The organism is Tenuibacillus multivorans, assembly GCF_900103915.1.
In the GTDB taxonomy this organism is placed as follows: domain Bacteria; phylum Bacillota; class Bacilli; order Bacillales; family Alkalibacillaceae; genus Tenuibacillus; species Tenuibacillus multivorans.
Window position 1 is genome coordinate 57,672 of the sequence record NZ_FNIG01000009.1, and the last position, 57,671, is coordinate 115,342.

General features: G+C 36.7%; 56 protein-coding genes, 2 pseudogenes and 1 other annotated feature (2 of these 59 cut by a window edge). Of the genes and pseudogenes, 34 read left to right on the plus strand and 24 right to left on the minus strand.

The genetic code is table 11. From position 1 onward, the window contains the following. The 4 genes from BLP77_RS12735 to BLP77_RS12750 form a co-directional block, all read right to left on the minus strand. A protein-coding gene (locus BLP77_RS12735) for an acetoin utilization protein AcuC (protein ID WP_093857514.1) crosses the window boundary here: on the minus strand, positions 1–1,006 show its 5' portion. Its footprint begins 161 nt before the window's first position; only the first 1,006 of its 1,167 coding nucleotides appear in the window; its start codon is at positions 1,004–1,006; its stop codon lies beyond the left edge, outside the window. Beyond that, on the minus strand, positions 1,003–1,650 hold the full coding sequence (locus BLP77_RS12740; RefSeq protein WP_093857515.1) for an acetoin utilization AcuB family protein: 648 nt from the start codon (positions 1,648–1,650) through the stop codon (positions 1,003–1,005). The genes BLP77_RS12735 and BLP77_RS12740 overlap by 4 nt, the downstream gene beginning before the upstream one ends. Before the next feature lie 15 nt (positions 1,651–1,665). Next, complete coding sequence (locus tag BLP77_RS12745; protein WP_093857516.1) at positions 1,666–2,304, minus strand: GNAT family N-acetyltransferase; 639 nt, start codon at positions 2,302–2,304, stop codon at positions 1,666–1,668. Positions 2,305–2,472: 168 nt separating this feature from the next. Beyond that, positions 2,473–5,487 carry a transglycosylase domain-containing protein gene (locus BLP77_RS12750; RefSeq protein ID WP_093857517.1) on the minus strand — a complete coding sequence of 1,005 codons (3,015 nt, stop codon included), beginning with the start codon at positions 5,485–5,487 and terminating at the stop codon, positions 2,473–2,475. A 133-nt stretch (positions 5,488–5,620) separates the two neighbouring features. Further along, positions 5,621–5,822, plus strand: a binding site (T-box leader). 46 nt (positions 5,823–5,868) lie between these two features. Here BLP77_RS12750 and tyrS point away from each other — a divergent pair. Beyond that, positions 5,869–7,137 carry a tyrosine--tRNA ligase gene (gene tyrS / locus BLP77_RS12755; RefSeq protein WP_093857518.1) on the plus strand — a complete coding sequence of 423 codons (1,269 nt, stop codon included), beginning with the start codon at positions 5,869–5,871 and terminating at the stop codon, positions 7,135–7,137. A gap of 39 nt (positions 7,138–7,176) precedes the next feature. Here tyrS and BLP77_RS15895 read toward each other — a convergent pair whose 3' ends face one another. Both BLP77_RS15895 and BLP77_RS12760 read right to left on the minus strand, forming a co-directional pair. Next, entirely contained in the window at positions 7,177–7,329 is a 153-nt protein-coding gene (locus BLP77_RS15895; RefSeq protein ID WP_176753076.1) for a hypothetical protein, read from the minus strand. 13 nt (positions 7,330–7,342) lie between these two features. Beyond that, entirely contained in the window at positions 7,343–10,078 is a 2,736-nt protein-coding gene (locus BLP77_RS12760; RefSeq protein WP_093857519.1) for a UPF0182 family membrane protein, read from the minus strand. Positions 10,079–10,212: 134 nt separating this feature from the next. Here BLP77_RS12760 and BLP77_RS12765 point away from each other — a divergent pair, with 134 nt between their 5' ends. After that, the gene (locus BLP77_RS12765) at positions 10,213–10,509 is read left to right on the plus strand and encodes a DUF3219 family protein (protein ID WP_245686886.1); all 297 of its coding nucleotides are present in this window, start codon (positions 10,213–10,215) and stop codon (positions 10,507–10,509) included. A 186-nt stretch (positions 10,510–10,695) separates the two neighbouring features. Here the strand turns inward: BLP77_RS12765 and BLP77_RS12770 are convergent, their stop codons facing one another. Both BLP77_RS12770 and BLP77_RS12775 read right to left on the minus strand, forming a co-directional pair. Next, the gene (locus BLP77_RS12770; protein ID WP_093857521.1) at positions 10,696–11,562 is read right to left on the minus strand and encodes a permease; all 867 of its coding nucleotides are present in this window, start codon (positions 11,560–11,562) and stop codon (positions 10,696–10,698) included. A 79-nt stretch (positions 11,563–11,641) separates the two neighbouring features. After that, a complete protein-coding gene (locus tag BLP77_RS12775; RefSeq protein WP_093857522.1) occupies positions 11,642–12,088 on the minus strand; it encodes a MarR family winged helix-turn-helix transcriptional regulator in 447 nt (148 codons plus the stop codon). A gap of 372 nt (positions 12,089–12,460) precedes the next feature. On the opposite strand from BLP77_RS12775, the gene BLP77_RS12780 reads away from it, so the two are divergent. Beyond that, the gene (locus BLP77_RS12780) at positions 12,461–12,676 is read left to right on the plus strand and encodes a hypothetical protein (RefSeq protein ID WP_093857523.1); all 216 of its coding nucleotides are present in this window, start codon (positions 12,461–12,463) and stop codon (positions 12,674–12,676) included. Between the two features lie 155 nt (positions 12,677–12,831). Here the strand turns inward: BLP77_RS12780 and rpsD are convergent, their stop codons facing one another. The 3 genes from rpsD to BLP77_RS12795 form a co-directional block, all read right to left on the minus strand. Further along, positions 12,832–13,434, minus strand: coding sequence for a 30S ribosomal protein S4 (gene rpsD, locus BLP77_RS12785; protein ID WP_093857524.1), 603 nt, complete (start codon positions 13,432–13,434; stop codon positions 12,832–12,834). Positions 13,435–13,714: 280 nt separating this feature from the next. Further along, a complete protein-coding gene (locus BLP77_RS12790; RefSeq protein WP_093857525.1) occupies positions 13,715–14,245 on the minus strand; it encodes a hypothetical protein in 531 nt (176 codons plus the stop codon). A gap of 101 nt (positions 14,246–14,346) precedes the next feature. Then, positions 14,347–14,826 (minus strand): GAF domain-containing protein, encoded by a 480-nt coding sequence (locus BLP77_RS12795; protein WP_093857526.1) that lies wholly within the window; start codon positions 14,824–14,826, stop codon positions 14,347–14,349. 110 nt (positions 14,827–14,936) lie between these two features. Between BLP77_RS12795 and refZ the strand changes: the two genes are divergently transcribed. The 6 genes from refZ to BLP77_RS12825 all read left to right on the plus strand — a co-directional run bounded on the left by refZ (position 14,937) and on the right by BLP77_RS12825 (position 20,396). Beyond that, entirely contained in the window at positions 14,937–15,533 is a 597-nt protein-coding gene (gene refZ, locus BLP77_RS12800) for a forespore capture DNA-binding protein RefZ (protein WP_093857527.1), read from the plus strand. A gap of 112 nt (positions 15,534–15,645) precedes the next feature. Beyond that, the gene (locus BLP77_RS12805; protein WP_093857528.1) at positions 15,646–17,343 is read left to right on the plus strand and encodes a septation ring formation regulator EzrA; all 1,698 of its coding nucleotides are present in this window, start codon (positions 15,646–15,648) and stop codon (positions 17,341–17,343) included. A gap of 24 nt (positions 17,344–17,367) precedes the next feature. Beyond that, positions 17,368–17,691: a hypothetical protein gene (locus BLP77_RS12810; protein ID WP_093857529.1), complete on the plus strand. Its 324-nt coding sequence runs from the start codon at positions 17,368–17,370 to the stop codon at positions 17,689–17,691. 74 nt (positions 17,692–17,765) lie between these two features. Beyond that, positions 17,766–18,899, plus strand: a complete 1,134-nt coding sequence (locus BLP77_RS12815; protein WP_093857530.1) for a cysteine desulfurase family protein — start codon at positions 17,766–17,768, stop codon at positions 18,897–18,899. Between the two features lie 5 nt (positions 18,900–18,904). Further along, complete coding sequence (gene thiI / locus BLP77_RS12820) at positions 18,905–20,107, plus strand: tRNA uracil 4-sulfurtransferase ThiI (protein ID WP_093857531.1); 1,203 nt, start codon at positions 18,905–18,907, stop codon at positions 20,105–20,107. A 79-nt stretch (positions 20,108–20,186) separates the two neighbouring features. After that, on the plus strand, positions 20,187–20,396 hold the full coding sequence (locus BLP77_RS12825) for an alpha/beta-type small acid-soluble spore protein (RefSeq protein ID WP_093857532.1): 210 nt from the start codon (positions 20,187–20,189) through the stop codon (positions 20,394–20,396). 179 nt (positions 20,397–20,575) lie between these two features. Here BLP77_RS12825 and BLP77_RS12830 read toward each other — a convergent pair whose 3' ends face one another. Together BLP77_RS12830 and BLP77_RS12835 are read right to left on the minus strand one after the other, a co-directional pair. After that, entirely contained in the window at positions 20,576–20,791 is a 216-nt protein-coding gene (locus BLP77_RS12830) for a helix-turn-helix domain-containing protein (protein ID WP_093857533.1), read from the minus strand. 9 nt (positions 20,792–20,800) lie between these two features. Beyond that, positions 20,801–21,273, minus strand: a pseudogene (locus BLP77_RS12835) (DUF2975 domain-containing protein). 277 nt (positions 21,274–21,550) lie between these two features. On the opposite strand from BLP77_RS12835, the gene BLP77_RS12840 reads away from it, so the two are divergent. The 3 genes from BLP77_RS12840 to spxA all read left to right on the plus strand — a co-directional run bounded on the left by BLP77_RS12840 (position 21,551) and on the right by spxA (position 24,610). After that, entirely contained in the window at positions 21,551–22,774 is a 1,224-nt protein-coding gene (locus tag BLP77_RS12840) for a putative glycoside hydrolase (RefSeq protein WP_093857534.1), read from the plus strand. A 530-nt stretch (positions 22,775–23,304) separates the two neighbouring features. Next, positions 23,305–23,895 carry a GNAT family N-acetyltransferase gene (locus tag BLP77_RS12845; protein ID WP_093857535.1) on the plus strand — a complete coding sequence of 197 codons (591 nt, stop codon included), beginning with the start codon at positions 23,305–23,307 and terminating at the stop codon, positions 23,893–23,895. 319 nt (positions 23,896–24,214) lie between these two features. Continuing rightward, positions 24,215–24,610: a transcriptional regulator SpxA gene (gene spxA, locus BLP77_RS12850; protein ID WP_093857577.1), complete on the plus strand. Its 396-nt coding sequence runs from the start codon at positions 24,215–24,217 to the stop codon at positions 24,608–24,610. Positions 24,611–24,650: 40 nt separating this feature from the next. On the opposite strand, the gene BLP77_RS12855 is transcribed toward spxA, so the two are convergent. Further along, positions 24,651–25,331 (minus strand): TerC family protein, encoded by a 681-nt coding sequence (locus BLP77_RS12855; protein ID WP_093857536.1) that lies wholly within the window; start codon positions 25,329–25,331, stop codon positions 24,651–24,653. A 318-nt stretch (positions 25,332–25,649) separates the two neighbouring features. Between BLP77_RS12855 and mecA the strand changes: the two are divergent. The 4 genes and pseudogenes from mecA to pepF all read left to right on the plus strand — a co-directional run bounded on the left by mecA (position 25,650) and on the right by pepF (position 31,044). Then, positions 25,650–26,357, plus strand: a pseudogene (gene mecA, locus BLP77_RS12860) (adaptor protein MecA). A 115-nt stretch (positions 26,358–26,472) separates the two neighbouring features. Further along, a complete protein-coding gene (gene cls, locus BLP77_RS12865; RefSeq protein WP_093857537.1) occupies positions 26,473–27,981 on the plus strand; it encodes a cardiolipin synthase in 1,509 nt (502 codons plus the stop codon). A gap of 16 nt (positions 27,982–27,997) precedes the next feature. Continuing rightward, positions 27,998–29,152, plus strand: coding sequence for a competence protein CoiA (locus BLP77_RS12870; RefSeq protein WP_093857538.1), 1,155 nt, complete (start codon positions 27,998–28,000; stop codon positions 29,150–29,152). Between the two features lie 83 nt (positions 29,153–29,235). Continuing rightward, positions 29,236–31,044, plus strand: a complete 1,809-nt coding sequence (gene pepF / locus BLP77_RS12875; protein WP_093857539.1) for an oligoendopeptidase F — start codon at positions 29,236–29,238, stop codon at positions 31,042–31,044. Between the two features lie 389 nt (positions 31,045–31,433). On the opposite strand, the gene BLP77_RS12880 is transcribed toward pepF, so the two are convergent. The 3 genes from BLP77_RS12880 to BLP77_RS12890 all read right to left on the minus strand — a co-directional run bounded on the left by BLP77_RS12880 (position 31,434) and on the right by BLP77_RS12890 (position 33,451). Then, on the minus strand, positions 31,434–32,324 hold the full coding sequence (locus BLP77_RS12880) for a ClpXP adapter SpxH family protein (RefSeq protein WP_281180320.1): 891 nt from the start codon (positions 32,322–32,324) through the stop codon (positions 31,434–31,436). Positions 32,325–32,351: 27 nt separating this feature from the next. Then, a complete protein-coding gene (locus tag BLP77_RS12885; protein WP_093857540.1) occupies positions 32,352–32,735 on the minus strand; it encodes a globin domain-containing protein in 384 nt (127 codons plus the stop codon). Between the two features lie 149 nt (positions 32,736–32,884). Continuing rightward, positions 32,885–33,451 (minus strand): CYTH domain-containing protein, encoded by a 567-nt coding sequence (locus BLP77_RS12890; RefSeq protein WP_176753077.1) that lies wholly within the window; start codon positions 33,449–33,451, stop codon positions 32,885–32,887. 136 nt (positions 33,452–33,587) lie between these two features. Here BLP77_RS12890 and yjbM point away from each other — a divergent pair, with 136 nt between their 5' ends. From yjbM to BLP77_RS12905, 3 genes are read left to right on the plus strand one after another with little or no spacing between them, the layout of a single operon-like run. Next, the gene (gene yjbM / locus BLP77_RS12895; protein WP_093857542.1) at positions 33,588–34,202 is read left to right on the plus strand and encodes a GTP diphosphokinase; all 615 of its coding nucleotides are present in this window, start codon (positions 33,588–33,590) and stop codon (positions 34,200–34,202) included. A gap of 13 nt (positions 34,203–34,215) precedes the next feature. Then, positions 34,216–35,025 carry an NAD kinase gene (locus tag BLP77_RS12900; protein ID WP_093857543.1) on the plus strand — a complete coding sequence of 270 codons (810 nt, stop codon included), beginning with the start codon at positions 34,216–34,218 and terminating at the stop codon, positions 35,023–35,025. Between the two features lie 4 nt (positions 35,026–35,029). Then, the gene (locus BLP77_RS12905; RefSeq protein WP_093857544.1) at positions 35,030–35,878 is read left to right on the plus strand and encodes an RluA family pseudouridine synthase; all 849 of its coding nucleotides are present in this window, start codon (positions 35,030–35,032) and stop codon (positions 35,876–35,878) included. Here BLP77_RS12905 and BLP77_RS12910 read toward each other — a convergent pair. Further along, a complete protein-coding gene (locus tag BLP77_RS12910; protein WP_093857545.1) occupies positions 35,875–37,047 on the minus strand; it encodes an FtsW/RodA/SpoVE family cell cycle protein in 1,173 nt (390 codons plus the stop codon). The two genes, BLP77_RS12905 and BLP77_RS12910, sit on opposite strands and share 4 nt — an antisense overlap. A gap of 153 nt (positions 37,048–37,200) precedes the next feature. Here BLP77_RS12910 and mgtE point away from each other — a divergent pair, with 153 nt between their 5' ends. The 3 genes from mgtE (at position 37,201) to BLP77_RS12925 (ending at position 40,101) form a co-directional block, all read left to right on the plus strand. Then, positions 37,201–38,562: a magnesium transporter gene (gene mgtE, locus BLP77_RS12915; protein WP_093857579.1), complete on the plus strand. Its 1,362-nt coding sequence runs from the start codon at positions 37,201–37,203 to the stop codon at positions 38,560–38,562. Positions 38,563–38,677: 115 nt separating this feature from the next. Further along, positions 38,678–39,454: an enoyl-ACP reductase FabI gene (fabI, locus tag BLP77_RS12920; RefSeq protein WP_093857546.1), complete on the plus strand. Its 777-nt coding sequence runs from the start codon at positions 38,678–38,680 to the stop codon at positions 39,452–39,454. A 272-nt stretch (positions 39,455–39,726) separates the two neighbouring features. After that, entirely contained in the window at positions 39,727–40,101 is a 375-nt protein-coding gene (locus BLP77_RS12925; protein ID WP_093857547.1) for a CotO family spore coat protein, read from the plus strand. Between the two features lie 103 nt (positions 40,102–40,204). Here BLP77_RS12925 and BLP77_RS12930 read toward each other — a convergent pair whose 3' ends face one another. Further along, entirely contained in the window at positions 40,205–40,657 is a 453-nt protein-coding gene (locus BLP77_RS12930; RefSeq protein WP_093857548.1) for a CotY/CotZ family spore coat protein, read from the minus strand. A 217-nt stretch (positions 40,658–40,874) separates the two neighbouring features. Between BLP77_RS12930 and BLP77_RS12935 the strand changes: the two genes are divergently transcribed. The 4 genes from BLP77_RS12935 (at position 40,875) to BLP77_RS12945 (ending at position 42,671) form a co-directional block, all read left to right on the plus strand. Then, a complete protein-coding gene (locus BLP77_RS12935) occupies positions 40,875–41,108 on the plus strand; it encodes a hypothetical protein (protein WP_093857549.1) in 234 nt (77 codons plus the stop codon). Positions 41,109–41,208: 100 nt separating this feature from the next. After that, complete coding sequence (locus tag BLP77_RS15900; RefSeq protein WP_176753078.1) at positions 41,209–41,382, plus strand: hypothetical protein; 174 nt, start codon at positions 41,209–41,211, stop codon at positions 41,380–41,382. Positions 41,383–41,463: 81 nt separating this feature from the next. Beyond that, positions 41,464–41,733 (plus strand): hypothetical protein, encoded by a 270-nt coding sequence (locus tag BLP77_RS12940; protein ID WP_093857550.1) that lies wholly within the window; start codon positions 41,464–41,466, stop codon positions 41,731–41,733. Positions 41,734–41,762: 29 nt separating this feature from the next. Then, the gene (locus BLP77_RS12945; protein WP_093857551.1) at positions 41,763–42,671 is read left to right on the plus strand and encodes an MBL fold metallo-hydrolase; all 909 of its coding nucleotides are present in this window, start codon (positions 41,763–41,765) and stop codon (positions 42,669–42,671) included. On the opposite strand, the gene BLP77_RS12950 is transcribed toward BLP77_RS12945, so the two are convergent. The 4 genes from BLP77_RS12950 to BLP77_RS12965 form a co-directional block, all read right to left on the minus strand. Further along, positions 42,668–43,342 carry a DUF421 domain-containing protein gene (locus BLP77_RS12950; RefSeq protein ID WP_245686887.1) on the minus strand — a complete coding sequence of 225 codons (675 nt, stop codon included), beginning with the start codon at positions 43,340–43,342 and terminating at the stop codon, positions 42,668–42,670. The genes BLP77_RS12945 and BLP77_RS12950 overlap by 4 nt on opposite strands. An 89-nt stretch (positions 43,343–43,431) precedes the next feature. Next, positions 43,432–43,884, minus strand: coding sequence for a GNAT family N-acetyltransferase (locus tag BLP77_RS12955; RefSeq protein ID WP_245686888.1), 453 nt, complete (start codon positions 43,882–43,884; stop codon positions 43,432–43,434). Further along, complete coding sequence (locus BLP77_RS12960; protein ID WP_093857553.1) at positions 43,859–44,377, minus strand: YjcG family protein; 519 nt, start codon at positions 44,375–44,377, stop codon at positions 43,859–43,861. The genes BLP77_RS12955 and BLP77_RS12960 overlap by 26 nt, the downstream gene beginning before the upstream one ends. Positions 44,378–44,567: 190 nt before the next feature. Then, complete coding sequence (locus tag BLP77_RS12965; protein WP_093857554.1) at positions 44,568–45,293, minus strand: alpha/beta hydrolase; 726 nt, start codon at positions 45,291–45,293, stop codon at positions 44,568–44,570. Positions 45,294–45,452: 159 nt separating this feature from the next. Between BLP77_RS12965 and BLP77_RS12970 the strand changes: the two genes are divergently transcribed. Continuing rightward, positions 45,453–46,010 carry a phosphatidylglycerophosphatase A family protein gene (locus tag BLP77_RS12970; RefSeq protein WP_093857555.1) on the plus strand — a complete coding sequence of 186 codons (558 nt, stop codon included), beginning with the start codon at positions 45,453–45,455 and terminating at the stop codon, positions 46,008–46,010. Between the two features lie 35 nt (positions 46,011–46,045). Here BLP77_RS12970 and pcp read toward each other — a convergent pair whose 3' ends face one another. Beyond that, positions 46,046–46,645 (minus strand): pyroglutamyl-peptidase I, encoded by a 600-nt coding sequence (gene pcp / locus BLP77_RS12975; protein WP_093857556.1) that lies wholly within the window; start codon positions 46,643–46,645, stop codon positions 46,046–46,048. A gap of 503 nt (positions 46,646–47,148) precedes the next feature. Here pcp and BLP77_RS12980 point away from each other — a divergent pair. From BLP77_RS12980 to BLP77_RS13010, 7 genes are all read left to right on the plus strand, one after another. Beyond that, positions 47,149–51,507 (plus strand): S8 family peptidase, encoded by a 4,359-nt coding sequence (locus tag BLP77_RS12980; protein WP_093857581.1) that lies wholly within the window; start codon positions 47,149–47,151, stop codon positions 51,505–51,507. 155 nt (positions 51,508–51,662) lie between these two features. Continuing rightward, entirely contained in the window at positions 51,663–52,052 is a 390-nt protein-coding gene (locus BLP77_RS12985) for a zinc ribbon domain-containing protein (RefSeq protein WP_093857557.1), read from the plus strand. Then, positions 52,052–53,620: a zinc ribbon domain-containing protein gene (locus BLP77_RS12990; RefSeq protein WP_093857558.1), complete on the plus strand. Its 1,569-nt coding sequence runs from the start codon at positions 52,052–52,054 to the stop codon at positions 53,618–53,620. Before BLP77_RS12985 ends, BLP77_RS12990 begins: the two co-directional genes overlap by 1 nt. Beyond that, complete coding sequence (gene pxpB / locus BLP77_RS12995; RefSeq protein ID WP_093857559.1) at positions 53,595–54,308, plus strand: 5-oxoprolinase subunit PxpB; 714 nt, start codon at positions 53,595–53,597, stop codon at positions 54,306–54,308. Before BLP77_RS12990 ends, pxpB begins: the two co-directional genes overlap by 26 nt. Next, the gene (locus BLP77_RS13000; RefSeq protein WP_093857560.1) at positions 54,298–55,053 is read left to right on the plus strand and encodes a LamB/YcsF family protein; all 756 of its coding nucleotides are present in this window, start codon (positions 54,298–54,300) and stop codon (positions 55,051–55,053) included. The genes pxpB and BLP77_RS13000 overlap by 11 nt, the downstream gene beginning before the upstream one ends. A 12-nt stretch (positions 55,054–55,065) precedes the next feature. After that, a complete protein-coding gene (locus BLP77_RS13005) occupies positions 55,066–55,926 on the plus strand; it encodes a 5-oxoprolinase subunit C family protein (protein WP_093857561.1) in 861 nt (286 codons plus the stop codon). A 122-nt stretch (positions 55,927–56,048) separates the two neighbouring features. Beyond that, positions 56,049–57,671 carry the 5' portion of a carbon starvation CstA family protein gene (locus BLP77_RS13010; protein ID WP_093857562.1) on the plus strand. Its footprint extends 117 nt past the window's final position, so the window shows 1,623 of its 1,740 coding nt (coding positions 1–1,623); it begins with the start codon at positions 56,049–56,051; its stop codon lies beyond the right edge, outside the window.

The window sequence follows — 57,671 nt, forward strand, 5'->3', positions numbered from 1 at the left end:
CAATCCAATCTTGAGGTAACGCTCCACTTAATGGTTCGAAATGACTCGCAATATTCCAAATCTGTGCCCACGCCCTCGGTACGACCCGCCATAAATCATAGCCACCACCGCCTAACGCAATCCATCTTCCATCACAATAGGTATGAGCTATTTGATGAGCTAATTGAGGAATTTCCTCAAAAATATTCATCGTGTTACATAAATGGGTAAGAGGGTCATGTGCGTGTGCATCTGCTCCGTTTTGTGTCACGATAATATCTGGATTAAAGTATTCTGCAATGGTGCTTAAAGCGTTTTGATAAACTTCTAAAAAGGATTCATCTTCTGTAAATGCGTCGATTGGGATGTTAAATGAATAGCCGTAACCGCCTAACCGACCGCGTTCGTTTGTGTTACCTGTTCCAGGGAACAAATATCGACCCGTTTCATGAATGGAAAGTGTACACACATTGGGGTCATCGTAAAAGGCCCATTGAACACCGTCTCCGTGATGGGCATCGGTATCGATGTATAGCACTTTATAATTCGTATGTTGACGGATATATTTAATGGCTATCGCGGCATCGTTATAAATGCAAAAGCCTGAAGCTTTTCGGACAAAGGCATGATGCAATCCACCACCAAAATTCACGGCATGATCATAAGGTCCATTAATCACCGCGTCAACGGCAGTTAATGTCCCGCCAACTAATGTAGCTGCTGCTTCATGCATGTAATCAAATATAGGTGTATCCTCCGTCCCGATACCGTATTCTATTATTTCACTCTCGGACATGTTTCGTTGACTTGCCTGTTTAACGGCTTCAACGTATTTATGATGATGCACGAGTTGAATTTCATCGTCAGTTGCGATTCGTGGCGTCATGACCTGCTGATCAGTAAGTGTACCTGCATGCTTTAACAAATCATATGTTAATTTGACTCGGATTTGGTTAAAGGGATGGTCATCACGGAATTTATATTGCTGGAATTTTTCCGTATAAATAAAAGCTGACTGACAACTCATTGTCTTAACCCCGGTATGTTCGGCCACAGGACGTCATAGCCTTGTTCTTTTAGTTCATCGATTAATGGCATCGGGTTCATCGTTTGGATACGTAATACGATAATCTTTTGAGATCGGTCCTGTTGATCTGGATAAATAAAGACTGATGAAATATTTGTTTTACGCTCGCCAATAATCTTTGTGATATTAGGTAATATTCCAGCACGATTGGGTACTTTTATTTCAATTTGTGAACTTTGCTCGTGAATGCCTGTCAGTTGTATGAGTGTATAGAGCAAATCTTTCTCAGTTACAATGCCGATCAGTTGTTGATCTTTCGTCACAGGTACGCAAGCGATTTCATGTTCATAAAAAACAGACGCGATTTCTTCAATAAAATCAAGAGGATGAACCGTGATGACTGGACTTGTCATGATTGAATTGATGTTGTGGTTTAAAATATCTTGATTTTGTTTCTCTTCTAAAGTGGAAGGTGCGGCATCGCGAATATCTCGATCAGATATGATTCCGACAACGTTGTGATCTTCATTAACGATTGGAATATGACGAATATGATGATGATTTAGTAATTCTAATGCTTCTTTTATCGTGTTATTTGGCAGAAGTGTGATGACTTCTTTTTTCATTATTTCTTCGACAAGCATGGTTATGTCACTCCCTTACAAGAAAAAATCTTTTCTACCCATAAACCTTAATTGGTTAAATTGATCAATAGAGGATTGGGGTACTTCTCGACCTATCCGTACTAATAGACAGTTTGCAGGGTGGGAGATGATTTCGGGGTCATCCGTCGACATGGGTACTAATCCCCCGTATCCCATCATTTTTTCCATTAACTTTCGATATTCCCAAACGTTTAATCCGGTTGATTTCATATCCCAGTGCCAATAGTATTCTGTTGTAATGATGATGTACTTTTCCATTTGTTTATCCATCATCGCCACTTCTAAAATGGTAGAACCTACACGTAACCCGCGGTAATCATGTGAAACCTCAATTGCCCCTAATTCCATTAGGTCTTCCATTTTATAAGTGGACCACCGTTCTAATGGATCGGGATGAAGAAACGTAGCATATCCCACAATTTTATCGCCATCTCGAGCGACGATAATTCGTCCTTCTTCAAAATCGGCGATTGAACAAATGGCATCATATTGTTTTTCTGCTGGACGGAAAGCTTTTAATCCACGATCGAAATAGTATTTTGCTAATTCCGCTGATGAAAGAGGCCCTTCGATGATAATTGATTGGTTATGTTTATGAATGATTTGCTTATGATACGTTTTTGGATGCTTCAACTCGACACCACCCAGATCAATGTACGATAATCTTCATTTCAAGTATAACACGATTTTTCTTAACAAAATATGATAATGACGAGACGTTTTTGTTGAATGCTTCAATTATTTTAAACATTCTTAACGTGAAAAAGAGCACCTACCTTTCTTGGTTAGGTGCTCATAACATTATCCTAAATCTCTATTATTTTGATTATCATCATCGTTGTTATTTTCATTACCGTTTCCGTTGTTGTTACCATTTTCATTGCCATTTCCAGTGCCGTTGTCGTTACCATTGTCATTATTATCGCCGTTTCCATTGTTGTCATTGCTGTCATCATTATTCTCATCATTGTCGTTTTCTTCTTCGTCTTCTTCATCTTCTTCCTGATCGACAGGTAAACCTAAATCACCAAATGTAACAGGGTCTGATAACTCTGACTCTTGACCGTAGAAATCAACGGCACTAATAGCGTATTGTCTATTATCAAGTGGGATTAAAGCGGTTGTTTCTTTTGTTGAATCAACGCGCTGAAATTCACCGTCTTCAGAGCTAGCCATATAAATTCGATAACCAATGACATCCGTTTCGACTGAATTCCATGTAATGGAGTTATTCTCAATGGTTAACCCTGTTGGTGCTGGTGGAGCTCCATCATCTTCAGGTGGTTCTTCTTCTGGTACGATGAGATTGGCCCATGCTTCATTGTCAGGTAGAAGCTTACTCAAGTCGGTAATATTATCCCAGCCTTTTTCCTCAATGAATCCTGGTCTTAGGAAATGACCTTCCTCGACAAACTCAACCGGTGTTTGTTCAGCAGCTTGATAATAATTTTCGCCGATTTGGACGTATTGCCCTTCAATGACGCTATTATCTCTTTCAGTCGGTACATAATCGACGTTGAATAAGTCGGTTTTAACTAAGCCAAGATCCTCACACATTTCACTTGGAAGTTTACCTGATAGCTGACAATAACTACGTGTCACTATTCCACCTGGACTTTCAAATCGTTCTTCAGGTGCCATCAATTCAGGATTAATTTCAGTTGCGACATTAGCTAATTGAGCCCAATACCCTTGGTTCCGGCTACTATAACCAAGTGCACAATCTCGACATACCCTTAAGTTCATATAGTTTCTTCGTTCGTTTTCGGAAACAAAACCGTCACCATCAACATCATAAGTGTCATAGCCAATCCATGTTCCGAGAGTGACATTAGGGTTCGTCCCAACAAACCAAGAGTCCATCCAATAGTTTGTTGTACCCGTTTTACCCGCCCAGTCAACATACGGATGATTTAATTGGCTTCTTAAATATGTCCCCGTACCTTGCGTTAGAACGTCTCTAAGAATATCGACGGTTAAATATGCCGTTTGTGGTGAAAAGACCTCTGTCTCTTCAACCTCATGTTCAAAAATCACATTTCCTTCGCCATCCTCAATCCTCTCAATCATATACCCGTCGATAAATTTACCATCGTTTGCGAATGTCGCAAAAGCATTTGTATTTTCTTCGACAGTCACATATTTCGAACCGAGTATATTGGCAGGTGGTGCGTCATCTGGCGTTACATTACTGAAACCCATTTTTTCGAGGTATTCAGTTGAATCGACACCTTGTTCAGCCATTTCAATTGCTAATCTTCCTGCAGGTAAGTTGTGTGAATTGAACAGTGCCTGTCTGGCGCTTTCAATACCACTTTCTAAGCTCGCAATATAGTTAGAAGGCGTCCAAACATTACCAGCTGTATCCACATATTCAAATTTCACATCAGGTATAGGTGAACCTGGCTGAATAACGCCTTCCTCCATGGCTGGCGCATAACCGAATAATGGTTTCATCGTACTACCATTTGGTCTGATGTGGAATGACATATGATTGATTTGACTCCGCTCATGATCACGTCCACCAACAAAGGCAATAATTCTACCCGTTTGATTTTCCATTAAATAAGCACCAGTTTCGACAGGTTCTTCTTTTTGATATTGTTCTCCGGTGTTAGGATCAATTCGCGTCACATATTTAGTTGGATTAAAGTAAGAATACTCTTCTGTGACTTCTTGGAATTTATCATAGATCTCTTTATTGATAGTCGTATGAATGTTATATCCTCTTTGACGTAAGTCACGTTCCGCTAAAATTCTATATTGTTCTCGTAAGTTACTGTTGTTATTTATTTCATCTAGCGTGTAGCCGTCGTCTATAGCCAACTGCTCAGTCATAATGTCAATCGCGCGACTTTCAATTTCAAATGTAAGGAAAGGATAGTCAATAATGGTTGATTCCTTTTTATCCGTTAAGTTGCCGATAACATCGTAATTAAGCGCTTCATCAAACTCTTGTTGATTAATCATACCTTCATCTAGCATCCGTGATAGAACAACATACTGTCGATCTAAACCGGGCTGTAAGTTTTCTTCAGATTTTACCTCACCATTATTTTTAAACGGAGTATAAGCTATCGGACTCTGAGGCATTCCAGCGATGTAGGCTGCTTGAGCTAAATTAAGTTCACTAGCGTCAACATCGAATAGGCCCTGAGCCGCAGATTGAATACCCGCGATGTTCCGTCCAGAAGAATCTCGACCAAATGGAACGATATTTAAATAAGCTTCAAAAATTTCGTCCTTTTCAAAGAAGTTTTCAAGGCGTAATGCAATTAAAATTTCTTTAGCTTTACGTTCAAAGGAAACTTCATTCGTTAAAATTTGTGATTTGATCAGTTGCTGGGTTAATGTACTTCCACCTGATTGCATCTCTGCATTAGAGAATTCTTGATAAAGAGCTCGCATGATCGCTTTCGGTACAATCCCATTATGTGTTTTAAAATATTCATCTTCCGTTGCGATAATCGCATTTTTAACATTTTCTGAAACATTATCTAATGTAACTTCTTCACGGTGTAAATCACTTCTGAGTTCACCCATATGTACATTATTAGCAAAATAGATATTTGAAGTCTCTTCATAATTGTAAATTTGTTTACGCATCTCTTCTTTGCCATCATCCGGAAGGCCTTGAACTAAGGATGCGAAATAGCCAAAACCTAGACCTCCTAAGAAAAACATCGCAACCAAACCGATGATGATAAAGAATAAGGCAATATGCCACATTACATCAAGCGTGATTCGGGTGGATGATAAAAATTTTCCTTTTTGGAAGTAGGAAAGCCATTTATCTCTGAATTCATTTTTATCCATTTGTCGAACCCCCTAAAATGTCAAATCTATTATAGCATAATCTATTAACACATCCTATCCATTAATCGACATGAATTTAGTTGCATTTTCGGTTTATATGTGGTAAAAATATTTCATATCGGAATTGAATATTGTTAAGGCTAAGAAGAGTTGAAGTAGCATATACCCGCTGCTTAAGAGAGCTGATGGTTGCTGCAAATCAGTGCAAGGTATGTGACGAATTACGGCTTGGAGCATCTCTCATAACTGAGAGCGGTAAAACCGTTATGATGAATGAAGTGGTAGTTAGATGATAACTACAACTAGGGTGGTAACGCGATTCCCTCGTCCCTATAGTGGATGAGGGATTTTTTTATTAAAAATAAATAGAGGAGGATATATATGAATATTATTGAGGATTTAAAAGCTCGCGGGTTATTTAATCAGGTCACGGATGAAGAAGGATTAGAAAAACATTTAAATGACAAAACAGTTTCATTATACTGTGGGTTTGATCCAACAGGGGATAGTTTGCATATCGGACACTTACTTCCAGTGATTATTCTGAAACGATTCCAAAAAGCAGGTCACCGTCCAATTGCCCTTGTCGGCGGTGGAACAGGTATGATAGGTGATCCAAGTGGTCGTAATGAAGAAAGACAATTAAATGATGCATCAGTTGTGGAACATTACAGTAATCGACTAAAAGAACAGCTTTCCCATTTAATTGATTTTACCGATGATCATAAAGGGGCTATAGCGGTCAATAACTTAGATTGGTTAAATGATATGACCGTTATTGAATTATTACGCGATGTCGGAAAGCATTTTAGTGTCAATTATATGCTAGCTAAAGACTCAGTTGAATCTCGTATTGAAAATGGTATTTCTTTTACAGAGTTTTCATACATGCTGCTTCAATCATTAGATTTCTTAAAGCTTAACCAAAATCAAGATTGCACGCTACAAATTGGAGGAAGCGATCAGTGGGGGAATATTACAGCTGGTCTTGAACTCATTCGCCGAACAAGTGAGGAAGGGGAAGAGGTGAAAGCATATGGCTTAACTTTCCCATTAATTACAAAAGCAGATGGCTCAAAATTCGGTAAGACGGCTGGTGGAGCCATCTGGTTGGACCCAGATAAAACATCGCCCTACGAGTTCTATCAGTTCTGGGTTAACGCAGATGATCGTGATGTGATTAAGTTTCTAAAATACTTTACATTTTTATCATTAGATGAAATTGCAGAATTAGAAAAAGAAGTAGAGGAACAGCCCGAACAACGAACTGCTCAACGCCGCTTAGCAGAGGAAATGACGGAGTTAGTCCATGGCGATGAGGCCTTAGACCAAGCCATCCGTATTTCAAATGCTTTATTTAAAGGGGATATTAAGGCACTTAATAAAGATGAAATTGAAGCTGGGTTTAAGGATGTTCCATCACATGCTTTAGAGGAATCTGAGAAAGGGTTAATTGATTTACTTGTAGAGGCTAATATTTCATCATCTAAACGCCAGGCTCGTGAGGATATTAAAAATGGTGCCATTTATATTAATGGTGAACGTGAGCAAGATATGAAGTACGTTGTAGATGATCAAGATAAAATTGACGGCGCATTTACTGTGATCCGTCGGGGTAAGAAGAAATACTTCCTAATCAGACATCAATAGAGATAAAATTCCCGCCAACCAAGAGTTGACGGGAATTTTTTAGGACAGATTCTTCTTTAATAACTCAATAATCTCCTCGTTTTGTTGAATTTGCTTTTCAGTATTTAATCGAATGAGGCGAATCCATCTAATGATAAACGCTACTAAAATCACAGGAAGTAAATACGCAATCACTGCTATAACGTCTTCCAAAAATTGCCCCCCTTTATTCCGTCTCGTTCAATTTATTTTCGATTTCAGTCATGATTTCACCAGCACGCGCCCAATCGCCTTGTGATAATGCATTTTGGTACTGTTCAAATAGATCAGAAACATCTCTTAATGTTTGGTCAGCATTCAGAATTGGATCTTGCTGTTCTGGGTCATCTACGCCTTCTTCAGGTATATTTCCCGGCTCTCCTTCTTCAACCATTGTTAAGATGCGGTCCAGTGCTTGATCAAAGGTAGCTTCCATCACAATATAATCTTGATAGGCTACGACAACTTGTTTAACCTCTGGTAGTGACGTTTGATTTGATGATTCAATATAAATTGGCTCCACATATAAAACTGTATCTTCTATAGGTATCGTTAATAAATTACCACGGATAACATTGGAACCACCTTGAGACCATAGGTTTAACTCTTGAGAAATATAACTATCCTGGTTGATTCGATTTTCAATCTGTTGTGGCCCATAAACATTCTTTTGTTTAGGAAAACGATATACAAAGAATTCACCATAATTGTCACCATCGTTTCTTACACCTAACCAAGCAATCATGTTCTGTCTATTCTTAGGAGAATATGGCATGGTTAATAGGAATTCTTCCATATCTTCTTCCGGTAATTTCATGCTGACGTAATAAGGATCCATTACGGTATCATTTGCAAAATATTTCTCAGTCGGAAATTGCCATACATCTTCACGATTATAGAACACTTCAAGGTTTGACATATGATAAGTTCCATATTTCTCCGCTTGGATTTGGAAGAGCATTTCCGGATAACGGAAATGGGCTCTTACATCATTCGGAACTTCATCGGTGAATAAGTCAGGGAAGATGTTCCGATAGGTTTGATATAACGGGTCATTTGGATTGGATGCATAGAAATTAACTTCCCCTGTATAAGCATCAATGGTCACTTTTACAGAGTTTCGGATATAGTTCTGACTACCTTGATAGGGTTCCGCATATGGGAAATTCTCAGCTGTTAAATAGCCATCCATCATCCAGCTTAAGCCACCATCTTCACGAACAAATAAATAAGGGTCTAAGTCATATTCAAAAAATGGCGCAATACGATTAACCCGATCGACAATGTTACGAGTCTGTAGAAGCTGACTTTCAGCCGTTAATTGGTCTGAAATAAACATGCGGAAATTACCTTCTTTAATAGCGAATAGTAATTTATTTAATCCTTGTAATGGGATTCCGCTGTCGGCTTCAAAACGAGTTGATTCATTAACTTCTCCTGCAGGGTAATCGAATTCATCGACTTCTGTATTGACGATGACACTACCGTAAGGCTCCTCACCAAAGTAAATCTGTGGCCGCTCAATATCAAAAGAACCCTCTGGAGGTAAGTTTTTCATAATAAACTCCGGTTGACCTTGACTATCTATTTCATTAACATGACTCATCGCAACTCCGTAACCGTGTGTATAACGTAAGTTTTCATTAACCCAGGTCTTAGCTTGATCAGGTAAATCTGTTGTATTCAATTCACGAGCACCAATAAAGACCTGACTGTATTCACCATCAATCATATAGCGGTCAATATCGATATCGTTATACTCATAGTAGGTTCGGAATGTTTGTTTTTGATTATAGACCTCAAGTAAAGGTCTAGCGTCATTAATACGGACGTTATCAATGGTTAATTGATTACGTTCAAGTAAATCTTGATCTAAAGTGTCGTTACCTGGATGTTCAATTTCATTGATATTATCCAAATTATAAGCTGTTCTTGTATAGTTTAAATTATGCTCTAAATAAGGTTCTTCCTTTGAGAATTCATTAGGTGATACGACGAACTGCTGAACTGCTACTGAGGCTAACTGTCCAAGAATAACGACAGCAATATAAGTTGCTATTGGATAAATCATGCCCTTTAATCGTCCTCGAATGAGCGAGATAATCATCCAAATAGAAGCTAAAATCGCTGTTCCACCTAAAATATAAGCTTTTGGAATATTGATAACATCGTCCGTATAGCTTAACCCATGTACGACACTATTTTGAAAGGCATTAACTTCATTGGTTAATAATGTTCCATAAGGCTCAAGAAAGTGTTGCGCAGCCAGTAGCAGGCCGATAAAGCCTAATGTAAATCCTAAATGTAATTGAGCTGATCGGCTGCGTCTGTACATCTCAAAGACGGAATAGGCACCGATCTCAGATAGCAACACAATCACACTTAAGCTAAGTAAAACACCAATGACAAACTCTATGAATGGTAATATGTAGACATAAAACGATACATCTAAATTAAAGTGCGGGTCAGTCGTTCCAAATGTCTCGAAATTTAATAGCTTTAAGGCCGGCTCCCAACCTAAACCTTGGACAAGCATTGTCCCAATCACACCAAAAATGATCGAGATAATTAATATAATATTACGGCTTGTCTTTTTATTCAGTAGTGCTTCTGGTAATACATTTTGATTCAAGTATCCCAGATAAGATTTATGAATCCACTTTAACGTGAATAAACCAACCACTAAAAACAGGACAAAGCCAATGACTCCAAGCGCTACACGACTCGTTAAAATGGTTGTATAGACGCTTTCAAAACCGAGTGTATCCATCCAAATATAGTTCGTTAGGATGTGAAACCCAATGAATCCCGCTATAACAATGGGTAATAAAATTAAAAATACAAATTTTAATCGTTTCAATAATTTATTAAGGTTATCTTTTTGCTTTTGATTGATTTGACTGAAAAAATCTTGATCGCTCATGGTTACCTCCCTAATTTCCTTTTATATACATGATTACGTTTGTCTTAGTGAATTAGTTTCACCTATCCTATAATTAGTTTAAAGTAAATCATATGTTGATTCCAGAAGAATTACTTAAAAAGGTGGAGTGTTTCGTGACTGATGTTTTCATAAATAATTACTTAATAAAGGCTGTTAATTTTAGTTTGGAGAAAGAACAGACGAAAGGAAAAGATTTAAACGTCATCGTCATTGATTTTAAAGTTCATCATGACGATTATCATGACGTTACGACACTATTATATATAAATGATTTTGAAGTTAAAGTGCCGAGTGAGGATCTCTTTTTCAGGGCCGAAATTCAGAACTATTTCACCTCATTCACTAACTTGTATAAAGAGGGAGCAGTAGGAGACTATCACTTAGAGTTAATCGAGAAGAAAGAGGAGTGACTCTGCGTCACCCCTCTCACAGTGTTAACAACATGGCTGTTCTGTGTGGTTATCACAGCACTGGCTCTCTTGCTCTTCTTCTGCAGGTTGAATGCTAGTAGAACAGCAGTCTTTTTTTGATTTTCCTGTAAGAGTTTTCAACAACCTCATCACTTTAATCACCTCCTTTAATGGGGGATGAACAATTTATAATAAGTAAAATAATGTACCAGACAAGGTTGCCATAGACAAGACTGATAATATGAAGGCAATTACTAAACGTTTATGGAAAATTGAATGTAATAAGGTGACCTCAGGTAGACTTGCGCCAGTTGAACTAATCATAATAGCCATGACAGGTCCTAACGCCATTCCTTTGACAAGCATAATGTTAGCAATTGGGATCATCGTTGATAATCGAATGTATAGCGGGATCCCGATAATGGCTGCAATGGGAATAAGCCACCATTCTTGACCTCCAAATGTATTCGACATCCATTCTGTTGGAACGGCTCCATGGATAATCGCTCCAATTAGTGCCCCAATAATTAAGAATGGATACACGGTTTTAATCAAATGCACGGTTTCTTGCCAAGCTAGCCTGAGATTCATTTTTTTCTGTTTTTCATATTCGTCTTTAACGACGACGTTCTTAACGGATGATTCAAACCCTAATGACTCTAGTGTGAATCCAATAATAATTGATAATATCGAAGTGATAAGGGTATAGATGATGGTGATTTTCCATCCAAATATAACACCCATCAATGTAAGAATAGTCGGGTCTAAGACTGGTGAAGCAAATAAGAATATCATGACGAAACCAAAATTCATCTTCTTTTGCAGCATCGTAGCAACAATGGGAATGGTTGAACAAGAACAAAACGGTGTGATAAATGCAAATACGACTGCTACAAACGCACCTATAAGTTTATTCGATTTGAAAAGATATTTTTCTAATTTATGATAAGGAATAATGCCTTGCAATAAGCTGATTACAAACGTAATTCCGACAAATAAAACCGTTAGCTCTAATGCAAGAGTGATAAAACTGGTGAGAATATCTTGCCACATAATTAACTCCTCCTTTATAAAAAAAGTTGTAAATTGCAAGTATTTATGAATAAACCTCCCTTTGTTTAGAGTTAGGAGGTTAGCAACAAAGGTTTTCGGTCTTTTTCATCGCGGTGTTTAATAATTCAACTGATTTAGTAACTGTTTTTCGGTCTTCATCATTTAATTGCGATAAAATTTGTTCTAAGTTATTGTTCATTTCGTCATCAATATCATGTTCTAACCCTTTACCTTTTTCAGTCAGTGATAAGAGGTGTACGCGTTGATCTTCAGGGTGAGGTGTTTTCAAAACATATCCTTTATCAATCAAGGCTTTTACTTGTCTACTGAACGTTGTAATGTCAACGCCTAATGCATTGGCTACATCTCTCATGGAAGGGTTGTGTTGTCTTGATACTTCAAATAGGATATGACTTTGAGAAACATTGATATCCTGGCCACAGCAAGTATCACAGCAATATTCATTAAGAAACCCATAACGTCTTGCTACTAATTGAAATAGTGTTCTTAGATTATCTGTACTCATGTTCATCACCTCTTAGTTTAGTTATAACTTATTTAGTTGAACTTTGCAACCATTTTATTTGCAAAATGCAATTTTTATTTATTGGGTTTCCTTAAAGTAACAGCATATCGAGGTTTTAATGATTGATAAGATGGAGTTTATTTTGTAATAGAAGGTGACTTAAGCTATTTGAGGAAGATGGATTACCCATGTACTACTTTGTGATATTGCAAAGGTTAACCCTGCAGCATGTTATTTCATAAAAATGGAAAATGAATTTTTGATGAAATATGATACCCTAAATTTCAGAGAAGTTTAGAAGGATTTCCTGTGCAGTAACCCTTGTTAAGAATGTCATAAAGAAATATATAGCAAAGAATGGGGGAGGATACAATGACCTATTTATATTTTTTATATATTACAGTCGGTGTTATTTTAGGAACCTTGATATTTGGTCCACTTGGGTTTATTTTAGGTGGATTTATAGGATTTCTTGGTGGAGCTAGTCAATCAAACCGTAAGAAGGTTGATGAATTAAATCGGAATAAAATTGAAGAATTAGAAATAGAAATTAATAAACTAAAAAATGAGAATAGATCGAGATTTTAAGCTACGTCAGGATTTTTGTGAATTTTGCCCACTTATCCAAAGAAAACGCAAATTATATGTTATTATACAGACTTGAAAGATAACAAAAAACCCTGAAACCCTTGTTTTTAAGGGTTTCAGGGTTTTTAAATAATGAGTTATACAAAACGAACTTATTAACGAGAGTAGTACTCAACGATAAGTGGTTCGTTGATTTCTGAAGGTAGTTCAGAACGTTCAGGGAAACGATTGAACGTCGCTTCTTTTTTGTCTTCATCCAATGTAAGGTATTCAGGTACGAAGTTGTTCACTTCAATTGCTTCTGCAATAATGTCAAGATCTTGTGATTTCTCACGTACCCCGATTACTTGACCAGGTTTGACACGGTATGATGGGATGTCAACGCGACTTCCATCTACAGTGATATGACCGTGACCAACTAATTGACGTGCTTGACGACGTGTACGAGCAAGACCTGCACGGTAAACAAGGTTGTCTAAGCGAGATTCAAGTAGAATCATGAAGTTCTCACCGTGAACACCTTTCAATTTTGCTGCATCTTCAAAGATGCGGCGGAATTGACGTTCAGTTAAACCATACATGAAACGAAGCTTTTGCTTCTCTTGTAACTGAAGTCCATATTCAGATTGTTTTTTACGCTGGTTCGGACCATGTTGACCCGGAGCGTAAGGGCGTTTCTCTAATTCCTTACCTGTACCGCTTAGAGAAATGCCGTAGCGACGTGATTTTTTCCATAGAGAGCCTGTGAAACGTGCCACTAGCGTCTCCTCCTTTATATATGAATTTGCATAAAATAAAAAGGATGTGTCCCGTACTATGCTCATTTTGCATTCATGTACCTTCGCTCCAGCAGCAGAGAGTTACGCGATACACCTCTAACTTGAGGTACAAAATGATGACACAGCTAGTTCACCTAAGCTGCCTTTTATTTTACACAAAGGATATTATAAGGAAAAATAGTGGGGGAGTCAAGTGTTTAGGAGAGATTAGAGAGATTATAAGATATGATTCTTAATGGAGCGAATTGATATCTCGTGTTCACCGACCATTTGATAGATAGTAATTTGATTTCTTCTTATCTCTTTCCACTGCTTCGTTTGTTTCAAGTACAGCTTGTTTAATTAATTGTTGTTCTTCTTTCATAGCAAGCTGATCTTCTTTCATCGTATGTTGTTCTTCTTTCATAGCGAGTTGATCTTCTCTCATGGATTTTTGCTCAATTTTCATAGCTTGTTGTTCATTTTTAATAAATTGTTGGTTATCTTTCACAGCCAGAAGATTTTCTCTTATAGATTTTTGATCCTCTTTCATAGTTCTTTGATCATCACTCATGATTTGTTGTTCTTTCTTCATCATTTGCTGCTCATTTTTTAATGAATCAAGATCCTTTTGAATATGAGACCACACATTGTTAAGGTCATCTTTGGTGGCGAATTTCTCTAAGTCCTTCTTTGTTGCAAAGTTTTTAAGAATGTCTTTCATATATTGATGGTTTGATTCCAATGATGTTACGCGGTTGTTAATACTATGGAGTTCAGACAATATCAAATCTAATTTTTCTTCGAGCATCTGATATAATCCTTTCCAATTTATTTAAGATTATTATACCATGATTGAGTCGAATTTTGGTATAAAAAATAGCACCAAAATTGGTGCTAACAACGCCATGCTTATAAGTGTTTGATTAACAATTCAACAAATTCTTCTAAGTATTTTTTGTCTGTTTCATCGAAGCGGTTTTTAATCGGGCTGTCGATATCTAATACACCGAATACTTCATCGTTTATGATGATTGGAACAACAATTTCGGATTGGCTTTGTGCATCGCAAGCAATATGTCCTGGGAATTGGTGAACATCTTCGACAAGAATCGTTTTACGTTCTGCAGTTGCCGTGCCACATACGCCTTTGCCATTAGCTATTCTCACACAAGCTGGTAAGCCTTGGAATGGTCCTAAGACAAGCTCGTCGTCTTTCATTTCATAAAAACCAACCCAATTAACTTGATCTAAAAATTGATTTAGTAGTGCGCTTGCATTAGCTAAGTTAGCTGTTAAATCTTTTTCGTCTTCTAGTAAGTAATCAAGCTGTTTTATAAGTAAATCATAATTTTCTTCTCTAGTTCCACTGTACGTGATAGCTTCAAACAATTTAATACGCTCCTTTTATGGTTTAAATTAAAAATTTGTCGAAAATAGCCGATAAATATTTAAAGGTATTTTATCATAACAATCGAATATTAAGAGAAAGAGGTGATTTTATGTCAGAATTAAGCTCAAAACAAAGAATCATGGAGGCTGCCGCCCAGTTGTTTTTTTACAATGGATTCAATGGAACATCTATACGTTCAATCACCGATAAAGCCAGTGTTAACGTGTCAATGATTCATTATCATTTTAAAAATAAGCAAGGGTTATTAGAACATATGACGGTCGACTATTTTGAGAATTACTTAGATTTATTAGAACTGTTAACCGAACAGGAGGATGACCTTTCGAGTTCAGACGTTTTCTTTCAAGTTATTGAACAAATTATACATTATAAATACGATTATTTTCAATTCAGTTGTTTTATTCAACGTGAATTGTCATTAGATAATATGTTTATTCGTGAATTATTTTCCACCTATGTGGCTAAAGAAAAATTCCTGCTTGAGAAAATTACCGAATCGATTTCAAAAGCATGGAATTTAAAAAGTGTGGAACGCGAGGTTTTTTACATACAATTAAAAAGTTTAATCAATGGTCCATTCGTTTATGCCAATGATTGGCAGGAACATTACCATTGGGATCAAAGCGGTTATATTTTTGTTAAGAAATATATGGAAACATTTAAAAAATGGTTTTCTTTTAAATAAGTGTCTAAAAATGTCGTATATTCGCAAATTTTATAGCAAATGATTACCAAAACATGCTATCATAGAAATGAGCTATTTGAGTCAATAGTTGTGTAAGGTTAGGGGGCTTTTGATGGAGATTATATTAATCATTTTTATAACAATCGTACTATTTATATTAGTTGGAGTCATCATGAGAAAGAAGGTCTATCAACGTGTAGACGCCCTTGAAGAACAAAAAGTCCTATTGATGAATCGTCAAGTGGCTGAAGAACTAGGGAAGGTTCGTGGTCTTAATTTAACAGGCGAAACCGAAGAATTATTTGAATCATGGCGTAATGAATGGGACCGAATCAATGATGAGATTTTTTCAAACGTGGAAGAAGATTTGTTAGATGCTGAGGAATCAGCTGAACGATACCGATTTGGAAAAGCATTTCGTATTATTAATCATATCGGACGTGAATTAGATCAAGTTGAAAAAACGATTGATGACATATTTCAAGAAGTCGATCGGTTAATTCATTCAGAAGAGGATAGCCGACAAGAAATAGAAAAAATCAAACCACAAATCAGTGAAGTGCGCAAAAAGGTTTTACAGAACGGTTACCAGCTAGGTAAAGCAGAAGTTGTCTTTGAGGTCGAATTAGATGATATCGAAAAAGAACTAGACGAATACGAGCAACAAACGGAATCCGGAAACTATACAGAAGCCCATCAATTAGCTCATCATATAAGTCACCATTTAAATGAGCTTGATCAAAAGGTACAAAGCTTCCCAGAATTATATCGCATATGTAAGCAGGTCTTACCCGAAGATCTAGATCACTTACAAAATGGATTAAGGGAAATGCGTGACGAAGGTTATCGAATTCAAATTCTTGGGTTTGATAAGGAAATACATACACATCATGAAACATTATTAGCACTTATTGATCAGTTGAATAAAGGTGAAGATGATGGGGTTGAAGAAAAGATTGAACAAATTCGCTCTCGTATTTTAGAAATTTACGATGAACTAGAAAAAGAAGCTTTAGATAAAAATTTCGTCATGCAGCGGTTAGGTTCGTTAGAAGAAAAAGTAGCAGACGCAAAAGAGCGCTTTGCTCAAACTAAAGAAAATGTCATGGCCGTTAAGGAAAATTATCATTTAAACGATGCCAAATATGAAGAGCAGTATCAATTAGAAAAAACGATTGATCGTTTAGATAAAGAAGCGGCCCATATTAAGGTGATGGTTGAGGAAGAAGAGAAGCTTTATTCCACCATTCGTGCTGAAGTTGAAAAATGGCTGACGGATTATGAAAACTGGGAACAGCCACAAGCCGAATTTGATCAGTATCTTCACAATTTAAGGAAAGATGAAATGGACGCAAGAGACCATATAAGTGAGCTAAAACAAGGGATTATTAACGTACGACAAAATTTACAAAAGAGTAATTTACCTGGAATACCGAACTATATCGTTGAGCTAGTGGAAGAGGGTAGAGCATTAGTGTCTGATGCAGTCCTATCACTTGAAGAACAACCATTAGATATGGATCGAATTTCCCACGCTAATGAAAAAGCTGAAAAGGCAGTCAATCGGGCCGTTGAACAGACAGAATTACTCATCGAACAGGCACAATTAGCAGAGAAGGTCATCCAATACGCAAATCGTTATCGTACAGGTTATCCAATATTGGCTGCAAAAATTTCTGAAGCTGAACAAGCTTTTTTGAATTATGAATATGAAGTCGCTTTAGAAAAAGTATCACAGACACTAGAAGAGATAGAACCAGGCGCATTGAAGCGCATAGAGGAAGTCTTAACTGAAACAACTGTGTCGTAGAAGTTCAAGTTGGGGGAGATAAAAATGGAGCGTCTTATTGTCGGTTTAAGCAGTGCCTTATTTGTGATTACCTGGACGTTTCTTATTGTATTAATGTTGCAGCCTGATGATCAAGTTTATCAGGCTAAGGGCCATAGTATTTCCAAGGAAATACGCGTTAGTCAAAAAGATTCATCAACTTATTATGCTTATGTTGAAAGAAATACGAATTCAGAACAAAAAGAAACTGAACCCATTGACATATCTAATTTTGATGAGGCTGTAACAGATCATCCAACAGAGGGTGTTTCGATTGATACATTATTAGAGATGTATAATCTGAATGAAGAAGCTACTCCTAATTCATAAGGGAGTAGCTTTATTTATGGGATAAATTATGTTAATATAATTCGATGCAAAACGTACGCAAAGGAGTCATCCTGATGATTTATTTAGATAATAGTGCAACGACACAACCAGATCCTGAAGTCTTAAAAACATTTCAAACGGTTTCGACAAATTTTTTTGCTAATCCTTCATCCATCCATTCAGCTGGTAGTGAAGTCGAAAAATTATTTAATAAAGCACGAGAACAAATTGCGACAATATTAAAAGTTAATCGAGAAGAAATTATCTTTACTTCCGGTGGAACTGAGAGTAATAATTTGGCTATTAAAGGAATCGCTTATGAACATAAAAATAGAGGTCATCATATTATTACAACCCAAATTGAACATCCTGCCGTTCTTCAAGTTTGTAAACAATTAGAAGATGAAGGCTTTAAGGTTACTTATTTACCGGTTGATAAATATGGGATGATCGATATGGATGAATTGAAACAAGCGATTACGGATGAAACCATACTTGTTACGATCATGCATGTTAATAACGAGATCGGGAGCATTCAACCAATTGAAGAAATAGCTAAGCATTTAAAGCAGTATCCGAAAATTATGTTTCACACGGACCATGTGCAAGGCTATGGAAAAATTCCATTACCTTATCATGTGGATGGTTTAGATTTAGTATCGATATCAGGGCATAAAATCCATGGTTTGAAGGGAACAGGTTGTTTAATTAAAAAACGTCACGTGACCCTACAGCCACTGTTTCAAGGCGGTTCACAGGAAGATGCTGTTAGGCCCGGTACAGAAAATGTAGCTGGAATTGTATCATTAGCAAAGGCCATGCGTTTAATGCATGAAAATCAATCCAGTTATAGTCGTTTAAATAACTTACACCAAAAGCTGTACCAGAAATTAGAAAAATTTGATTGGACGATTATTAATTCATCAAAAAATGGAGCTGCACATATATTTAATTTTTCAATTCCTGGTTTTAAACCGGAAGTCTTAATCCACGCCTTAGGTGAGAAAGACATTTTTGTATCTACAAAGTCTGCTTGTTCATCAAAACAGAATGAACCGAGTCACGTTTTAATGGCTTGTGGTAAAGATTTAGAAGCTAGTGCGGCTATTAGAGTCAGTATGAACTTAGATCAGGATGAACACGATATAGATCAATTTATTGAAGCATTAGTTCAAATTGTTGAACAATACGAAAATATAATGGGGTAGTTAAGATGAAGTATGATCATATATTAGTTCGTTACGGGGAACTAGCATTAAAAGGAAAAAATAAAAAATCATTTATTCAAATTTTAAAAAGAAATGTGGAAAGAAAGCTTTCTGCGTTTCCAAATATAAAGGTTAAAGCTAAACGTGACCACATGTATATTTTATTAAACGGTGAAGACCATGAACCCATATTAGAAAATTGTAAGGACATCATCGGTATTCAATCGTTTAGCTTAGCCATGAAAGTTGAGAATGAAGAAGAAAAGATTAAAGCTGGAGCCTTGAAAGCACTGATACTAGAAGAAGGTCAAACCTTTAAAATAACAGCCAAACGTCCAAATAAAGACTTTCCGATTTCTTCTCAAGATATGAATCAGATTTTAGGTGGACATTTATTACGGAATACGAATGGATGGTCGGTAGATGTACATGAACCAGACGTTGAAATACGAGTGGAAATCCGTCATGATGCAACGTACATTACGTCTAAAAAAATTGAGGGTCAAGGCGGACTTCCTGTCGGCACTACTGGGAAATCGTTATTGTTAATGTCAGGTGGTATAGATAGTCCTGTCGCAGGTTATCTTGCCATGAACCGTGGTGTCGAGATTGAGGCTATTCATTTCCATTCACCCCCATTTACAAGTGACAGAGCTAAGCAAAAAGTTGAGGACCTAGCTCGTGTTTTAACCAAATATGGTGGTGATGTAAAAGTCCATTTTGTTCCGTTTACTGAAATTCAGCAAAAAATCTTTCAGGAAGCACCTGAGAATTATGGCATGACCATTATGCGACGCTTAATGATGCGTATTAGTGAAATGGTTGCTAAAAATCGTGACATTTTATCACTAACGACTGGAGAAAGCCTTGGTCAAGTGGCAAGTCAAACGATGGAAAGCATGCACGCGATTAATGAAGTGACAAATTATCCGATCATACGTCCATTAGTCGCGATGGATAAGGTTGATATTATTGATATTTCTAAAGAGATTGGCGCTTATGAGATCTCAATTAGACCTTATGAAGATTGCTGTACTATTTTTGTACCAAAAGCTCCAAAAACACGGCCAAGAAGAGAAAAAGTTAATGAATTTGAAAGACCGATTGATTTTAGTGAGGATATCGAGAAGGCTCTATCTGAAATAGAAACTGTATCTTTTAGTGCCTCTGAAAACGAGTCTGAAGAAGAGTTTGAGGATTTATTATAAAACCCTTTTACTTACCAAGTTTTGCATAGTATTATTACTTCCTTGCTGTTCACAATAGTAAGTGAGGAGGTGATTAGCCATGGCAAACCAAAACTCTAATAACTCAAACCAATTATTAGTTCCTGGCGTTGATGCCGCATTAAACCAAATGAAAACTGAAATTGCACAAGAGTTTGGTGTACAGCTAGGCGCTGATTCAACATCTCGTTCTAATGGTTCAGTAGGAGGAGAAATCACAAAACGTCTAGTGCAACAAGCACAACAACAAATGAATGGTCAACAACAATAACATTTATGTTTTTAAATTAAAGGGGCGGCTCTATGCTGCCCTTTTTTTAATTGTTAAAGATTTATGGTATGTAGTTCCCATAACGTCGAGGAATTTAAAACACAAAAACACCTGATGTAACCCAAGCGATTTAAACTTAATTGATTAATTTTTATTGTTAGAAAAAAATGGCATCATTCCTAATTGTCTTCGTCACTTTTGTATTCTAGAATGTCTCCAGGCTGACATTCTAAAGCCTTACAAATCGTATCTAAAGTTGATAATCGAATCGCTTTTGCCTTTCCATTTTTCAATATAGAAAGGTTAGCCATTGTGATACCAACCCTCTCCGAAAGTTCTGTTACACTCATTTTCCTTTTAGCCAGCATCACATCAATATTGATTATAATTGCCATGTTATCACCTCAGACTATTAAGTCATTTTCCGATTTTATATCAATTGCTTCTTGTAAAAGTTTTTTGAGCACTGCAGCGAATACTGCGATTACGGTTGAAGCAAAGATAGGTATCATTCCGATTATTATAAGTCCTGGGGCATCGTCTAGCTCTGCTATGAGATAAACGAAAGGCATCATTAGAATATACAAACCACTGATTGTTATTGCGCAGAATTTGATCTTCTTTAGAGCCTTAACAGACAACTCAGAGAATGCTTGGTTCTTGTCAATATAACTTAAAAGTTTAAAAGCCTGATACAAAGCAACGAAAAATGGAATCACGGATACATACAAACTTATTAAAATGGGATATTATAGGCATAATCAGGGTTTGCTGGATTATTAGCTAACCAAAGCAATCCAAATATACTCAACGCAAGAACTGGAGTACCAATAAGTAAAACAGCAATCTTTAAAAAGTGTGTTGAACTATGTTTCATCAAAAGCACCTCACTTATTTATGGTCACTTTTATTATAATATATTTTTATCGTTTTTCAATAAAAATTTATATATTTACATTATGTTCTTATTGTTATATATATCATTTTTCACATTAATGGTATTCTTTAGATTTTGGGAATTTCTTAGAGTGACTAATTTAAATAAAAATCGTAATTGGTAAATATTTTTTTAAGAAAAATTAAAATTAGTCCTCTATTCTTAACAGAAATATAATATAATGAAATTAAAGATAACAACTTGGGGGAAAATCTACATGTTTAAAAGAAAGTATTTCGTTGCTGTTTTAGTACTACTATTGAGCTTGTGGTCGGCTAGTTTAGTTTCTGCGGAAGGGGAGGAAGTCGAATCTATCAAAAATGTCTCAATTCTATCAAGCTTTGAGACTAATCTTGAAGAACGAGTATTACCTAATCCTGTCCCAAGATATGTTTATGATTCTGGGTTAAATTTTGAGTATCCAGATGCTGTTAGAGGTATCTATTTAACGGGTCATTCAGCAGGGAACTCAAGGTTCGAAAAGTTAGTTGATTATGTTAATCAAACAGATCTGAACGCTATGGTCATTGATATTAAGGACGATCATGGCTATATCACTTATAAAATGCCAGAGGAATCACCTTTTTATGATGCTTCTCGTAACTTTATTAAAGAACCAAGAGCAGTATTAGAACGACTTGAGAAGGAGCAAATTTATCCAATTGCAAGAATAGTTGTGTTTAAGGATACATATTTGGCAACGCAACAACCAGAGTGGTCATTTAAACAAAATGGGCAAGTCTGGAGAAATGGAAATAAGGATGCGTTTGTGAATCCGTTCGTAAAAGATGTTTGGGAGTATAATGTTGAAATTGCTAAAGAAGCAGCCAAACTAGGGTTTCAGGAAATTCAATTTGACTATGTTCGTTTTCCAGAAGGCTTCGAGCATCGTGATGAAATATTAGATTACTCTCGTGGTGAATATGATGAAGCAAGCCTGAATAATGTCAAAGAGCGTGTCAATGCGGTGACAGATTTTGTTGCTTACGCTAAGAAAGAGTTAGAACCTTATCAGGTTGATGTTTCAGTGGATATTTTTGGTTACACAGCAGATATTGTAGAAGCACCTGGAATCGGTCAGAATTTTTTAACGATATCAGAAAATGTAGATGTTATTTCATCGATGATCTACCCGAGTCATTGGGGACCTGGATATTTTAATATTCAAAATCCAGATTCGGAGCCTTATCGATTAATTGACGAGTATGCAAAAAGAGAAAATGAATTGTTAAATCAATTAGATGATGCCCCGACGAGTCGACCTTGGATTCAGGACTTTACAGCTTCTTGGTTGTATAGTGGACCGTCATTTGTATACGGCCCGAAACAGGTTCAAGCTCAAATTGAAGCACTCTATGCGAATGAGATATATGAGTATTTAATTTGGGATCCATTAAATACTTATACCGAGGGTGTTGACTACGACCCGAGTGGTAAATAGTATAGATAGGTTAAACACGTGAATTTTTCATAATTCACGTGTTATTTTTTGTTTGAAAAACTTAAATAAAAATGATGTGAACTTAAACAATTTAAAGGTTAACTTAAATAACAATTTTATAACTTAAACAAATGACCTTAGAACTTAAATAAAAGTTATTAAAACTTAAACAAAAAGCCCATTTTAATAAAAATCCAACAAGTCAAGTATTCTTGAGAAATATGCTTAATTCTCATACCTCTGCTTTAAATAGATCATAAATTGGACAAATTACGTTAAGTAAAACTAATTTACTTTAAATTTGTAATATTTCTAAGTATTCACGCGTTTGTTTACACAATAAAAAGGGATTAGAAATAGAAGTTGTGATGAACATGATTATTGATAGTATATCCCCTTCATCCTTTATAAATGGCGTTTAACCTTGAAATTGATCTTCTGTATAATGATTTTTGATGAATGTTATAGCATAATTTTCAAGTTTTGCAACACGATAAAGGTCAAAGAAAACTCATAGAAGGAGTAGATCAATGAATTGGTATGAAAAGCTTAATCAGTATTTTCCGGTAGAGGAGATGAAGTCAAAAGAGCATATGGAAATGCTTTTGAAGGAAAAGGGTGACGTTTATCATAAAGATGAAGGCGAATACCATGTGATGATGTATGCTGAATTTGACTCATTTATCTTTATTGATTATGTTTATGTATCTCCTAAATCAAGAGGTCAAGGTATTGGCCACAAATTAATGGAAAAACTGAAAGCAAAAGACAAGCCGATCATTCTTGAGGTTGAGCCTTTTGATTATGAAGACAGTGATTCTGAAAAACGATTGCGTTTCTACCAAAGAGAAGGATTCAAACACGCGCAGTCAATTGGTTATACGAGAAAATCACTTGCAACTAATGAGGTCAACCCAATGGAGATTCTTTACTGGTCACCAGATGAAGAGTCAGAGGAAGTTATTTATGAGAAAATGAAAGAAATGTATGAGAAAATTCATACTTATAAAGATGAAGAAATATATGGTGAGTCTTATCAGCCAGTTGAAGAAGTATTGAAAATTGATAAGTCTAGAGATGCCGATATCTTTGATGCATTAGAAAACCTTAAAAGCGTTTAATATTCTCAAATAAAGCTGCCCAACTGAAAAAGATGTTAGGGTAGCTTTTCTGTGCATTGAAGTAAGTTTTTGAGACGAAAAAAATGGGCAAATATCATAAAAATTACATATAAAAGGTTTAATTATCCAAAAGTAGGGAAAACCATAAATAAATACAATAATTAATGTGAATAAATTATTACAAATTCCGAAATAACCTATCCAAAATTTTCACACTGTAGTATAATTACTTCGAAAGGTAGTTTAAATTCATTATAAACTAATAACAGTTAAAAGCTGTTACGAATATAGTACCTTTCAAAAAGGAGGGTGAATGGCGTTGGTAACATTATTTACATCACCAAGCTGTACATCTTGTAGAAAAGCTCGTGCATGGTTAGAAGACCAAAGTATTCCATTTAAAGAGCGAAACATTTTTTCTGATTCATTGACGGAAGATGAGGTAAAAGAAATTCTCCGTATGACTGAAGATGGTACGGATGAAATTATCTCAACCCGTTCCAAAGTATTTCAATCTTTAGATGTTAGTCTAGATCAAATGCCATTAAAAGATTTGATTAGTCTAATTCAAAAGAACCCTGGTTTATTACGACGTCCAATCATATTAGATGATAAACGTCTTCAAGTAGGTTATAACGAAGATGAGATACGTCGATTCTTACCAAGAAAAGTACGTTCTTTTCAACTTAAAGAAGCTCAACGTTTAGTTAATTGATATGAAAAAAAGTCGAATCAAACCAGTTGATTCGACTTTTTTAGTTCTTAATTCGCTGATTATAGGAATAACCTAAAAGGCATACGATAAGAATTGAGATGGATGGTAATAATAAATGTTCATTGGGAATGTACGAAAAATAATGCTCCATCCGCTCTTCACGCAGGATAAGATCAGCGCTCGTATAAGCTATTAACGAAGCTCCAGCATAAACGATGATAGGGTACTTATTCATGATTCGGAGGATGATCTTACTTCCGAAAATAATTATCGGAACTGATATAGCTAGTCCAATCACAATAAGTATGAGGTTCTGATTCGAAACCGCAGCAATAGCCAAAACATTATCAAGGCTCATAATAAAATCCGCTATTACAATTGTTTTAACAGCCCCATAAAGCGTTGATGCTGAATCGACTTGCCGATCATCTTCTTGTTCTATTAGTAATTTTAAGGCGATGTAAAATAAAAACAATCCACCGATTAGCTGAATATAGGGAATAGTGAGTAAGAAAATGACCACACTAGCTAAACAAACACGCATTAAAATCGCTAAACTTGTCCCTAATACAATGGCTTTGTTTTGACCGTGTCTAGGGAGGTTTCGACTAGCCATAGCGATGACAACAGCGTTATCTCCACCTAAAATTAGATCAAGTCCTATGATAATCAAGATAGCTTTAAGCAAGTCCCAATTGAGATCAAGTAATACTAATTCCATAAAAAACCTCCCATATTAGTAGTGACAAATACAAAAAATTAGGTTAAAATCATACATTAAATAAAATATATGCACAAAGATTGTTCAATATTTCAATCTGTAATATACTATGAGACATAGTTAGGGCAAATATGGATTTATTCTGAAATTAGTTAAAATGATTTTCATTTTATTAGTACCTATCATAAAATATGATAAAGAGGACCAGCTTATGAAAATGATTACCTACTATTCAAAAAGGGTAAATAATCTACAACTAATTAAAATATTCATGTAGTCCTTCCCAGTTTTATTTAAAAAAAGAAGGGAGAGGAAAAAATGGAAATAGAGCGTATTAATGAGAATACACTGAAATTTTATATCTCCTATCGTGATATAGAGGAAAGAGGCTTTAACCGCGAAGATATTTGGTACAATCGTGAAAAAGGAGAACAACTCTTCTAGGAAATGATGGATGAAGTAAATGATCAAGAAGAATTTAATATAGATGGACCATTATGGATTCAAGTTCAAGCATTAGATAAAGGCTTGGAAATCGTAGTTACAAAAGCACAGGTTTCTAAAAATGGGGATAAATTAGAGTTTCCACATGAAGAATTGAATCCACTTCAAACAAATCTAGACGATAAATTGGAATCATTAATGGATCATAGTCATCATAAACGTCGTAAGACAAAGAAAAAATATCAACCTGATCATGATAAGAAAGACGAAGATGATCCAATGGATGATTTAAATATTATGGTGAATTTTAATGACCTTGAAGATGCCATTTCATTAAGTCATTCGATGACTGATTCGCGATTTATTGATGATGCTTTATATGCTTTTGAAAATCGATACTATCTATATGTATTATTCCCTGAGGGCTTCTTAAGTGAAGACGAACAAGAGGATTGTATTAGTCACTTACTTGAATACGGTGAAGAGTCCAGTATGTCTATTCATTATTTAATGGAATACGGCAATCAAGTTTTTGAGAAAAATGCTTTAAGACAACTGAAGAAAACATTCCAAGCTATTTAAGCACTGATTAACGTCAGTGCTTTTTTTCATTTTATTTAGTTGCAAAATGGTATAAAATTCAGTATCTTTAATTTAGGTCTTAAGGTCGCATAGCTGTAAAGGATGTTATGAACAAATGCTGAAATGGATTCAAGTCGTCATATTTTTACTCATCGTAACTGCTGTCTATTACGTAGCTTTCAGTTTATGGGAAGGTCGCATTATTACGATGTTCTCAATTTTTGCCTCGGTATCAGCTGTGTTAATAGGGTTTATGATATTTATTGAGAATCGTAATCCATCCGAGACACTAAATTGGTTACTAATTTTCGCTTTATTCCCAGTGTTTGGGTTCTTTTTTTATTTGTTTTTTGGTCGAGATTATAAAAAGAAAAAGCGTTATAAAGAAAAGCAAGTGATAGATGAAAGAGCCTTTAATCGAGTAGAGGGCCATTATTCGATTGAAGATCATGAACTCAATCAAATGGGGGATCATCAGAGGATGTTGTTCCGCCTGGCACAGCATTTAGGTAATACCCCGGTTTCGTTTAATACAGAGACGAAAATTTTGACGAATGGTAGAGAGACATTTCCTGCTATCATTGATGAGCTTAATAAGGCAGAGCACCACATCCATATGGAATATTATATTGTTCGAGATGACGAAATCGGTAATACGATAAAAGATATTTTAATAGAAAAGGCTCAAGCTGGAGTTGAAGTACGATTTTTATACGATGCAGTTGGAAGCTGGCAGCTGTCTAGCAAATTTAAAGATGAATTACATAAAGCAGGTGTCCATCTCAAGGCTTTTTCCCCTGTAAAGTTACCGTTTATAGGGAATCGGATCAACTTTCGGAACCATCGTAAAATCATCGTCATTGATGGAAAAATCGCATTCGTCGGTGGTCTGAACATCGGCGATGAGTATCTAGGCAAAAATAAGTATTATGGCGATTGGCGAGATACTCACTTGTATGTCCGTGGTGAGGCAGTCCGTAGTCTGCAAACAATATTTCTACAGGATTGGAATCATGAAACAGGCGAGTATTTATTAAAGCCTGACTATTTATCTCCCGAGATATTGGATGATGATTTCGGTGGCGTTCAGATGATTACAAGTGGTCCAGATAACCAATGGGAGACGATTAAAAAGCTGTATTTCTCAATGATTATCTCGGCTAAGAAATCGATCTGGATTGCTTCTCCATATTTCATTCCGGATGATGATATTTTAACCGCTATGAAGGTCGCGAGTCTGAGTGGTGTTGATGTTAGGTTACTTATGCCAAAGCGGCCAGACAAACGAATTGTTTTTCATGCCTCGCGTTCATATTTTCCGGAAATGATGGATGCCGGGGTTAAAATTTATGAGTATGTCGATGGCTTCTTGCACAGTAAAATCGTAGTTGTTGACCATGAACTAGCATCCATTGGAACGTCTAATATGGATATGAGAAGCTTTCATTTAAATTTTGAAGTAAATGCCTTCTTATTTAGGACAGAGAGTACGAATAAGATCGTTAGGGATTTTAAAGAGGATTTTCTTAAATCAAAAGAAATTGACCCAGAGGAATTTAAAAATCGGTCCATCTTCGTTCGGGTGATGGAGTCGCTATTCCGATTACTATCACCGCTATTATAGAAAGGAATGATGCCTATTGTTAAAAGCTATCAATGACAAAGGGGAGGAAATGGTTGCCTATAATAAATCTCCGGTTCAGCTTGAGATTATACGCCAACAACCTCTCTATTGTCCGGAATGTCAATGTGAAGTCATCTTAAAAGCTGGCGCTGTAACCATACCTCATTTTGCCCATGTCACTCACTCAAACTGTTCTTCTCAAAAAGGGGAGGGAGAGGCACACCTAAAAGGTAAGCTTGATCTCTACCATTGGCTCAGAAAGCAAGGGATTCAGGCAAAATTAGAACACTCTCTTCCCTCAATCCAACAGAGAATTGATATTTTAATCAAATTGAATCGAAAATATGCCGCGATAGAATATCAATGTTCTCCTATTTCACACGAAGAATTAATGAAACGAACATTAGGAATAGCCTCTAAAAATATCTTTCCAATTTGGATCTTTGGTGATCGTTATTATCCATCAAAACATGCCATGATTAAATGGAATACCACACTACGAACGAGTGTCATGTATCTACCTAAAATCAAACAGACTAAGCTATTTTTCTATGATTCTATGAAAGCACGCTTTTCCATAGCCAGCGATATATACACGCATAAATCAAAGGCCATCGCACAACTCCATCATGACGCTTTAAACCGTTTGAAATGGAAGGACTTGTTTCAACACCGTCCCTTACCCCAATCCATTCTTTTTAAAAAGTGGTATATTGAAAAAAAGTATTTTAGATCTAGCAGTCGGCGCTTCGTATCTAAGTATGATGAAGCCTATTTAAAGGAGCTTTATTATTTACATCTGCATCCACAGTCCCTACCTTCATGTGTTCATTTACCAGTTAAAAATGCACATCGCTACTTGACTCCTCACTATATTTGGCAAACCCAAGTCATGCTTTATATCCATCAAACACCGATTTATTCAAAAATCACTTGGCATGAAATAAGGCGTATTAGTCAAAAATATTTTTATCATCACATTGATTCCATTTATCCGGGTGAGTTTCTTCATCCAGCTTACGATTATTTAAAGCTACTAGTTAAGATTGGATACCTAGAACAATTAGGATATTCAACATTTAAGAAGGTAAAAGAGGTATATTTCCCGAATACTTTAGATGAAGCTTTAAAAGAGGATCAATTATTGTTAGAAAAATTATTGAAGTTTTAGGCGACGATTTCATATCTTTTACAGATGTATTGTTTTTTTATAAAATAGATAATTGTAAGAAAATTTTTGAGGAGGTTACATAAGTGACTGAAAATGGAACAGCTTTAAAAACAAGAGAGGAAGTACCTAAGGAATTAACCTGGGATTTAGAAGCCATTTTTCCAAGTGACGAAGCTTGGGAGCAGGAGTTTGATGCATTAAAATCTGAGTTTCCAAAAATTCAAGATTATAAAGGCAAAATTGCACAAGCTCCAGAAAATTTAGTAGAAGTTTTTAAAATTGAAGATGAATTACGTATTCGTTTTGAAAAGTTATTCGTCTATGCACATATGCGATCAGATCAAGATACAGCTAATAGTAAATATCAAGATCAAAATGCTCGCGCTTATAGCTTAGCAACTCAAATTATGAGTGCGTTTAGTTTTATTACTCCGGAAATATTAGCGATGACAGATGAAGAACTTGAAGCCTTTTTAAAACAAAACGATGACTTGAAACATTATGAAAAAACATTACGAGATATTATGAAATCGCGTCCCCATGTTTTAAGCGAAAAAGAGGAGGCTTTATTAGCACAAGTTTCCGAAGTGACATCAGCCCCATCTAATGCTTTTAACATGTTAAACAATGCGGATATCGAATTTCCAACAATTAAGGATGAAAACGGTGAAGATGTACAATTGTCGCACGGACGTTATCGTGAATTTTTAGATTCAAAGGATCGTTCCGTACGTGAAAATGCGTTTAATGCGATGTATGATACGTTTGGTCAATATCGTAATACATTTGCGGCGACATTGACAGGTCAGGTAAAAAAGGATAATTTCTTTGCAAATGCAAAACATTATAGTTCAGCTCGTGAAGCAGCATTAGATCAAAACAACATCCCGGAAAAGGTTTATGACAACTTAGTTGAGGCAGTTAATGAACGACTACCGATTTTACATCGTTATATGGATTTAAAGAAAAAAGTTCTCAATGTTGATGAGCTTCACATGTATGATATTTATGCACCTTTAGTGGATGAAAAAATCGATATAACAATTGATGAAGCGAAAGAACATGTTGTTAAAGGCTTAGCGCCATTAGGTGAGGAATACACGAGTATTGTTCAAAAGGCGTATGAAAATCGCTGGATTGATTGGTTAGAAACAAAAGGTAAACGCAGTGGCGCTTATTCATCTGGAAGTTATTTAACAAATCCGTATATATTAATGAACTGGCAAGACAACGTGGATAACATGTTCACGTTAGCTCATGAATTAGGTCATTCCTTGCACAGTTACTATACACGAAGCAATCAGGAACCACGCTACGGTGATTATTCAATTTTTGTTGCTGAAGTCGCTTCAACTGCTAATGAAGCCTTATTAAACGATTACATGCTTAATACACTTGATGATAAAAAGAAAAAGCTATACTTACTAAATAACTTCCTTGAAGGCTTTCGTGCAACCGTTTATCGTCAGACGATGTTCGCAGAATTTGAGCATGAAATCCATAAACGAGATCAGAACGGTGAAGCTTTAACAGCTGATAAACTAACATCAATTTATTATGATCTCAATAAAAAATACTTTGGAGACAACATTGTCGTTGACGATGTAATCGGCTTAGAGTGGGCACGTATCCCTCACTTTTATATGGGTTATTATGTCTATCAGTATGCTACGGGATATTCTGCAGCAACTGCGTTAGCCAATAAAATCCTTGAAGAAGGCGAGCCGGCGGTTGAACGTTATAAAAACTACCTCAAAGCAGGCAACAGTGAAGATCCAATTGACGTCTTGAAAAAAGCAGGCGTTGATATGACAACGAAGGAACCCATTTTAGCAGCATTAGATGTATTTGAAGACAAACTAAACAAATTCGAACAGTTATTAGATGAGTAAAGTAAAAGCACTGAGAATGATGTTCTCAGTGCTTTATTTTATTCGTTTATATGAGTGTTTTTGGAAAATCATATAGAAAAACAGGAAAAAGGTTAAGAAAAGAATGGGTATGGAGATATATTTAGGAACAATATTCATCATGCCAAATAAGTTTAACAGAAACACGCCTAAAATGATTATGACCCAAAACAGGAAGTAAAGCATAATCATTCCCCCAATCAATCAACGATCTTAAAATAATATATGAAAAAATAATGGTTAACATGATAATTGAATAAATAACGTATTCTGAAGATGGAGGGGATTGATGCCTAATATTAATATACTTGCAAATTTCCAACGTAAATAAAAAAACAAGCGGTTACGAACCGCCTGTTTCACCTTCTATATTAAATATACATCCAAAACGTGCCGTATTTAACGGGAACAGGTTTAACTTTTTGTTTTAAGACAAGTTTTTTTAATTCTTTTTCTGCCTTATCCATCGTCCAGTCAAATACAACAGCTACTTCCTTCGTTGCGACAAATTCGAAGTGTGATAAAAAATCTTCAAGACTTGGTTTAGAAGATGGATAAACTTTTTGTTCCATGACTTCGAGTAGCGCACGCACATAAATATGATATTGATAAAGTCCTGAGACTCTCAATCCATCCCGGTCATGGTTACGATTGAATAACACAACGGTCGGTAATTGTTCTACTTCCATCTCACATGTTAAATTCCAATCACATTTTAATGCGCGTCTAGCTGTTTCTGAATGTAAATCCTTTTTAAACTCCGTCATATCCAAATTGACTTTTTCAGCAATATCTAGCAATATGTCTTCTTTTGTTATATCTTTCTTATTTAAAAATAGGCTTTCTTGTAGTTTTCTAAAAAATTTAGACCCTAGCCGTTGCCCTTGTAACTCTGCTGCCTTTACCGCTAATACAGGGATTGAAGGAGAATAAACGGGATTCTCATGCCACAGGTCACCATCACAGCTCATTCCCGTTCTAGAGGCAGTTTTTTCCCAATATTGGGCGAGTTTCTTTGACTGTCTATTAGGTTTGATATTAAGGTTTGTGAGATTAGTAGATACAATGGTGCGTAATTTAAAATAGCATCCATACTCAATGGCTAATTTTTTAATATAAGGTTCTAACGACCAGCATTCGGGACAAAGCGGGTCAACGAAAACATATATTTCAAGTGGTTTATCGACTAAATGACAAAATTCAGCTTGGGAATTATCATTCGATGCTAGATTGTTCATGACTTCTGATGTTAAGTTCCCCACATCGATTTCCCCTTTCCCTGATTATCTTTATTCTTCAGTATTCATCATATGGTTGGCTGTCATTGTTAATCTTTCATAAATGGAAGTTTTATAAGGTTCTTCTATCTCAGCTTCTTCTAACGCCCCTGCCATACATTCTAACCAGGCATTCCGGCGAGTTGGTGTAATTGGAAATGGCATGTGTCTTGCACGTAACATCGGATGGCCGTGCTCTTGAATATATAATGGCGGTCCACCGAAGAATTGGGTTAAAAATTGCTTCTGTTTACGTGCTGTTTCGGTTAGATCGTCTGGAAATATTGGAATAAGGTCTGGATGTTTCCCGACTCTCTTATAAAAAGCTTCAACGAGTCGATCAACTGCTTCTGCACCGCCGATAGATTCGTAGATATTACCTTGTTGATAAGCCATATGACAGCAATTCCTTTCCTATGAGTGCATTAGTATAGAATATAAACATAAATAGTATAACTTTTTATCTCAATTATGTTGAAAAAGGTTATCCGTTAATTTACTTATATATTGTAGCAACGCTTAAGGCTTGTCGCAAATTATATGACTTAGGAGAGGGATTCAAAAAAGCGTTGTATCTTATTTTTTGTCGGTTGTGGTTGGATGTTATAACGCTCAAGCAATTCTTTAAAAAATGTCTTTCCTTGTTGATATGATGGGGCTTCAACCTCTAATTCATAATCTTCCGTATGATGGTACTCACTGTAGTCTAGAACAACGTTAAAATCATTGACCCTTTTTTCTAATCGGTGAGTGGTTAAGGAACCTTTAAAATGGATTTGGTTGACATCGATTTTCATTTGTTTCAAGTGTGTTAAAATATTTTCTTTAATTTGGACATTGTCATGAAACCACTTATAAGCTTCCTCATGGGTTAAAGCATCATGTGTTTCTAAAAGCCCATCTTCATGTGGTTGTTTAAGAGTTGCTATATAGTTATGATTTTTTTCTCTAATTCGTAAGGCTGCATCGTGTTGTTTTAACTGAAAGTCATCTGTTTCAAAGTAATAGTTGGTTTGACGAATAGGTTGCTGATGGTTAAACCAGTGGTGTTTGAGTTGATTGTATTGCTGCTTCGATAATAAATTTTTAAATTCGATCTCTATTTCGTTCATAACTTTTTCCTCCGGCATCAACTTCTTTTCATTCATTATGAAGTATACAGCAATGGGTTTCAAAGGTTATGTCTTCCAAATTTGTGATACAATAATGTTGCAAGTTAGCAAGTAGTTGAAAGTGAGGGGAACGGCAATGAACTGGGAAATATTTTTAGCACCATACACTCAAGCAGTAGACGAGCTCAAGATTAAACTTAAAGGCATGCGCAAACAATTCGATTATGAGTCACGCCATTCTCCAATTGAATTTGTGACCGGTCGGGTAAAACCAATTTCAAGTATTTTAGACAAGGCAAAAAGAAGAGAAATCGCCATGTCAAATGTTGAAGAGGAAGTTCAAGATATTGCCGGATTAAGAGTAGTTTGTCCTTTTGTTGAGGATATATATGATGTTGTCGACATGTTAAGATTAAGAAAAGACTTTACTATAGTTGAAGAAAAAGATTATATTGAAAAAAATAAAGAAAGTGGCTATCGTTCTTTTCATGTGATTATCCATTATCCGGTTGAAACCATTTACGGTGAGAAAAGGCTTTTAGCTGAAATCCAAATTCGAACGCTTGCGATGAATTTTTGGGCAATCAATGAACACACGTTAAATTATAAATATTCAGGTCAAATACCAAAAGATATTAAGCAAAGATTAAAAAGTGCATCAGAAGCTGCTTTTAGATTAGATGAGGAGATGTCTAAGATTCGACAAGAAATACGTGATGCACAAGAAATATTCAGACGAAAAAAAGACTAAAGGGGTCATGCATATGAAGTTTGCGGTTCAATGTCGTGGAGATCAAGCTTCTAAAGAAATAAAATCAAAATTAATGAGTTACTTATCACAATTCAAAATGGAATATAATGATGACGAGCCAGATTTATGTATTTCGGTTGGAGGGGATGGGACCTTATTAGAAGCCTTCCATAAGTATTACAACCAACTTGATAAAACATCCTTTATCGGTGTACATACAGGGCATCTCGGTTTTTATGCCGATTGGATGCCGAAAGAGTTAGAAAAGCTGATTATTGAGATTGCTCGTACGCCTTTTCAGGTTGTTGAGTATCCATTATTAGAAATTACGATTCGTCCGAATGATTATGATAAAGAACATATGTATCTAGCTTTAAACGAGTCATCTGTCAAAACAGCAGAGGGTTCAGTCGTATTAGACGTTGAAATTAAAGGTGAACATTTCGAAACATTCCGTGGGGATGGGTTATGTATTTCTACTCCATCCGGTTCCACAGCTTACAATAAAGCATTAGGTGGTGCGATTATTCACCCGTCGCTAGAGGCTTTTCAAATTACTGAGATGGCTTCGATTAATAATCGGGTCTTCAGAACGGTTGGATCTCCATTAATTTTTCCAAAGCACCATACGGTTGTCTTGCGCCCTAAAAATGAGCGCAGTTTCTTAATTACGATTGATCATCTTTCTATGTCTTTCAACAATGTTCATAGTATTCAATGCCGTGTCGCAGAAAATAAGGTACGGTTTGCACGTTTTCGTCCATTCCCTTTTTGGAAACGGGTACACGATTCATTTATTTCGGATTCAAGATCGGAGCTGTAGGTCGATGAAATGGAGCATCAAACGTACTGAAAGTGGAAAGCTCGTTCGTGATTATTTACTACACGATCGGGCTTTTTCTAATCGATTATTAAAAGAGACGAAGCAGAATGGTGCCATACATGTCAATGATCAACCGGTAACCGTACGCTATAGGTTAAATACAGGTAATACACTTCAAATTCGGTTGCCAGCTGAAGACAATAAGATAGAACCTGTTGAAATACCATTATGGATCGTCTATGAGGATGATCATTTACTAGTTATAAGTAAACCAAGAGGCTTAGCTGTTTCACCGAATATGAATGATACAGTAACGTTAGCCAATGGCATTACCTATTACTATAAAAAGCGTAATATCCCTTATACGGTTCATATTGTAACAAGACTTGATAAATATACTTCTGGCTTGGTTGTCATTGCTAAGCATCGCTATGCGCATCAATTATTAGCTAAAAATAAAATATACCGGGAATATCGAGCGGTTGTAAAAGGGAATGTTAAAGAAAAGGAAGGAACGATTGATTTACCCATTACACGTGATTTACCGTCGATTATTAAACGAAAAGTTGACCAACAGGGAAAGCGAGCCATTACGCATTATCAAGTATTAAATGAAATGCGCAACAACTCGCTGTTAAAAGTTTGGCTAGAAACTGGTCGTACTCACCAAATTCGCGTTCATTTTTCACATCTTGGTTTTCCGCTTATTGGTGATGATTTATATGGTGAAGATGATTCAAATTTAGATGGGCAAGCCTTACATTGTCGCTCGATTTCATTAAAACATCCCATCTATAATCAAATGATACACTGTGTGGCTTCATATCCAGAAGTTATACGCAAGTATGTTTAGTCATCATTGGATTCGAACATAAACGTTTTTTGACGTGATCGGACGTTTAACACTAATCCAATCGCAGCCATATAAACTAGTAACGAAGTACCACCATAGCTTAAAAACGGTAATGGCAATCCGGTTAACGGTAGGAGTTGAATCGACATACCGATATTTTGGAATATTTGATACGTAAACATACCAACGATTCCAACACATAAATAGGTACCAAACGGTTCCTTACATTCTAAGGCAATTTGAATGATGCGATAAATCATTAAGAAAAAGAGAACAATAATAACACTTGAACCGACAAATCCAAACTGTTCAGCAATAGCTGTAAAAATCATGTCAGTGTGGCGTTCAGGGATCCATACTTGATATTGCATCGACCCTTTACCAGATAACTGACCGGAACCAATCGCCATCATCGATTTAATGGCCTGCATGGCTGAACTGTCCTGGTAAAGGTGTGGATTATCCCAAGCCTGAATTCGATCGGCTACGTGATCAAATGGGGTGTCCTCAATAAATTCAATAACCCCATCAGGATTAGCAAAGTAAATGATCACAAGAGTTGCGATGATAACGAATACTGAACCAAATAAAGTGATAACAGTTCGCCAACGAATCCCAGATATAATTATGAGAAAGGCAGCAATTGATGCAATGACTAAGGATGAACCGATATCAGGCTGAATCGCGATTAAAACGAAAACAGGTAAAGATAAACCAAGAATTTTACCTAGTAATACGAGATCGTAGTTTAAATCCTTAGATTGCCATTTTTCGTTATGACTCGTAATCACATGCGCTAAGGCCACAACTAGAAACACTTTAACGAATTCTGAAGGCTGTAACGTAGTTGAGCCAAACTGATACCAACGCAAGGCACCGTTATTCTCATATCCCCAAGGTAAAAAGTGTAGTCCAGCTAGCATGAAAATTCCGAGAATATATAATGGCCACGCGAATTTACGATAACGATCGAAATCTATAAACATGATCGTTGCTACACCAATTGAGCTAACGACAAACCATTTTATTTGGTCTAAATAATAACCGTCATATACTTTCTCGTAGTGCTGATCTAATGTATATAATGTATAAATACTGATAGCGACTAATAGGAAAATGGTCGTCACTAAAAAAGTATCTAGTCGTTGTTTTTGCTTTTGATTGTCCATTGAATAATCTCCCTTTTAAATCTCTTATCTACTCTATATTTAATCATACGCCAATTTTCGTCATTTTGAAATAGGATAAAGGGTTGTGAATGATAATTATTTAGTTATAAAATATAAACGTATTCGTCTGTAGAGGAGGGCATCGTCATGGAAATGCAAAATAACAGTATGGAGTACCAAAATTCAATCAAAAATATTTATTCAGCATTAGCGGAAGATTCCATTGATCAATTCAGATCTGAGTTTTTGGAGCTTCATCCATATGATCAGACGAGTATTTTTAAAGAATTATCTGAAGATGCACGGACTCAAATCTATACTTACTTATCACCTGAAGAAATGGCTGAAATTATCGAGAATTTTGATTTGGTTGAGGTTGGAATTATCATGACTGAGATGAATCCAACCTATGCGGCACATGTTTTTGATGAACTTCCAACAGATGATGCGGTCGATATTATGAACAAGTTGGATCATGAGCAGATTGCAAGTTATTTAACTTTAATGGATAAAGATGAAGCAAAAGAAATTAAGGATTTGCTTCATTATGAAGAAAAAACGGCCGGTAGTATCATGACAACCGAATACGTTGTTGTCAATCAAAAAATGACGATAAGAGAAGCGATGAACCATTTGCGCCACAAGGCTCCTGATGCCGAGACAATTTATTATGTTTTTGTCATTGATGACTTAAGACGTTTAGTCGGTGTTATTTCGCTTCGTGATTTAATTGTTTCTGAGGAAGAATGGGTTGTTAGTGATATTATGAGTGAGCACGTCGTTTATGCATCGGTTGGAGATGACCAGGAATTAATTGCTAAACTGATGCGGGACTATGATTTTTTAGCCTTACCAGTTGTCGATTTTAAGAATCGGTTATTAGGGATTATTACGGTTGATGACATTTTAGATGTTATGGACGAAGAGGCAAGTGATGACTACTCCAAGTTAGCTGGTGTGTCCGATATGGACCGTAATAATTTGAGTGCGATTGATGCAGTTAAAAAACGCCTACCATGGCTTATTATATTATTATTTTTAGGAATGATTACCGCTAGTTTAATTGGTCAATTTGAGAGTACCTTAGAGCAGGTAGCCATATTAGCTGTGTTTATCCCATTAATTGCCGGGATGGCAGGTAATACAGGAACACAGGCACTCGCGGTTACGGTTCGTAGTATTGCCACTGGCGATGCGTTAAGTGAAGGGTTTTTAAAACGATTAAAACGTGAGCTATTTACCGGTTTTATAACAGGACTCATTTGTGGCGCTACGATTGTGCTCATTATCCTAGTGTGGAAACAAGATATTTTCCTTGGTTTAGTTGTTGGATTTTCGATTATGATTTCTTTAATCATTGCAACGATTGCAGGGGCTTTTTTACCTCTACTCATGCATAAATTAAATATTGACCCAGCTGTTGCGAGCGGACCATTTATTACCACCATTAACGATATTATTTCGATCATTATATACTTTGGAACCGCCACGATGTTTATGGAATATTTAACCTAAAGATAAAATACTCAATTCAATTTTTAAATATTGATTGAGTATTTCTATTTTTTTATATAAAATAGGACTAGGTACTAATATTAAATCATAAAAATGTCCAATGGAGGCGAAATAAATGAATTTTTCTTTAGAAGGCCGTACATACGTTGTGATGGGAGTTGCGAATAAACGTAGTATTGCGTGGGGTATTTCCCAAGCTCTACACAATGCTGGTGCACGGTTAGTTTTCACCTATGCTAATGAACGTTTTGAAAAACCAGTTCGTGATTTAGCAGCGACACTTGATCGTGACGATTCCTTATTTTACGAATGTGATGTAACAGATGATGATGCTATCAATCAAACGTTTGAAAACATTAAAAATGAAGTTGGAGTGATTCATGGTTTAGCCCATTGTATCGCTTTTGCAAAACGCGAAGAATTGAAAGGTGAATTTCTAAATACATCAAGAGACGGATTCGCATTAGCTCACGATATCAGTGCCTTTTCTTTAGCAGCGATCGCTCGTGCCGCTAAAGACTTAATGACTGAGGGTGGAAGCATTTTAACGCTAACCTACTTAGGCGGTGAACGTGTTGTTGAAAACTATAACGTGATGGGTGTTGCCAAAGCTAGCTTAGATGCAACCATGCGTTACTTAGCGAATGATTTAGGAAAATATGGTGTACGTGTTAATGCAATCTCAGCTGGTCCGATTCGTACAGTTTCAGCTAAAGGTGTTGGCGATTTCAACGCTATTCTTAAGGAAATTGAAGAGCGCGCACCATTACGCAAACCCGTTAATAAAGAAGAAGTCGGAGATGCCGCTTACTTCTTAATGAGTGATTTATCACGCGGTATTACAGGTGAAATCATCCACGTTGACTCAGGTTACAATATTTTAGGGTATTAAATGATGGACTCGCATTTGCGCGAGTCCTTTTTAAATGAATTCAAAAGATATCCAAATAATATACCAAACTTACCCCAATAAAATTTTTGAAAACCCCAATAAATTCTTCAAATACCCCAATAAACTTTGAAAAAACCCAGATATTTTAAGGGAATACCCTAATAACTTCTGCGAATACCCCAATAAAACTTTATCTTAATACGCTTCAGAGCACGAATATAGGTGTTTGTGCATAAAATGATTTAGAAGTTATAAGGAAGGAGAATGGGCTAATGGAGGATCACCAAACAAAACCACCTTTACTATATATTGAGCAACATAAAGAACCGCTCCCAGAAGTTAATAGTCAGTCAACCTTTTATAGCGCAAATCGTGACGAAAATGAAAATATAAAAGAAGTCGAGGACAATTCCACTAGTAATAGTAGATTCCAGTCGTTAACAGTTGATCAGCGAATCGAGTATTTATTAGATATGCCTGAAACATTACCAAAATTAAAGTGCAAGCTCATGACAAAGGGCGGCTCCTTTACAGGTACGATTGAAGGAGTTGAAGGAGATCAAATAAATGTCAGAGTAAATGAAATACCGCACCGAAGAACCATCAACCGAGATTCGCTATTAGATATACAATTAATCGGGTTTTAATGCAGGTAAGTATCAGAGCTTATCTGCTATTTTTTTGTTATAGCTTGTCCTATAAGTGCTAAATAAAAGCTTCCGCCTGTCAGCGGAAGCTTTTCGTATCATTTTATAGAGCATCTGTTGCCGGTAAGCACGTAACGTGGCAAAAGCATTTAAGATCAACGTTAATGCAAATTCCTGTCGTTCTTAGGTTTGCTGTTTTTTGTTCAGTAGGGTCTGAAGGGTTTTGACGAGTGCAAGCTGGGTCGCGTAACAATTCTAATACTGCACAGCAATCATCATCGACACTTTTAACACGGAAATAAAAGGATCCTAGGACAGTACGGTTTTGATCATTACGGACTCCAAAGCCTTTAAATGGTTTACAGTCACAGTATAGTAATACTGGTACTGTATCTAAATTGGTAGGAGATGTAGTATCCCCCATTAAATCTTGAATTGATTGCTCACAGCTTATATCGCAGCAATCATCATCAACGATGTCATTCTGTGCCTCCACGATTTGACGTAGAATATCACATACACAATTCTCTGTATTATCTTTTCCGCGACAAGACATTGACATTCTCCTTTCTAGTCATATGACCTTTCTTACGCTAATAATCTATGCATATAACTCGGTTGGGTGTGGGCAGGTGACGGTGTTTAAGATTTTTCTAAAGGATAATTGTATAAGAGTCAGCAAAACTTTATGCACTTGGGTCATTTGACCATGCTGAAACGAATTAGTTGAATATACTATTATCGTATAATCACTTGGAAGGAGAGTGAGTGAGGTGTCAGAGAGGAAAAAAGAGATCCATGTTAAGGACTTAGTCATTAAAGCGGATCATGTTGTTTTTGAACGACCTGAGCGTCAGGCAGATCCATTCTTTTGGGGACCTCGTCCTCGTAGAGATGAAAGAATGGAAGTTGAGGAAGAGGAAGTTACAGAGCGGGATGAACACGATGATGATGAACATAAAGAGGAAGAAGAGAGGGATAGAAGACCTCCATTCTTTTGGATTTAAGGACGTATAAGGACTCGTACGCGCGTTACGGGTTCTTTTTTATTTTCACTTTAAGAATGTTTAAAGTTGTTAAAGGTTTAAAGAAGAGAGGGAGTTAGGGATGAAATGGCTTAATGATTTAGAAAAAATTTTGCAGGAGATTGGTAAAGCACCAGAGAAAAGATTCTCTGAAGAACAAAAAAGACAACAGGAATGGGATGAAATGCTTATAAAGGATGAAGAAAGACTCAATGAATGGATGGAGAAGATAGGTAAAAGGTTCGAATCAGAATAAAAACAGCCTCATTTTATTTACTATTGACGAATACTTTAATAGATAAAGGGTATTTCCACTATAAGAGGAGGTTTGAATGAGATGGGATATATTCTCCCGGTTAATTTCCATCAATACGCTCAATATCAGCATCGTCATATCTCAAAGACTACAAAACATGAATTAGCATTAAATCCAATTTTTCGTGCTGAATTAAAAGAACGATTGAAACAGCCAAAAGATCTAGATCAAAAATATAAAGAGTCTAATCAACATATTCATTCAACCACTGAATCTAAGTTTATTCATAACCATTCAAATCAAATGGCTAACATAACAGGAAAAGGAAGATATTTTAGCGAAACTATCTAAAGAAGATATCGTAAAGGAGTTTCGTTAAAATGAAAATGCAGCAATTAAACGACACGAATTATTTGTTTAAGAGCTCAGTCAATGTAGGATATGTTCATGAAGGTAGTCAAGGGCTACTCATTGATGCTGGTATTGATAAGTCAGCTATCCGAAAAGTCGTACGCCAATTAGAAGACAAAGACCTTCCCATCACGCATCTCATCATCACACATGCCCATTCGGATCACTATGGCGGTGCGTCATATCTTAAGCAACAATATGATGTTAAAGTGATTGCCCCACGTTTTGAATCGGCTATTCTACAGTACCCAATTCTAGAACCCACCTATTTATTTGGGGGAAATGATCCGATTGATGAACTACGAAATAAATTTCTAGAAGGCCCGCCGGTAGAAGTCGATATATTGGTCGATGAAGGTCCAACAAATATTGATCCATTCAGTCTCGAATTTATTGAAACACCTGGTCATAGTTATCAGCAAATGGCTGTTGCGATTAATAATACGCTTTATGCAGCAGATAGTTATTTTGGCCAAGATGAACTACTCAAACACAAAATTCCTTATATTACGAGTGTGGAGAAAACGATTCATAGTTTATATAAACTAAAGAATCTAACTTATAGTGGTGCCGTACCAGGGCATGGAAAGTATGAGGAAAATTATCAAGAAACTATAAATAAAAATATAGAATACCACGAAAATTTACTTCATAATGTATACTATACAATTGAAAAAGCAAACATGATTTCACATGAAGAAATCGTCGCTAGATTATGTCAAGACATGAATGTTAAAGTTGACCAATTGTCCATTTTTTTATTATTTCGGACAGCCGTGACAGCTTATTTAACAGCACTCATTAATCAGGAGAAAATAGAACACTACATCCAGCATTATCGTTGGATGTTTAAAATAAAAGGGGAGAAAGGGGATTAGTATGGTAACACATACAACCCTTTCTCATTTTTATTATATTCAGCATACATGACTTCATCTAATTTTAAGCCTTGTTGATCGAGTTCATCGAATACGTGTTGTTTATCCCATTCTATTTCCTTTAAATTCTCCTGCTGTAATTCTCCATCAGAAATGATCGCAATCGGTAAAACCGTCTCCTGAGGTGTGGCATTGAAAAATTCATTTGTCGGGTTCTGATAAATATATTTTTTCATGACGTTAACCGTGCCATTGGTTTCGAAAATGGCATAATCCACTTCCTGGATAGAGAAAACACCTTTATCCCTGAGTAGGTGCATGAGTTGGTTCATATCTAACTTATTTTCCTTCATCACATCTCGCTGAATTTGCCCTCTTCGAATGACGATGGACGGCTTACCTTCAAGTAAGGAGCGTGTCCTACGAAATTTCTGTGTTAGCATCTCTGTAATGTATATCAATATACCCCATATTGTAACTGCAAATAGAATCATCGTAACACCCGCTTGAGGGTCAAATAATGCATTACCGACCAATTCTCCTAATACAAGTGCTGCGATGAAATCAAAGGCTGTAATTTGTGTGATTTGTGATTTACCTAAGAATTTAGTTAAAACGAACAGTGCTACAAAACCAACTATACTTTCTATCAAAAGTCGTACTAATTCCACTTGTGTCACCATCCTTATTGCAACTGTACCTTTTATTCATTATGGACAATTAAGCTATTTTAAATACAAAAAAGCTGACTACTCATGAGTCAGCTTAATTCTTTAACCATTGTGACATGTGGAATTCCAGCATCCATAAATTCACCGGAAATTGTCTTATATCCTATTTTTTTATAAAAATCTTCAGCATGTTTTTGAGCATTTAGTTTTGATTTTTTGAAACCTTGTTCGCTTAAGTAGCTCTCCATATGATGAATGATTTGAACTCCGTATTGCTTTCCTCGCTCTTCTTTTAATACACAAATTCGTTCAAGCTTTCCATAATCATCTACAAGACGTAAACGGCTAGCCGCTATGGGTTGATCCCCGTTATATCCAACAAAATGGACTGCCGTTTGATCATGTTCATCTAACTCTATATCAGGTGGAACGTTTTGTTCCTTAATGAATACTGTTTGTCTAACTGAATAGGCATCTTCCAATTGTTTGTCATGATCAACTTTAATAATATTCATCTTATTGACCGAATTTGAAGGTTTCATAGACGGTCCACGTCCCATCTTCAAGTTGATATAATAATTGGAAGCGATCAACAGTATCCTTAAGATCAAATGTCAACATTTTCATACTTCCGTAAACATCTGAATGCTCGTCCTCTGAAAGGTCTTGACTAATTGTAATATGCGGAACAAATGCATATTGCTGTTCACTTGGGAAAATACCTTGATGCATTTTTTCATTAAGGTAAGTTAAACTTTCATTAGGAGCAACCTTTAAATAAACGGTATTTGTAACTGGACTAAAAGAGCTTACTTTATGAATCTCAATCTCAAAAGGCTCCATGTCCGCAGCTATTTTGTTTAGCTCTTTAGCTAATTGATCGATTTCATCAGTGTTTACCTTAAAACGCTCTTTTAATGTAATATGAGGCGGAATATTCTTGTAGTTTGGGTCATATCTCTTGCGATAAGAGTTGGCTACATCTTGAATTTCTTTTGATGGAAATATAGCAATGCCATATTTTAAATTTTTCATATTTATTCCTCCTATAATCTATTCATTCTTGCACGTCACATATCAATCTAATTTTTATTATAAGAAAAATTCAATTGTTTTCCAAATTAGATTATTTAGCCCTTTAATGAATGGCTATTTTAGCTCATTAAAATATAGGTTAATTAACATTATAACAAAAAATAATATCGTATTTCGTCAGAAAAAATGCTTATTTTCCGAAAATTACTTTAATCGCTTCAGGCAAATCTTTTTGCCACTGTTTCCATGTATGTTTTCCTTCTAATTCCTTATAGGTATAATGCTCGACCTTTTCTTTCAATATTTCTTGTAAAGCTCGGTTGGGTGAGAGAAAGTCATCCTGAGTGCCTTTAGTGGTTGGTACCTCAGTTTCTTCTAGTCCAATCGTATGATAGATCGTCATATTTTTAATCGCGTCTGAGTTTTTGACGGCAGCGATTACAGTATCATCCACATAAGGTGACTGCATAATGATTTTTCCAAAGTTATTTGGATATTTTAAAGCTGTCATGAGAGCTACTGTTCCACCTAAGGAATCTCCCATTAGGACTCGACTAGAACCAACATGATAGCTTGGTAGCTCCTCATCTAGTAATGGTAGAACTTCATAACACAAAAATTTGACATATGCTTCATTATTTTCGCCACCTGGATGGTATTTATCCCAACGATCATAACGGTCTTTATAATGTATCCCAGCAAAAATTGTATTTTCAATCTCATCTTTTTCGTGAAGTCGATCACTTAATGTTGCGATTCGTCCTAGTTGAAAATAATCATTTCCATCCTGCATGATACAAATATGATATTTATATAATGATGAATAATTTTCTGGTCTAAATATTTTGACGGTAAGTGTTTCATTTAGATATTGACTGTCGATGACTTTGTCTATCATTGTTCCCTTACGTGCCACGTTCAAAACCTCCATATTTTAGGTAAACGATATCTAGTAATTTTATAATATATTATTATTTTATCACAATTACAGGGTTTGGCTAATGTTATATACTGAAGCGGATTTTGAATTTTATGAAAACTAAATGATATAATAAATTCAAAGGAGGAACACATTATGACAGTTGATTCACATATACAAAGTCATGAAGTAGAAAATGCTGCACGTCGCCGTCTTACTGAACGTGGTGTTACGAATAGAGATATTGCAGAGATTGTTTACATGATGCAAAGTCCTTATCATCAATCATTAACGATGGAAGAATGCATTGAAAGTGTAGATAAAGTTTTAGAAAAACGTGAAATACAACACGCTATTTTGGTCGGCGTGGAATTAGATGTGTTAGCAGAAATGAACATGCTTTCAGAACCATTACAATCCTTAATTGCCCAAGATGAAGGGCTTTTTGGTGTGGATGAAACAATCGCCTTGGGAGCTGCCTTAGGTTATGGAAGTATTGCGGTGACTACTTATGGCCATTTAGATAAACAAAAGATCGGTATCATTGAAAAATTAGATACAAAAAACGGTCTTCGCTGTCATACATTTTTAGATGATATTATTGGGAGTATAGCGGCTAATGCATCTAGTCGATTAGCCCACCGGGAACGTGATCGACAAGATGGTATGACAGACCGAGACCTGGATATTAGGGATGAGGAAGATCGATTGTAATCAGTCGCTACGGCTATTTAAATTGCCGTAGCTTTTTATAATTTTTCTAAAGCGAGCCAAACAGCTTGTTCAAGGTCATCCTGCGACCAGCTAGATAGCTGCGGTTGCTTTAAGGCAATGTCATGCGAAGGTGGCATATGAATAAATCCTGCGCGGTAGTTATAACCATTTGTTTCACTGTGATGTAACGCATGATACATGACATTATTACATAAATATGTTCCCGCTGTATTCGAGATTGAGGCTGGCAGTCCATGGCTTTTAATATTTTCTACAATGTCTTTTATCGGTAAAGTAGAAAAATAGCCATCAGGTCCATCCTCAATAATTTTCTCTCCATTTGGTTTATGCCCTTCATTATCTTCCGGGCCATCATTACAATTGATCGCAATCCTTTCTGGTGTCATATGTTTCCGATCCCCTGCTAAACCTAAGGCGACGACAACGTCAGGCTCAACTTCGTCAATAGCCTCAATCATTTGCTTTCCTGATTTGCTAAAATCAACCGTTAAAATACGACTAACAATCTCATAATCATTCACCGTATTTTTGTTCAAGTTATGAGCGATTTCCATCGTCGGATTGGTTTTAAAAGATAAGAATGGTTCAAATCCAGTTAATAATATTTTTTTCAAAACGGAACACTCCTTATTTTGTATATAAATCGTGCTTATTAAGTAAACGGTATGAAACATCTAATATCATTCCAAAAAATGTAATGATAGAAGGTTTATTTTACTGTCTTAGGTCACAATAATAATTTTCTTTTAATATTAGATAGTTCTTTCTTTTCATTTTTTATTATGAATAATGGATAAATTGTGATTTACGGTTATTTCTTACCATGGAATGATTTGGCAAAGTAAAGGATTATAGTAAATCTATCATATGTCTAGTAAACGCCTATGATACTATTCTATCAATTTGGAATATTCAGAATTTATTTCGACATGACGTGACATAAACTGAGGGCCACTATCTATTATATTAACACTAACAACCAAGATTCTACACGAAAAAAATTAATAGAAAGGAGGGAAAGTAGTATCCCCTCATCTGTAGAATAAGCCTATGTTTTTAAAATTTGGGAGGAGGAATTTAATTGAGTAGATGGTTAAGTATTGTCATCTCTTTTTCGATGGTAATGGCTATTCTAACACCAAGTTTAACCTTCGCAGATTCTACTAGCCTACATGATTCTTTTAAAGACCTTAATCGCATCTCTGAATCCAAAATCAGTGATCGTTTAAGTGAAGAGTTCAAGAATGATGATAAGGTTAAGTTCTTAGTTAAATTTAGTGAAAAAGCAGATGTCAAAGCGGCAGCTAATAAAGCTGAGCAGAAAGCAAGTTTATCCTCAAGTAACGTTGAACATGCCAAACGTTCAGCAGTTATCTCTGAGTTAAAGTATACAGCCATTTCTTCTCAGGCTAATGTGAAGGAATTTTTGAATGAACAAATGGAGAAAGGATCCGTTGATGATTTTCGTTCCTATCATATCGTTAACGGTATGGCTGTAACAGCAACGAAAGAAGTTGCTCAAAAGATTTCGAATTTTCCTGAGGTAGAAAAGTTACTTCCAAACGAAACACGTCAAATTAATGAAGTAACGGTTGACAAAGATGCGGAAAAAATTGAGTCCGAAATCAATAATGTAGAATGGAACATTGAACAAATCGATGCTCCAGGTGCTTGGAATATGGGCATTGATGGTTCAGGTATCGTTGTTGCTTCTATTGATACTGGTGCTGAGTGGGATCACCCAGCATTACAAGAGAAGTATCTAGGTTATGATGCAGCAACAGGTGATGTTGACCACACGTATAGTTTCTTCGATGCTGTTAATGGACAATCAGAAGCTTACGATGATCAAGGTCACGGAACTCACGTAACTGGAACCATGGTTGGTAGTGAACCAGATGGATCTAACCAGGTTGGTGTTGCTCCAGGCGCTAAATTCATTGCTGCAAAAGCATTTAGTGCAAGTGGTGGTGGATCGGACGCTGATATTTTAGCAGCGGGTGAATGGATCCTTGCTCCAGGTGGAGATGTAACGAAAGCCCCTGATGTTGTTAACAACTCTTGGGGTGGCGGTCCTGGTTTAGATGAATGGTATCGCGATGTCGTTACTAACTGGAGAGCAGCGGAAATTTTCCCTGAATTCTCTGCTGGTAATACAAGCCTAACAAATCCAGGTGGTCCGGGATCAGTAGCTGTACCTGCAAACTATCCTGAATCGTTTGCGACAGGTGCTACTGATAGTGACAATAACTTAGCTAGTTTCTCACTAGAAGGTCCATCCCCATACGATGAGATCAAACCAGAAATTTCTGCACCTGGTGTGAATATTCGTTCTTCAGTACCTGGAGGCGGATATGAAGGTGGATGGAATGGAACATCAATGGCTGGTCCGGCAGTATCCGGTACAGTAGCCTTATTATTACAGGCTAATTCAAGCCTTTCAATTGATGATATTGAAGAAATTTTAACTAATACAGCCACTCCTTTAACTAACGATGATTATCCTGAGTCTCCAAATAACGGTTTCGGTCACGGATTAGTCAATGCATCTAATGCCGTGTCTGCTGTTATGGACGGACTTGGAACGATTGAAGGGCAAGTCACTATGGAAGGTGACGATACTGAAGCACCTACTTTTGAACACGAATCTTTTGATGAAGTTTATTCTGGAATGGATTTAGACTTAAACATTTCAGCTAGTGACAATGTTAGCGTTACATCAGTAACAGTTGACTACGTCAATGAAGATGGAGTTGAAGGTTCGATTGAGGCAACGAGATCCTCTGGTGACTTCCGTTCTGGAGAGTATGTTGCGACGATTCCAGGTGAAGATATCGTTGAAGGAGAATTAACATATTCTATCACCGTTAATGACTTCGGGAATAACGAAGTGACAAGTGAAGAATATGCAGTAAGTGTCGAATCAGGTATTTCAGTAGGATATTCACATGATTTTGAAACTGAACCTACTGGATGGACTGTTTTTGGAGAAGAAGTTAGCTGGAATCGTGGTATTCCAACTGCTGGTCCAGAAGAGGCGGTATCTGGTGAAAACGTTTATGCGACAAACCTAGACGGTGATTACAATAATAGTGAAAACTCAACATTAGTTATGCCACCAATTGACTTACCAGAGGGTGAATCATACCTTCAGTTCGATAATTGGTACAATATCGAAGATGGATGGGATTATGGACATGTCTTTGTATCTACAGACATGGAGAACTGGACTTCCCTATTAGAAATCACCGGTGAACATGAAGAATGGCATTCAACAGAGGTTGATCTTTCAGAATATGCAGGTGAACGCATATATATCGGATTCAATTTAGACTCAGACTCTATTGTTACAAGAACTGGTTGGTATATTGATGATGTTACTTTATCAGATACGTCTATCTCTAGAGCATCAATCATGCCAACAGATCTTATTGCATCTCCAGAAAAAGATAAGCCAATGACTAAGAAAAATGCAGAAAGAGTGGATCCATCTGAAATTCAACCACTAATGGTTAAAGAGGAAGTTTCAAATGATTCGTCGTCCGCTGTTAAAAACGAAACTTCTAATCTACCACTTGATGCTGAAGTAAGAGTGCTAGAGTCTGAACGTTCAGTAGCTACTAACCCGGCAGATGGAAGCTATTCGTTCGTACATCCTGCAGGTGACTTTACACTTGTTGCGGATGCGTATGGCTTCAGCTCTGAAGAACAGTCTGTAAGCCTAGGAGCTGACGAAACAGTAACCGCAAACTTCGTGCTAGAGGAGTTACCTCAAGCAACGATTAACGGTACTGTGACAAGTGCTAACTCAGGTAACGCTATTGAAGGCGCAACACTTCTATTAGTAGAAGATGCAAATGTTGAGCCAGTGGAAACAGATGCTAATGGTAACTATAACCTAACAGCTTATGAAGGAACTTATACGTTAAAAGTCTTCGCTCAAGGATTCCATGGAACGGAAATGGAAGTAACATTTGACGAGGACAAAGAAGTTAACATCGAATTAGAGCCATTCTTCACTTATCCTGGTGGAGAGATTGGTTACGACGATGGCACTGCCGAAAATGCTCGTGCATTCTATGATGCAGGCAATAAATGGGCGGTTAAAATGTCATTGCCTGAAGGTGAAGATCAAGCAATCGTAACGGATGGTGTGTTCCAATTCCACGGAACGGACTGGCCTACTCCAGGCGGCACTGAATTTGCAGTTGAGGTTTGGGATGCTAGTGGTTCTGATGGTTTACCAGGCGAAAAACTCGCTGGACCAATTGATGCTGAGGCGATTCGTGACTTAGGTCAATGGACTATCGTTGATTTACGCGAACACAGCATCCAAGTTGATGGTGACTTCTACATGGTTTACGTCCAAACAGACGCTAACCCTGATGTCCCAGGTCTAGCAACTGACGAAAATGGACCATATGCTGAAAGAAGTTTCCAATCTGTAGGTGGTGCATGGTCGCAATCACCTGCAGATGAAGGTAACTACATGATAAGAGCACGCGTAGATTATGCAGTTGAAGATGTAGCGATTACGTCACCTTCTGATGGATTAATCACGAATGAAGCAGCTGTTAACGTAGAGGGTACGGCATCGCCAACTACAACTGTTTCTTTACAAAACAATGGTGAAGAAGTAGATGCTGTAGAAATTGGTGACGATGGTACGTTTAACATTCCTGTTGAATTATCAGAGGGTGAAAACGTATTTAAAGCTATCAATATGGTGAATGGTGAACAAGCTGGTGAATCAGAAGAAACCACAGTCACACTTGATACGGCTGCACCTGAACTGACCATTGACAATCCTGCTGATGGTGACATGTTAAACCGTGAAACGGTCACAGTTGAAGGTGAAATTACGGATGATCATTTAGATTACGTTGAGGTTAATGGCCAGGCGGCTACAGTCGAAAATGGTCAATACTCTAAGCGTATTATTCTAAATGAAGGTGAAAATGTCATCGATGTTGCAGCATTTGACCTTGCAGGTAACTCCACTTCACAAAGTATAACGGTTGAAGCGGATTATACAGCACCTGTTATTGAAAACCTATTACCAACTGAAGATCAAACGGTACAAGCAGGTGAAACGGTCATGATTGAGTTTGACAGTGAGGCTGATTTAGATGCTACATTCTCCATCTTCATGCCTCTAACAAATAATATTCAAAATGCGACTGAGTTACCAATGATGGAAACTGAAGAAGGCCACTATGTTGGTTACTGGACAGCGCCACTAGGTTTAGAAGCTGAAGGTGCCGTCATTCAAGTAACAGCAGTGGATGAATTTGGTAACGAAACCCGTGCCGAAGCTGAAGGTAAAATTACTGTTGTTGAAGATGACGGTCCAGGTAATGGAAACGGCAATGGTAATGGCAAAGGTAACGGAAACAATGGTAATGGCCAAGGAAAAGGCAGCAATAATGGACAGGGACATGGTGCCCAAAATGAAAACGGCATTGGCAATAACTAATTGTTACCGGTAAACGAAGGGTGAAGAAGCAGATGCTTCTTCACCCTTTTTATTGACTCGTTTCGTTGGGCATCATTAAACCATTTTCAATAGATACAGAATGAAAATGAGTATGTTAAAATATAACTAATTGTATGCATAATGGGGGAATAGGCATGAGCGAGTATATAAAAATAGAAACCGTTCGATTACAACGGAAAAAAGCCGAGCTATTAACGAAATTAGGTGAATCTATTTATTATCAATATCGTATTGGTAATTTATATAGCGAAGAGCTAAAGGAAATTGGTGAACAGATTGCAAGTTTGGATCAGCAATTATATCAATATTATATAAAGGAAAATAGTGAAAGAACGAATTTAGGCCACCGGTGTGTATGTGGTCATTTAGCCGAACGTCACAATACATATTGTTCTGAATGTGGCAGAAAGCTAGAATTTCCTGAGGAAGAGGAACAAGAAAAATGTGATGAATGCGGGAATGAAGTTAATTCACAAGTTCAGTTCTGTCATGCTTGTGGTACAAGACAGGGGGTATCGCGATAGTGTTTTATTGCACAAAATGTGGTACCGCCAACTCGAGAAAAGCTAACTATTGCATTCACGACGGTTACCCCTTACATAAACCTGAAGCTCATTTTAATATCAATCATATAGACACCATTTCCTGTGACAACTGTGGTGCGGATCGTATGCATGGGGCTATCTATTGTCATGCTTGTGGCGAAACTTATGAGCATATTAGGACAAGAGAGGTTGATCATTCTAAAGCGTCAATTCCATTTAAAAAAAATGATGTTAAGCAAGGTTTGATTAAAACGTTTCCTTTCGCTATATTAGCCGTTCTTATTTTATGGTTTGGGAGTTATTTATCGTTAAACGATGTGCAACCGACCAATTTTGACCATTCCGAAATTAATCCAGAGGTTGAATTAGTTAATCAGTATAGGTTTATGATTGATCGGTACGAACAGATGAATTTACAAGCCAAAGGTGACAATCGTACATTTCGGATGGGTGAATCGACTGAGGATAGAGTATCCAGTCTGTCGCCAGTGGATGTTATGATGCTTTCTAATCTAGCCAGTGTTCATTTAACGTATCAAAATGATTCGGTTTCAGGTGATCCTGAATTGGTAAGAAATCAAGAGTCTAGGGCAGGGTTAGTCTATTATTTGTTTTTGGCGATGTTATCGATTGCGATAGCTGGATTTATATACATGAAATGGGCTCGACTATCGAACTGGAAAGCTATAATAACACATCTATTATCATTTGGTTTATGGTATTCCGTAATCATTTTCTTAATCAGTCTTATGGTTACTTATTCAAGTGAGGATGCTAATTTTGAAGTAACCTATTCTTATTCTTACATTTCAATAGATGCACTATGGACAAGTTTTATTATTAGCTTGGTTGCCTTATCTTTCGTGTTTTTATATCAAAGGCATATAAGGTTCCCTCATTGGTTAAGGGCTGTTCGGTTAAGCTTGACAACGTTTATGATACTTATACTCGTATTTCTCGGTGTGACGACCGTTTTCTATTTGACAAAACTACAATCCGTACAGGCTTTTGAGATGCTACAAGGTATACCATTAGTCTCATCACTTGTCATTATTGCTCAAGTAGCGGTTATTTTATTGAATTTAGTATTTATGAATTCATTCCAATTTTCAGCTAAAGGTGATATATCTGAGGCTATGAGCTATCACTTGATTCAAAAAATTAATGGTGATGCGATGCCTGAAGAGTGGTTCCAAGGGTTTATGATGATTGAAGGGCTGTTATGGGCCCTGGTAGGAATCGCTTTTATTATTTTGCTTTGGGTATCTTATAGACTAAGCACTTTAACATTAGTTAATCGGCTGAAACAAGTAATTATTTATAGCTTAAGCTTTACATTCGTTATGACACTCATAAGTAGAGGAGCGACAATGTATTTTGAAAACCTTACACCCGATTATGATGGTTGGTATGAAATTGGTTTCGGCACGTTACAAACGTTAGTCACTTTTTTTGTCATCACGTTTGTTATAACATTGCTTGGTTCTTTCCTATTTACTAAGGTAAGAAGTGGTGATAAACATGAACAAACGGATTTGGCCGCTTAATGATCGGGCGATTACCGTTTCATTTGGTGAGGAGATAGATGTTCAAATTAATCTTAGGGTTCAGCAATTATTTAGCAGTTTAAAAAGGGAATCATACCCTTTTATTGTCGATATGGTCCCAACCTATACGAACCTGACCATCTACTTTGATCCTCAGAAGATTAATTTTAAAGATATGCAACAATTAATCGAAGAAGCTCTAAATGACATGCATGAACATCCCGTTTCGATTGAATCTAAGCTCGTTCATATTCCGGTCTATTATAACGGGCCAGAGTTAGAACGAGTGGCTAAACAGAACCAGCTTACTGAAGATGATGTGATGCGTATACACGGGAGAGAAGATTATCTCATATATATGATTGGATTTTTACCAGGTTTTCCGTATTTAGGTGGTTTGGATGAACGTATTGCGACACCACGATTAGATGAACCCAAGTCACAGGTTGAAGCTGGAAGTGTTGGTGTTGCGAATCAGCAAACAGGCATATATCCGATTCAGTCACCGGGTGGATGGAATATTATTGGTCATACGCCTGTTAACATTTTTGACAGTCAAAAGGAGCAACCCTTCATGTTTCAAGCTGGTGATTACATCCAATTTTATCCTGTTGATCGAAAAACTTACGACCATATCATAAATGATGACCAATATCAGCCGAAAATGGAGTGGTATCATGCCAATTGATTTAAATGCAGATTTAGGTGAAGGTTTTGGACAGTATACGATAGGTAACGACCATGAACTGTTGAAAGTGGTGAGTTCAGCTAATATCGCTTGTGGTTTTCACGCTGGTGACTATAGAACTATACCTGAAACGATAAAACAAGCTCAAACAAATGGGGTTGCTATCGGAGCGCATCCCGGTTTCCCTGACCTTCAAGGTTTTGGGAGAAGAGCGATGAACTTAGATCATGATGAAATTTATGATTTAATCCTCTATCAATTAGGGGCTTTTTATAGTTTTGCAAAAGTACAAAATGAACGTATTCAGCATGTAAAACCGCATGGAGCCCTATATAATCTCGCTAATCAAGAAAAAGCGGTAGCGGAAGTCATTTCACAGGCAGTTTATGATTTTGATCCGAACATAAAACTTTATGGCCTCAGTAAGAGTTATCTCGTTCAAGCTGGGGAAAATGTTGGTTTAGATGTCAAAAAGGAAGCGTTTGCTGACCGAACATATACGGATGAAGGTTTGTTAATGCCAAGAACAGAAAAACAAGCCGTAAAAGGTGAAACAGAGGATATTTTAAAACAAGCTTTCATGATTGTTCAACAACAACAGGTTATTTCGGCTTCTGGGAAAGTCATCGAGCTTGAAGCGGATACGATCTGTTTACACGGTGATACACTAAATGCGGTTAACCATGCCAAAGCGGTTAGAGAAGCATTTGAGAATGCAGGTATCCATGTTTCATCATTTCAATAGAAGGATGGTTTCATGTTAAGCGTTATTAAACCAGGTATTTATGCATCGATTCAAGACGGCGGGCGAAAAACTTACCGCGGTTATGGTGTCCCGGTTTCTGGACCTATGGATGACTATGCTTTTCATTATAGTAATAAGCTTCTGGGTAACAAACCTAATACGGCAGCGATTGAAATAATCTATGGTGGAATTGAATGTTATGTTGAGGAGGATGTTGATATTGCTATCACCGGTGCGAATTTTCATCCACTGGTCAATGGAAAACCTGTTCCGATGTGGCAGTGTATACGGTTGTATGAAGGGGAACAACTTACATTTCAAGGTTCCAAGCAAGGGTCGATTGCTTATTTAGCCATGTCCGGTGGTATTGACTCACCGGTTTATTTAGGATCACAGTCTGTTTATAGCAGGGCTGGTTTAGGCGAAATATTAAAAACAGGAGATACTATATCAAGTTTTAAGCGTCAAGTTTGTAACACTTATCATATCAATCCAAGGAACATCCCTACTTACACATCTCATGTTAAAGTGAGAGTCATTCCAAGTCATCATGAGGCCTTATTTTCTTCGCGTGCCATTCAACAGTTTTATTCTAACCCTTTTCAGCTTATGAAAATGGATCGTATGGGGGCTATTTTAAAGGGAGATAAGGCTCTGACTATGAACAAAGAACAGGATATTATATCAGAAGCCGTCACGTTTGGAACAATACAAGTTCCACCTCATGGCCAACCGATGATCTTATTAGCTGATGCACAAACGACGGGTGGCTATCCAACTATTGGTACGATCTTATCAGATGATCTTTGGAGAGTCACACAAATCCAACCACAAGGGCATATCCGATTTAAAAGATATGAAATAAATACATAAACCAAATAGTATTTTAATATAATATATTAATAGATTTAATTTTTTGATTAATCTTGCAAATCAGAATAATCAATAGTAAACTTTTTGTGAAAGCGTTATCAAAAAATCGGGGAGGTATGAGAATGAGTGCTATTTGGTTAGCTCTAATTGGTTTTATTGTATTCTTTTTAGGCTATCGTTTTTATTCCAAATTCATTGCAGAAAAAATATACCGCCTAGATCCGAATTACACAACACCAGCGCATAAATATAAAGATGGTGTTGACTATGTTCCGACAAACCGCTTTGTATTGTGGGGTCACCACTTTACATCTGTAGCCGGTGCAGCTCCAATTGTTGGACCAGCTATTGCAGTTTATTGGGGATGGCTACCGGCATTTTTATGGGTTGTATTAGGAACAGTCTTTGCAGCAGGTGTTCACGATTCAGGTACGTTATTTTTATCAGTCCGAAATAAAGGGCAGTCCGTTGGTACCTTGGCGCATAAGCTAGTTGGACAACGGGCAAAGATTTTATTTTTATTCATTATTTTACTACTCGTACTTATGGTTAATGCCGTATTTGCTTGGGTTATTGCGAATTTATTTATTAATAATCCAGGAAGTGTCTTACCGGTATTTATCCAAATTCCTCTCGCTATTTGGATTGGGTATCATGTTTATAAACGAAGTGGCAGTATGTTACTCCCATCAATAGCTGCTTTAATCGTTATGTATGGGACAGCCGTACTAACAAGTTATATTACTCCATTACAAATTAATGTTGTAGAATACCTCGGAGGAGAAGGAACTACATCCTTATTCGGAGCCAGTGCTACTGAGATGGCATTCCTTATTTGGATTATCATTTTAATGGTTTATGTTTACATTGCTTCAACATTACCGGTATGGAAACTATTACAGCCTCGAGATTATATTAACTCACACCAATTAATTTTAGGTTTATTAATTTTATATTTAGGTTTGTTTGTGACAACTCCGGAAATAACTGCACCCGTAACGAACTCAGCAGCTAATGACACACCATGGTTCCCAATCTTGTTTATAACGGTTGCCTGTGGTGCGATTTCAGGGTTCCACGGACTTGTATCCTCAGGAACGACTTCCAAACAACTTAATAATGAAAAAGATGTACGTTTTGTTGGTTATCTAGGTTCAGTTGGAGAAGGGTTATTGGCATTAATTGCGATTATTGCTGTTGTGACGTTCTTCCCAACACAAGGTGACTTTTTAGGATTCTATAGTGACTTTGATTCAGCAGGTGGCGGTTTGAACGTATTCGTTGATGGGGCAGCCGTTCTGGCTTCAGGTATCGGTATTCCTGAGTCGGTTGCAGCGACGATTGTCGCCGTAATTATCGTAAGCTTTGCGGCAACAACATTGGATTCCTCTGTCCGTTTAATGCGCTATATTATCGCTGAGTTAGGGTTGGAGTACAATTTAAAATCAATTACATCTAAGCATGCGGCAACAACGTTAGCGGTCGTATCCAGTACGATTCTAGTTTTATTACCAGGTGATGATCGTGGGCTTGGTTCAGGTGGATACTTATTATGGCCGTTATTTGGTACATCGAACCAATTATTAGCTGGTATTAGCTTATTATTACTAGCGATTTACTTAGGGCGTAAAGGTCGTAACATGTTACCAGCCTTAATTCCAATGGTATTCCTCATGTTTATGACTTTATACGCGATGTTCTTACAAGTATTTACGCAGTGGGCACCATGGGCAGGAAGTTCTGAC

Excerpts from the sequence above, each read along its gene's own strand:
- BLP77_RS12740 (WP_093857515.1), bottom strand. The coding sequence starts at position 1,650 with ATGCTTGTCGAAGAAATAATGAAAAAAGAAGTCATCACACTTCTGCCA.
- BLP77_RS12750 (WP_093857517.1), bottom strand. The coding sequence starts at position 5,487 with ATGGATAAAAATGAATTCAGAGATAAATGGCTTTCCTACTTCCAAAAA.
- tyrS (WP_093857518.1), top strand. The coding sequence starts at position 5,869 with ATGAATATTATTGAGGATTTAAAAGCTCGCGGGTTATTTAATCAGGTC.
- BLP77_RS12760 (WP_093857519.1), bottom strand. The coding sequence starts at position 10,078 with ATGAGCGATCAAGATTTTTTCAGTCAAATCAATCAAAAGCAAAAAGAT.
- BLP77_RS12770 (WP_093857521.1), bottom strand. The coding sequence starts at position 11,562 with ATGTGGCAAGATATTCTCACCAGTTTTATCACTCTTGCATTAGAGCTA.
- BLP77_RS12775 (WP_093857522.1), bottom strand. The coding sequence starts at position 12,088 with ATGAGTACAGATAATCTAAGAACACTATTTCAATTAGTAGCAAGACGT.
- BLP77_RS12780 (WP_093857523.1), top strand. The coding sequence starts at position 12,461 with ATGACCTATTTATATTTTTTATATATTACAGTCGGTGTTATTTTAGGA.
- BLP77_RS12790 (WP_093857525.1), bottom strand. The coding sequence starts at position 14,245 with ATGCTCGAAGAAAAATTAGATTTGATATTGTCTGAACTCCATAGTATT.
- refZ (WP_093857527.1), top strand. The coding sequence starts at position 14,937 with ATGTCAGAATTAAGCTCAAAACAAAGAATCATGGAGGCTGCCGCCCAG.
- BLP77_RS12805 (WP_093857528.1), top strand. The coding sequence starts at position 15,646 with ATGGAGATTATATTAATCATTTTTATAACAATCGTACTATTTATATTA.
- BLP77_RS12810 (WP_093857529.1), top strand. The coding sequence starts at position 17,368 with ATGGAGCGTCTTATTGTCGGTTTAAGCAGTGCCTTATTTGTGATTACC.
- BLP77_RS12815 (WP_093857530.1), top strand. The coding sequence starts at position 17,766 with ATGATTTATTTAGATAATAGTGCAACGACACAACCAGATCCTGAAGTC.
- thiI (WP_093857531.1), top strand. The coding sequence starts at position 18,905 with ATGAAGTATGATCATATATTAGTTCGTTACGGGGAACTAGCATTAAAA.
- BLP77_RS12825 (WP_093857532.1), top strand. The coding sequence starts at position 20,187 with ATGGCAAACCAAAACTCTAATAACTCAAACCAATTATTAGTTCCTGGC.
- BLP77_RS12830 (WP_093857533.1), bottom strand. The coding sequence starts at position 20,791 with ATGGCAATTATAATCAATATTGATGTGATGCTGGCTAAAAGGAAAATG.
- BLP77_RS12840 (WP_093857534.1), top strand. The coding sequence starts at position 21,551 with ATGTTTAAAAGAAAGTATTTCGTTGCTGTTTTAGTACTACTATTGAGC.
- BLP77_RS12845 (WP_093857535.1), top strand. The coding sequence starts at position 23,305 with ATGAATTGGTATGAAAAGCTTAATCAGTATTTTCCGGTAGAGGAGATG.
- BLP77_RS12855 (WP_093857536.1), bottom strand. The coding sequence starts at position 25,331 with ATGGAATTAGTATTACTTGATCTCAATTGGGACTTGCTTAAAGCTATC.
- cls (WP_093857537.1), top strand. The coding sequence starts at position 26,473 with ATGCTGAAATGGATTCAAGTCGTCATATTTTTACTCATCGTAACTGCT.
- BLP77_RS12885 (WP_093857540.1), bottom strand. The coding sequence starts at position 32,735 with ATGGCTTATCAACAAGGTAATATCTACGAATCTATCGGCGGTGCAGAA.
- BLP77_RS12890 (WP_176753077.1), bottom strand. The coding sequence starts at position 33,451 with ATGAACGAAATAGAGATCGAATTTAAAAATTTATTATCGAAGCAGCAA.
- yjbM (WP_093857542.1), top strand. The coding sequence starts at position 33,588 with ATGAACTGGGAAATATTTTTAGCACCATACACTCAAGCAGTAGACGAG.
- BLP77_RS12900 (WP_093857543.1), top strand. The coding sequence starts at position 34,216 with ATGAAGTTTGCGGTTCAATGTCGTGGAGATCAAGCTTCTAAAGAAATA.
- BLP77_RS12905 (WP_093857544.1), top strand. The coding sequence starts at position 35,030 with ATGAAATGGAGCATCAAACGTACTGAAAGTGGAAAGCTCGTTCGTGAT.
- BLP77_RS12910 (WP_093857545.1), bottom strand. The coding sequence starts at position 37,047 with ATGGACAATCAAAAGCAAAAACAACGACTAGATACTTTTTTAGTGACG.
- mgtE (WP_093857579.1), top strand. The coding sequence starts at position 37,201 with ATGCAAAATAACAGTATGGAGTACCAAAATTCAATCAAAAATATTTAT.
- fabI (WP_093857546.1), top strand. The coding sequence starts at position 38,678 with ATGAATTTTTCTTTAGAAGGCCGTACATACGTTGTGATGGGAGTTGCG.
- BLP77_RS12925 (WP_093857547.1), top strand. The coding sequence starts at position 39,727 with ATGGAGGATCACCAAACAAAACCACCTTTACTATATATTGAGCAACAT.
- BLP77_RS12930 (WP_093857548.1), bottom strand. The coding sequence starts at position 40,657 with ATGTCTTGTCGCGGAAAAGATAATACAGAGAATTGTGTATGTGATATT.
- BLP77_RS15900 (WP_176753078.1), top strand. The coding sequence starts at position 41,209 with ATGAAATGGCTTAATGATTTAGAAAAAATTTTGCAGGAGATTGGTAAA.
- BLP77_RS12940 (WP_093857550.1), top strand. The coding sequence starts at position 41,464 with ATGGGATATATTCTCCCGGTTAATTTCCATCAATACGCTCAATATCAG.
- BLP77_RS12945 (WP_093857551.1), top strand. The coding sequence starts at position 41,763 with ATGAAAATGCAGCAATTAAACGACACGAATTATTTGTTTAAGAGCTCA.
- BLP77_RS12955 (WP_245686888.1), bottom strand. The coding sequence starts at position 43,884 with ATGAAACCTTCAAATTCGGTCAATAAGATGAATATTATTAAAGTTGAT.
- BLP77_RS12960 (WP_093857553.1), bottom strand. The coding sequence starts at position 44,377 with ATGAAAAATTTAAAATATGGCATTGCTATATTTCCATCAAAAGAAATT.
- BLP77_RS12970 (WP_093857555.1), top strand. The coding sequence starts at position 45,453 with ATGACAGTTGATTCACATATACAAAGTCATGAAGTAGAAAATGCTGCA.
- BLP77_RS12980 (WP_093857581.1), top strand. The coding sequence starts at position 47,149 with ATGGTAATGGCTATTCTAACACCAAGTTTAACCTTCGCAGATTCTACT.
- BLP77_RS12985 (WP_093857557.1), top strand. The coding sequence starts at position 51,663 with ATGAGCGAGTATATAAAAATAGAAACCGTTCGATTACAACGGAAAAAA.
- pxpB (WP_093857559.1), top strand. The coding sequence starts at position 53,595 with ATGAACAAACGGATTTGGCCGCTTAATGATCGGGCGATTACCGTTTCA.
- BLP77_RS13000 (WP_093857560.1), top strand. The coding sequence starts at position 54,298 with ATGCCAATTGATTTAAATGCAGATTTAGGTGAAGGTTTTGGACAGTAT.
- BLP77_RS13005 (WP_093857561.1), top strand. The coding sequence starts at position 55,066 with ATGTTAAGCGTTATTAAACCAGGTATTTATGCATCGATTCAAGACGGC.